Raw genomic sequence first — 55,079 nt, forward strand, 5'->3', positions numbered from 1 at the left:
AGGTTGGTGCGGAACACGGTGTCGTCAAAGTTGCGCGCGCCCACGAAGCCGCCGGTGTTCACGTCCACCGTGGTCAGCGCCTCGGTCTGGTCGATCACCAGATAGCCGCCCGATTTGAGGTCGACCCGCCGGCTGAGCGCGCGCACGATGTCTTCGTCCACGTTGAACAGATCGAAGATCGGCCGCTCGCCGCTGTAGTGCTGCAGCTTGGCCACGGTGTCGGGCATGAACTCGGCGGCAAATGCGGTGAGCAGGCCGTGCTGTTCACGCGAATCGATGCGGATGGACTGTGTGTCGGCCCCCACCAGGTCGCGCAGCACGCGCTGCATCAGGTTCAGGTCTTCGTGCAGCAGCGTGGCCGAAGGCTGGCGGGTGGCGGCTTCCTTGATGCGCAGCCAGGTCTTGCGCAAATAGGCCGTGTCTTCGGCCAGTTCTTCGTCGGTCGCGTCTTCGGCGTTGGTGCGCAGGATGAACCCGCCCGCTGCGGTGCCGTCGGTGGTGGCCGTCAACTGCAGCAATCGCTGTCGCAAGGCCTCGCGCTGGGCCGGTGGAATTTTCTGCGAGACACCGATGTGGTTGTCCTGCGGCAGAAAAACCAGCAGGCGGCCCGCGATGCTGATCTGCGCGGTGAGGCGGGCACCCTTGGTGCCGATCGGGTCCTTGAGTACCTGCACCATCAGCGCCTGGCCTTCAAAGATCTGGCGCTCGATCGGCAGCACCGGGTTGGGCGTGAGCAGTTTGCCGTTGGCGCCGGGTGCTGGCGCAGTAGGCTCGGATTCGGCCGCTACCGGTGCGTTGGCGCGTGGGGCCGCGTGTTTGGCTGCAATGTTGGGCATGAGGTCGGCCACATGCAGGAAGGCCGCGCGGTCCAGACCGATGTCGATGAAGGCCGACTGCATGCCGGGCAGCACACGCGACACCTTGCCCAGGTAGATGTTGCCGACCAGACCCCGCTCCAGCGTGCGCTCCAGGTGCACTTCCTGCACCGCCCCCTGCTCCACCACGGCAACCCGCGTTTCCTGCGGCGACCAATTGATCAGAATGTCCTGGCTCATGGGGCCCTTCTCCGTGGCGCGTTGCGGTTCAGATCAGCCGCACACCGGCGGCGTGCAGCACCTGCGCTGTCTCGTGCGCGGGCAAGCCCATGATGCCCGAATAGCTGCCGCTGATGTGGCTCACCCAGAGGCTGGCCCGGCCCTGAATCGCGTAGGCGCCAGCCTTGCCCATGGGTTCGCCGCTGGCGACGTAACGCGCGATCTGCGTGCTGGTCAGCGGCTCGAACGTGACCCACGAGGTGGACAGGGCAGCGTGGATGCGCGGACTGCGCTTGCCGGGCACGCCCACCGCCACAGCGGTGAGCACGCGATGGCGCTGGCCCGCCAGGCTGGCGAGCATTTTTGTGGCCTCTTGCGCGTCGGCCGGCTTGCCCAGGATGCGCCGACCCAGCGCCACGGTGGTGTCGGCGCACAGCACGGGTGCGGGAGGCAGGCCCCGGTGCTTCAAACGCGCCAGCGAGGCCTGCAGCTTCAGCCCGGTGACGCGCTGTACATAAACTGCCGGTGCTTCACCCGGCATAACGGCTTCCAGCGATTCCGCGTCTTCGCCGGCATCGGGCAGCAGCAATTCGCAGCGAACGCCCCACTGTTCCAGCAGCTGTTTGCGGCGTGGGCTCTGGGAAGCGAGGTAGATGAAGTCGGAGCGGCGGAGCGTGGGGGCGGTCATTCTCTGTGATAGGGGTGGTTGGCGTTCACGGACCAGGCGCGGTAGAGCTGCTCGATCAACAGCACCCGCACCATGGCGTGTGGCAGGGTCAGGTCGGACAAGCGGATGCGCTGGTGCGCCGCGGCGCGAAACGCCGGGTCCAGGCCATCGGGGCCGCCAATGACGAGCGCCACGTCGTCGCTCTCCAGTTGCCACTCGTTCAACTGTTGGGCCAGGGCCTTGGTGGTGAGGGTGGTGCCGCGCTCGTCCAGCGCCACGACGCGCGAGCCGCGCGGGATCGCGGCTTCGATGCGCTCGCGCTCGGCCGCGAGCAACGTCTCCAGGGTCTTGGAGCCGCGCGGCTCCGTCTTCACGGCTTTGAGTTCCACCCGAAGCTCGGGCGGAAAGCGCTTGGCGTAATCGTCGTAGGCGGTCTGAGCCCAGTCGGGCACACGTTGCCCGACCGCGACGATCAGCAGCTTCATGCCTTCCTGGGGGCTGCTGCCTTGGTGGTTTTGCGCGCGGGCGCCTTGGCTGCGGGCTTGGCCGCTGCTTTCGGTGCAGCTTTGGCGGCCGGCTTCACCGCGGTCTTTGCGCCAGGCTTGGTGGCCGAGCGGGGTTTGACCACCAGTTTCTGCAGTGCGGTTTTCGGTGCGCTGGCGACAGGTTTGCGGGTGGTCTTTGCAGGTGCCGACTTGGACGCCGTTTTCACCGCAGGCTTCTTGGCGGCCGTCTTGGCCGGGGCTGCAGCGGCACCACGCGCCGCCGACTGTGCAGCCTTGCGCGCCGTGCTCTTGGCGGGTTGTGCGGCGGCGGTGACCACCGGCTTCTTGCGGCTGGTCTTGGCAGGCTTGGCCTCGGCCACCACGGGCCTCTCGGCACCGTGTTTCAGGCGCACGGGCTTGGCGCCCCAGATCTCTTCGAGCCGGTAGTACTGGCGGATCACGGGTTGCATCACATGGGCCACGGCAGCGCCGCAGTCCACGATGATCCATTCACCATTGTCTTCACCCTCAATGCGGGGTTTGTCGAAGCCGGCTTCGCGCACGGCATCGCGCACGCTGGCGGCCAGGGCCTTGGTCTGACGGTTGGAAGTGCCGCTGGCAACGATCACACGCTCAAAGAGCGGTGAGAGGTGTTCGGTGTTGAAAACCACGATGTCCTGACCCTTGACGTCCTCCAGTCCGTCGACGATGGCGCGCTGGAGTCTCTGGATGTCTTTTTTGGCAATGGTTTCGCTGGTCATGTGGGATTCTGATAAAGGTGATGGGTTGAAATGTAGCTTGCGACGGCCTCGGGCACCAGAACCTCCAGGGCACGGGCGCTCTGCGCCGCCTGTCCCAGTCGGGCTCGCACGGCGGTCGCACTGATGTTCTTGAGCGGCATGTCCAGCCGTTCGAAAGGAAGCCCCACCTGCGACAGGTCGGTCTCGACCTCTTGGTCCAGCGGGGCGTCAGCACCAATGTTGGTGGCGCGGTTGGCCACCGCCAGCGTGGCCAGGTCCAGCACCTCCTGCCAGCGCACCCAGGTGCGAAAGGCCAGCAACTGGTCGGCACCGAGCACCAGAAACAGCTGAGCACCAGGGTACTCGCGCCGCAGTTCGTGCAGCGTGTCGGCGGTGTAGCTCGGGCCCTCGCGGTGGATTTCGCGCTCGTCGATCTTCACACGGGCCAGGTCGTCGAACGCGAGATGGCACATGGCCACCCGATCGACGGCGGGTGAAAGCACCCGGGTCTTGTGCCAGGCGTGCCCGGTGGGCAGGATGTGCAGCACGTCCAGACCGAGCAGCTTGAGCGCGGTTTCTGCCAGGGCGCGGTGCGCCCAGTGCGGTGGGTCGAACGCGCCACCGAACATGCCCACGCGGCGTGGACCTGCGCCATCGGCCTTCAAAGCCAATCCTTGCGCACCAGGAAATCCTTGTAGAGCCGTTCCTCGGGCGTGCCCTTCTTGGTCTTGCGGTTGTACGCCCAGCTCACCAGCGGCGGCATGGACAACAGGATGGACTCGCTGCGCCCGCCCGATTGCAGGCCGAAATGGGTGCCACGGTCCCACACGAGGTTGAACTCGACATAGCGCCCGCGGCGATAGAGCTGGAAGCTGCGCTCGCGCTCGCCGTAGGGGGTGTTCTTGCGGCGATCGACGATGGGCAGGTAAGCGTCGAGAAAGGCATCACCGACCGAACTCATCATGGCGAAGCTGCCGTCGAAGCCGAGTTCAGAGAAATCGTCGAAGAACGCACCACCGATACCGCGTTGCTCGTCGCGGTGCTTCAAATAGAAATACTCGTCACACCATGTCTTGAAGCGCGGGTATTTGTCGACGCCGAAAGGGTCGAGCGCGTTCTTCACCGACTGATGGAAATGCACCGCGTCTTCTTCGAAGCCGTAGTACGGCGTGAGGTCCATGCCCCCGCCAAACCAGCACACCGACTCGCCACCAGCCGGCGTGGCCGCGAGCATGCGCACGTTCATGTGCACCGTGGGCACATAGGGGTTGCGCGGGTGGAACACCAGCGAGACGCCCATGGCTTCAAACGGCGCACCTGAGAGTTCGGGGCGGTGCTGCGTGGCGGAGGGCGGCAAGCGAGGACCGGTGACGTGCGAGAAGCCGCAACCCGCCCGCTCGAACACGGCGCCGTCTTCGAGGATCTGGGTGACGCCGTTGCCCTGCAGGGTTTCGCCTGACGGTTTGGTCCAGCGATCCACCACGAAGCTGCCACCATCCACCATGGCCACGGTGGAGGTGATGCGGTCCTGCAGGTCGATGAGGAACTCACGCACGGAGGACAGAGAAGTCTGTTTCATGGTCTGGCCGATTCAGCGAAAAAAAGCACGGGCGGGGACTGCACTGGCGCATCACGCGGTGGTGTGAGCCGGACTCAAAGCGCACGGTACCCGATGTCGCGGCGGCACTGCATGCCATCAAAGTGAATGTCATTCACCACCTCGTAGGCGCGCTGCTGTGCCAGGGCAACCGTCTCGGCCAGAGCGGTCACGCACAACACACGGCCGCCCGAGACCTGCACCTCTTCGCCGGCCGTGGCGGTGCCGGCATGGAACACCATGCGGTCGGCGGCATCGGCTGGCAGACCAGTGATCGCATCGCCCTTGCGCGGGCTCAGCGGGTAGCCAGCGGCGGCCAGCACCACGCCCAGCGCCACGCGCGAATCCCAGTCGAGCGTGACTTGGTCCAGCTCGGCGCGTGTGGCCGAGAGCAGCACCTGCGTGAGGTTGCTCTTGAGACGCATCATGATCGGCTGGGTTTCCGGGTCGCCCATGCGGCAGTTGAACTCCAGTGTCTTGACACGGCCATCGGGCGTGATCATCAGGCCTGCGTACAGAAAACCGGTGTACGGAATGCCGTCGACGGCCATGCCGCGCAGCGTTGGCAGGATCACCTCGTTCATCGCGCGCTCGTGCACCGCGGGCGTAACCACCGGCGCGGGCGAATACGCGCCCATGCCGCCGGTGTTGGGGCCCTGGTCGGCGTCCATCAGGCGTTTGTGATCCTGGCTGGTGGCCAGCGCCAGCGCGTGCTCGCCGTCGCACAGAACGATGAAGCTGGCTTCCTCGCCCTCGAGGAATTCTTCAATGACAACGCGCGCGCCGCCTTCGTTGTGCGCCACACCCAACTTGTTGTCCAGCAGCATGAAGTCGATGGCTTCGTGCGCCTCCGCCGCCGTCATGGCCACCACCACGCCTTTGCCAGCCGCCAGCCCGTCGGCCTTGACGACGATGGGTGCGCCCTCGGCATCCACGTAGGCGTGCGCCAGGGACGGGTCGGTGAAGGCCTGGTATTTCGCGGTGGGAATGCCGTGGCGCTGCATGAAGGCCTTGGAAAACGCCTTGGAGCTCTCCAGCTGCGCGGCCGCTTTCGTGGGGCCGAAGATCGGGAGGCCGTGGCCGCGAAACTCGTCCACCACACCGGCAGCCAAGGGCGCTTCAGGCCCCACCACAGCAAGCGCCACGCCTTGGGCCTGCGCCCATTCACGCAGCGCCACCTTGTCGGTGATGTCGAGGTTGATGAGGTCCGGGTCGCGCGCCGTACCGGCGTTGCCGGGTGCCACAAACACCTGACTCACGCCGGCGTCGTGCTTGAGTTTCCAGGCCAAGGCGTGTTCGCGGCCACCGCCGCCAATGACGAGGACTTTCATTCGGGCCTCCGACGAGCCGCCTCTAGGAGGCCAGCCCCCTCGGGGGGCAGAGAGCGATAGCGATCGTGGGGGTTCATATGTTCATTTCGGCGTTGTGAAAAACACCTTGCACATCGTCGAGGTCTTCAAGGACGTCCAGCAGCTTCTGCATGCGCACGGCATCCTCACCGGTGAGCTCGACCGTGTTCTCGGCGCGCATGGTCACTTCGGCGATCTCGGGCATGAGGCCCGCAGCTTCCAGCGCATTCTTCACGGCTTCAAAGTCGGTCGGTGAGGTCAGCACCTCGATGGCGCCGTCTGCGTCTGTGATCACGTCGTCGGCCCCGGCCTCCAGCGCCACCTCCATCACCTTGTCCTCAGACGTGCCGGGTGCAAACACGAGTTGTCCGCAGTGTTTGAACTGGAACGACACCGAACCGTCGGTGCCCAGGTTGCCGCCGTGTTTGCTGAAGGCGTGGCGCACCTCCGCGACGGTGCGAACCTTGTTGTCGGTCATGGTGTCGATGATCACCGCCGCGCCACCGATGCCATAGCCCTCGTAGCGAATCTCTTCCAGGCTCACGCCTTCGAGCGTTCCTGAGGCCTTTTCCACGTTGTACTTGATCCGGTCGGCCGGCATGTTGGCGGCCTTGGCCTTGTCGATGGCCAGGCGCAGGCGCGGGTTCATGGCGGGGTCGCCGCCACCCTGGCGCGCGGCCACGGTGATCTCACGGATCACGCGGGTCCAGATCTTCCCGCGCTTTTCGTCCTGGCGGCCCTTGCGGTGCTGAATGTTTGCCCATTTGCTGTGTCCGGCCACGAAATTGTCCTTTTGCCTGCTTGGGCTTTGATCTAATAAGCCTGCGATTTTACGTTTTCACCCGCCCTGCTCCGAACCCGCACACAAGGAACCTCCGCCATGGCCGAACCGATGCTGATCGCCCAGAACGCCACCACCACCTGCCAACTGCTGCCGGGGCTGGCCAACCGCCACGGCCTCATCACTGGCGCCACCGGCACCGGCAAGACGGTGACGCTGCAAACCCTGGCCGAGCAGTTCTCCAACATCGGCGTGCCGGTGTTCATGGCCGACGTCAAGGGCGATCTCTCGGGCATCAGCCAGAAGGGCAGCTTCGGCGAGAAGATCAGCAAGGTCTTGCAGGAGCGCGGTATCACCCTTCCTGCCTCGCAGGCCTGCCCTGCCATGCTGTGGGACGTGTTCGGCGAACTCGGCCACCCGGTGCGCGCCACCGTCAGCGACATGGGCCCGCTGCTGCTGGCGCGCATGCTCAACCTCAACGACACGCAGTCGGGCGTGCTCAACCTGGTGTTCAAAATCGCCGACGACAACGGCCTGCTGCTGCTCGACATGAAGGACCTGCGGGCCATGCTGCAGCACATCGGCGACAACGCCAAGCAGTTCACCACCGAGTACGGCAACATCAGCGCGGCCAGCATCGGCGCGATCCAGCGCGGGCTGATGCAAGTCGAGCAACAGGGCGGCGACAAATTCTTCGGCGAGCCCATGCTCGACATCAGCGACTTCATGCAGACGGTGGACGGCAAGGGCGTGATGAACATCCTGGCGGCCGACAAGCTGATGAACGCGCCGCGCCTGTACGCCACCTTCCTGCTGTGGATGCTCTCCGAGCTGTTCGAGACCCTGCCCGAGATCGGTGACCCCGAGAAGCCGAAGCTGGTGTTCTTCTTCGACGAGGCCCACCTGCTGTTCAACGAGGCGCCCAAGGTGCTGATCGAGCGCATCGAGCTGGTCGTGCGCCTGGTTCGCTCCAAGGGCGTGGGCGTGTATTTTGTGACCCAGAACCCGCTGGACATCCCGGACAGCGTGCTCGGCCAGTTGGGCAACCGGGTGCAGCACGCGCTGCGTGCCTTCACGCCGCGCGACCAGAAAGCGGTGAAGTCCACCGCGCAGACCATGCGGCCCAAGGCCGGTCTTGACATTGAAGCCGCCATCACCGAACTCGCCGTGGGCGAGGCGCTGGTGAGCCTGCTCGACGCCAAGGGTCGCCCCAGCGAAACCGAACGTGTGTTCGTGGTGCCGCCAGGCAGCCAGCTCGGCCCCATCACCGACGCCCAGCGCCAACAACTGCGCCAGGACTCGCTGGTGGCCGGTGTCTATGAAAAACTGCTCGACCGAGAAAGCGCCTACGAGATGTTTGCCAACCATGCGGGCAAGCGCGGGGCGCAAGCCGAGCCCGAGGCCACCAAGGACGCCCCCCGGACGCCCCGCATTCCCGGCGCCGCGAAACAAGAGCCCGAAGCCGCCGACGGCGGCGGCATTGGTGGCATGGTCAACGAAGCCCTCTTCGGCCGCACCGGTCCACGCGGCGGCCAATACGACGGCCTGGTGCAGACGATGGCCAAGACGGCCGCGCGCACGGTGGCCAGCGGCCTTGGCCGGCAGATCCTGCGCGGCGTGCTGGGTGGCCTGCTGGGCGGCAAACGCTGACCGGAGACACACCCATGAAATTCGCCGTCTACATCGGCCTGGCCGCCATCGTGCTGGCGCTCGTGGCAGCGCAGTTCGGCCTGTTGAGTGGCCAGCAACCGGCAGACCTGGGTGTGAAGGACGGCCGCCTCAAGCAGCCCTCACGCACCCGCAACAGTGTGAGCAGCCAGGCCGTGCTGTTCCCCGACCACCCACAGCGCGCCTACGCCACCATCGATCCATTGCCGTTCAAGTTGGCCGGCGCTGCCGCTTCGCTCAAGGCGCTGGAAACCGTGCTGCGAGACATGCCCGGCGTGACCATCGTCGAGCAGCGCCCCGACTACCTCTACGCGCAGGCTCAAACGCGCTGGCTCAAGTTCGTTGATGACGTGGAGTTCTGGGCCAACCCCGCCAGCGGCGTGATCGAGCTGCGCAGCGCCAGCCGGCTGGGACGGGAAGACTTCAGCGTGAACCGCAAGCGCATCGAGGCCATTCGCGCTGCCTACCTCGTGGCACCCTGAGCCGCGTTGCGACCCAACAAAAAGGCCCGGGATCACCGGGCCTTTTTGCTGGGGGACGAACTGACTCAACCCGCCGTGGCCTCTTCAGGCTTGGCCTTGCCTTCCTTCTTCGACAGCGGGTGGATGTCCAGCAGGACTTCCTGCACTTCCTTGCCGGCCTCGTCGGTCTTGATCTCGATGTCCACCGTCAGACGGCCACCTTCGGTCAGGCGGCCGAACAGCAACTCGTCGGCCAAGGCGCGACGGATCGTGTCCTGGATCAAGCGCTGCATCGGACGCGCACCCATCAGCGGGTCGAAGCCCTTCTTGGCCAGGTGCTTGCGCAGGGCATCGGTGAACGTGACCTCGACCTTCTTCTCGCCGAGTTGCGTCTCCAGTTGCAGCAGGAACTTGTCCACCACACGCATGATGACGTTCTCGTCCAGCGCCTTGAAGCTCACGGTGGCGTCCAGGCGGTTGCGGAACTCGGGCGTGAACAGGCGCTTGATGTCGGCCATCTCGTCGCCAGCCTCACGCGGGTTGGTGAAGCCGATGGTTGCCTTGTTCATGGTCTCGGCACCCGCGTTCGTCGTCATGATCATGATGACGTTGCGGAAGTCGGCCTTGCGCCCGTTGTTGTCTGTCAGGGTGCCGTGGTCCATCACTTGCAGCAGCACGTTGAAGATGTCCGGGTGTGCCTTCTCGATCTCGTCGAGCAGCAGCACGCAATGCGGCTTCTTCGTCACGGCTTCTGTCAGCAGACCACCCTGGTCAAAGCCCACGTAGCCCGGGGGCGCACCGATCAGGCGGCTCACGGCATGGCGCTCCATGTACTCCGACATGTCGAAGCGGATCAGGTCGATGCCCATGATGTAGGCCAGCTGCTTGGCGGCTTCGGTCTTGCCCACACCCGTGGGGCCGCTGAACAGGAAGGCCCCGATCGGCTTGTCGCTCTTGCCCAGGCCCGAGCGCGCCATCTTCACGGACGAGGCGAGGATCTCCAGCGCCTTGTCCTGGCCGAACACCACGCTCTTGAGATCACGCTCCAGCGTCTGCAGCTTGCTGCGGTCGTCGTTGGAGACATTGGCCGGGGGAATGCGCGCGATCTTCGCCACGATTTCCTCAACCTCGGTCTTGCTGATGGTTTTCTTGCGCTTGGACACCGGCAGGATGCGCTGGGCGGCACCCGCCTCGTCGATCACGTCGATGGCCTTGTCGGGCAGGTGGCGGTCGTTGATGTACTTCGCGCTCAGCTCGGCTGCGGCCTGCAGTGCCGCGACTGCGTACTTCACGCCGTGGTGCTCTTCAAAGCGCGACTTGAGGCCCTTGAGGATGTCAACCGTTTCCTGCACGGTCGGCTCGACCACGTCCACCTTCTGGAAGCGACGGCTGAGGGCCGCGTCTTTTTCGAAGATGCCGCGGTATTCGGTGAAGGTGGTCGCGCCGATGCACTTGAGCTGGCCGCTTGAGAGCGCCGGCTTGAGCAGGTTGGACGCGTCCAGTGTGCCGCCCGACGCTGCGCCCGCACCGATCAAGGTGTGGATCTCGTCGATGAACAGGATCGCGTTGGGACGGTCCTTGAGCGACTTGAGCACGCCCTTCAAGCGCTGCTCGAAATCACCACGGTATTTGGTGCCCGCCAACAACGCGCCCATGTCGAGCGAGAACACGCTCGAATCGGCCAGGATCTCGGGCACTTCGCCCTGCGTGATGCGCCAGGCCAGGCCCTCGGCGATCGCGGTCTTGCCCACGCCGGCTTCACCCACCAGCAGCGGGTTGTTCTTGCGGCGGCGGCAAAGGATCTGGATCACGCGCTCGACTTCGTACTCGCGCCCGATGAGCGGATCGATCTTGCCGTCCTTGGCCATCTGGTTGAGGTTCTGGGTGAACTGCTCGAGCGGTGAGGCTTTCTCGTTGCTCTTGGCTTCACCAGCCTCTTCGTTCTCGGCCGCGCTCTCACCCGACTTGGTTGGCTCGGGCGGGTCGCTCTTGCGGATGCCGTGGGCGATGAAGTTCACCACGTCCAGGCGGGTCACGCCCTGCTGGTGGAGGTAGTACACGGCGTGCGAATCCTTCTCGCCGAAGATGGCCACCAGCACGTTGGCGCCGGTGACTTCCTTCTTGCCGTTGCCGGTGGACTGCACATGCATGATGGCGCGCTGGATCACACGCTGGAAACCCAGCGTGGGCTGCGTGTCCACCTCGTCGGTGCCGGCCACCTGTGGTGTGTTGTCCTTGATGAAATTCGTCAAGGATTTGCGGAGGTCGTCGATGTTGGCGGAGCAGGCGCGCAACACTTCGGCGGCGCTGGGGTTGTCCAGCAGCGCAAGCAGCAGGTGCTCGACCGTGATGAATTCGTGCCGCTGCTGCCGGGCCTCGACAAAGGCCATATGCAAGCTGACTTCAAGTTCCTGGGCAATCATTGGGCACGTCCTTTGGGCTTGGGTGAACGGAGAAGCAAACGTCTGGAAGACAAAATGAAATGAATCGAGGGGAAGATGGGGAGCGTTGTGCTTTATTCAACTGGCTCGCTCATGCATTGAAGCGGGTGTCCAGCAGACCGTGCGGCCTGGAGCACCTGATCCACCTTGGTGCTGGCCACGTCACGCGAATACACGCCGCAAATGCCTTTTCCCTCCAGATGGATCTTGAGCATGATCTGGGTGGCGGTTTCACGATCCTTGCTGAAAAACTCCTGAATGACGTGTACCACGAACTCCATGGGCGTGAAATCGTCGTTGAGCAAGACCACTTGAAACATCTGGGGTGGTTTGGTGCGCTGGGCGCGCCGTTCGAGCACCACCGACTCGTCGTTGCTGACGCTGGGTGGCGCCGTCGGGTTTTCGGGTTTTTTGGGGTTCTGGGTGGCCATGAAAACCATTCTAGCGGCGCCCATCTGCCCACATCGCCACACGGGAATAGGTGTGGCCTTTCACTCAAAACTGCACCCCGCCCCGATAGCGGGGTCGATCGCTGGAGGAAGGTCTTTTCCATGCCTCATTGTGAGGCGAAAGCCCGGATGAAAACCACCAAGCTGGGCGCCTTCTTGCCGGTTTTTCGTTGGTTTGCTCACGCACCAGCCCATCAGTAGCGCGCTGAGCCCAGTGCCTGGTTCAGGCCAGCTTGAAGACGGCCACCGCCTGAACCAGTTGCTGCGCCTGGTGCTTCAGGCTCGCTGCCGCTGCAGCCGATTCCTCAACCAACGCGGCGTTCTGCTGGGTGACCTGGTCGATCTGGCTCACCGCCTGTCCGACCTGGGCCACGCCGGAGCTTTGTTCGGTGCTGGCCGCGCTGATCTCGCCCACGATGTCGGTGACACGCCCGATGGAACTCACGGTCTTCTGCATCGTCGCGCCGGCCTGGTCGACCAGCGCGGTGCCTTGTTCCACCTGTTGCACGCTGGCGTTGATCAGGAGCTTGATTTCCTTTGCCGCCTGCGCGCTTCGTTGCGCCAGGTTGCGCACCTCTGCGGCCACCACCGCAAAGCCTCGGCCCTGCTCGCCTGCCCGCGCCGCCTCGACCGCTGCGTTGAGGGCCAGGATGTTGGTCTGAAATGCGATGCCGTCGATGGTGCCGATGATGTCGGCGATGCGGCGGCTGCTCTCGTTGATGCCCTTCATGGTCAGCACCACGTCGGACACCGCCCGACCGCCCTCGATGGCCACGCCACGTGCCTCTTGCGCGAGCAGGTTGGCCTGACGGGCGTTATCGGCGTTCTGCGTGACCGTCGTGCCGAGCTGCTCCATGGAGGCAGCGGTTTGCTGCAAGGAACTGGCCTGCTCCTCGGTGCGCTGGCTGAGTTCATGGTTGCCCTGAGAAATCTGCGAACTGGCGGTGGCCACGCTCTCGCTGCCCTGGCGCACCTGTGACACCACGCCAGCCAGGCTCTCGTTCATGGCCTTGAGCGCCTGCAGCAGCTCACCGGTCTCGTCCGTGCTGGTGACTTCAATCGTCCCACTGAGGTCACCTGCTGCCACGGTCCTGGCCACCTGCAGGGCCCGGTTGATGGGCCGCGTGATGCTGCGGCCGATGAGCACGGCAGCGCCGATGCCGGCGAGCGTGGCGATCAGCATCAGCCCCAGGCTCAGGGCACTGGCGCGCTGGCTGGCCGCGGCCGCGGCGACGGCCTCGGCCTCGGAGCGCTCTGCGATCTTGCCAACGGCCTTGTCGATCAAATCAGAGGGCGCCCTGTCCATACCCTTGACGGCTTCGTCGCCCACCGCGGCATCGAAGCCGGCCCCCGAGAAGGCGGAAAAACCTTTGCGGTAGCCCTCGCCCATGGCGGCATGGGCCTGGAGGAACTGGCTGACGAGCTGTTGCGCCTCGCCCGGCGGCAGCGATGCCTGCAGGCGGGCGGCGGTGGCGGCAATCTCACCTTCCTTCTTCTGGAACGCGCTCCAGTAGCGGTCTCGCTGCTTGTCGTCCTTGCCGCGCAGCAGCGTGTTCTTCCATTCCTGCACCTGTGTCTTGAAGTCGGAAAGCATGCCGGCGGCCATGCGTTCCTGCGCATAGTCCACTTCGATCAGTTGGTGGTAAGTGGCCAGCGACTGGCGCAGTTGCTGGATGCCAAACAGGCCGGCGGATGCCACCAGCAGGAGGGCCACGCCGATGGCGAGCGGAAGTTTGTGACGGATCTTCATGACTTGTCTCGATGGGAATGTGCGGCCACAGAGCGTGGTGCCGGTCTCCCATGTTTTCGACACCGGCGCCGTGCGCTTGAACCCGCTCAAGCCCGCAACTGACCTCGTTCGACACGTCAAATTGCGCTGCGCACCAAGTTGGCGCAGCGCGAGCGGTTGGTCACATGTTGTCGATCATCACCTGACCAAAACCCGAGCAACTCACCTGCGTGGCGCCTTCCATCAAGCGGGCGAAGTCGTAGGTGACCTTCTTGCTGGCGATCGACTTCTCGATGGAGCTGATGATCAGATCGGCAGCCTCGGTCCAGCCCATGTGGCGCAGCATCATCTCGGCCGAGAGGATTTCTGAGCCCGGGTTTACGTAGTCCTTGCCGGCGTACTTGGGCGCGGTGCCGTGCGTGGCTTCGAAGCAGGCCACGGTGTCGGACAGGTTGGCACCGGGCGCGATGCCAATGCCGCCGACCTGGGCCGCCAAGGCGTCCGAGATGTAGTCACCGTTCAGGTTGAGCGTGGCCACCACCGAGTACTCGGCCGGGCGCAGCAGTATCTGCTGCAGGAAGGCATCGGCGATGCTGTCCTTGACGATGATGTCCCGTCCCGTCTTGGGGTTCTTGAACTTGCACCACGGGCCGCCGTCGATCAGTTCAGCGCCGAACTCTTTTTGGGCCAGCGCGTAGGCCCAGTCCCGGAAGCCACCTTCGGTGTACTTCATGATGTTGCCCTTGTGCACGATGGTCAGGTTGGGCTTGTCGTTGTCGATCGTGTACTGGAGAGCCTTGCGCACCAGGCGCTCCGTGCCTTCGCGCGACACCGGCTTGATGCCGATGCCCGAGGTGTTCGGAAAGCGGATCTTGGTCACGCCCATCTCTTCCATCAGGAACTTGATGAGCTTCTTCGCCTTGTCGGACTCGGCTTCGTACTCAATGCCGGCGTAGATGTCTTCCGAGTTCTCCCGGAAGATCACCATGTTGGTCTTCTCGGGCTCTTTCAGCGGCGATGGCACGCCCTTGAAGTACTGCACCGGGCGCAGGCAGACGTAGAGGTCGAGTTCCTGGCGCAGCGCCACGTTGAGCGAGCGGATGCCGCCACCCACGGGCGTCGTCAGCGGGCCTTTGATGGAGACAACGTACTCGCGCAACGCGGCCAGGGTTTCTTCCGGCAGCCACACGTCAGGGCCGTAAACCTTGGTCGACTTCTCACCCGCGTAGACCTCCATCCAGTGGATCTTCTTTAGGCCGCCGTAGGCCTTGGCCACCGCAGCATCGACCACCTTGAGCATCACCGGCGTGATGTCCAGCCCGGTGCCGTCACCTTCGATGTACGGCACGATGGGCTGGTCAGGCACATTGAGCGACATGTCGGCGTTGACGGTGATTTTCTCGCCCTGGGCGGGCACTTTGATGTGTTGGTACATGTTGGAGAGCTCCGTGGTGTCTGGTGCCGGCGGCCGGCTCGCGCAGAGCCCAGGCTCGCCTGAAGGTCGCGCTGACGCGCTGCGGAAATTCTAGTCCCCCACCATCCAACCCGACGCAGCATGGAAGCCTTTCGGCCCGATACACACCAGACACACGCCGGGCATTGGGTTGGCGGAGAATGCGGGCCTGAAGCGAACCACCCCATTCATTGCATGAAAAAACTGTCCATCCACCTGCTGTCTCTGCTGTTCCTCGTGGTGGGGCCGGCCTGGTCCCAGGATGCGCCCCAGCTTCAATTGCCACGGGTCACACTGTCGGCCGGCATGCACCTGATCCACGCCCAAGTGGCGGCCACCCCGCAGGAGCGCGCCGTGGGCCTCATGTTTCGCAAGGAGATGCCGGTCAACGAAGGCATGCTGTTCGCGTTCGAACAAGCCTCGGAGCAATGTTTCTGGATGAAGAACACCCTGCTCCCGCTGACGGCGGCGTTCGTGACCGACGACGGCACCATCGTCAACCTCGCGGACATGCAACCGCAGAGCCTGGTTTCGCACTGCTCCACCAAGCCAGTGCGCTTTGTGCTGGAAATGAACAAAGGCTGGTTCGACAAGCGCGGCCTGAAGGCCGGCTCAAAGTTGAGCGGCCCACCGTTCACACGGTAGGCCGCCTTACTTACTCACACGCCCTCTTCAAACCTGCACTGAAGCCAGTGCCGCGTTGAAGGTCTTGCTGGGCCGCATGATGGCTTCGAGCTTGTCGAAGTCGGGCTTGTAGTAGCCACCAATGTCCACCGGCTTGCCCTGCACGGCCGCCAGTTCGGCCACGATCGCCTTCTCGTTGTCGGCCAGTTGCTTGGCCAGTGGAGCGAACTTGGCTGCCAGCGTCGCGTCGTCGGTTTGAGCAGCCAGTTCCTGAGCCCAGTACAGCGCCAGGTAAAACTGGCTGCCCCGATTGTCGAGCTGGCCGGTCTTGGGTGAGGGGTTCTTGTTGTTGTCCAGCAGCTTGCCGGTGGCCGCGTCCAGCGTCTTCGCCAGCACCTTGGCCTGCGGGTTGCCGGTCTTCAAGCCCAGGTCTTCCATCGACACCGCCAGGGCCAGGAATTCACCCAGGGAATCCCAGCGCAGGTGGTTTTCTTCCACCAGCTGCTGCACATGTTTGGGCGCCGAGCCGCCGGCGCCCGTTTCGTACATGCCACCGCCGGCCATCAGCGGAACGATGGACAGCATCTTCGCGCTGGTGCCGAGTTCCATGATGGGGAACAGGTCGGTTAGGTAGTCGCGCAGGATGTTGCCGGTGGCGCTGATGGTGTCCAGGCCGCGGATCACGCGCTCCAGCGTGTAGCGCATGGCACGCACCTGGCTCATGATCTGGATGTCCAGGCCACTGGTGTTGTGCTCGTGCAGGTACATCTTGACCTTGGTGATGAGCTGCGCTTCGTGCGGGCGGTACTGGTCGAGCCAGAACACCACGGGCATGCCCGAATTGCGCGCCCGGTTCACGGCCAGCTTGACCCAGTCGCGGATCGCCGCGTCCTTGACCTGGCACATGCGCCAGATGTCGCCCTGCTCCACGTCCTGGCTGAGCAGCACTTCGCCGGTGGCCAGGTCGGTGATGTTGGCGACACCGTCTTCGGTGATCTCGAAAGTCTTGTCGTGCGAGCCGTATTCCTCGGCCTGCTGAGCCATCAGGCCCACGTTGGGCACCGTGCCCATGGTTTTGGGGTCGAAGGCGCCGTGCCACTTGCAGAAGTTGATGATCTCCTGGTAGATGCGGGCAAAGGTGGACTCGGGCATCACGGCCTTCACGTCCTTCAGGCGGCCGTCGGCACCCCACATCTTGCCGCTGTTGCGAATCATGGCCGGCATGGAGGCGTCGACGATCACGTCGTTGGGCGAGTGGAAGTTGGTGATGCCCTTGGCCGAGTCGACCATGGCCAGCTCGGGGCGGCCTTCATGGCAGGCGTGCAGGTCGCGCTTGATCTCGTCCTGCTTGGACTGCGGCAGCGTGGTGATCTTGTTGTAGAGATCCACCATGCCGTTGTTGACGTTGACACCCAACTCGTCGAACAGCTTTCCGTGTTTCTCGAAGGCGTCCTTGTAGAAGATCTTCACGCAGTGGCCGAACACGATGGGGTGCGAGACCTTCATCATGGTGGCCTTGACGTGCAACGAGAACATCACGCCGGTCTTGTGCGCATCCTCGATCTCCTTTTCGTAGAAAGCCAGCAGCGCTTTCTTGCTCATGAACATGGAGTCGATGATCTCGCGGTCGAGCAAGGAGACCTTGGACTTGAGCACGATGGTCTTGCCGCTCTTGGTGATCAACTCCATCTTGACGTCGCGCGCCTTGTCCAGCGTGATGGACTTTTCACCGTGGTAGAAGTCACCCGCGTGCATGTGTGAGACGTGCGAACGTGAAGCTTGGCTCCACTCGCCCATGCTGTGCGGGTTCTTGCGCGCGTATTCCTTCACGGCCCTGGGCGCACGGCGGTCCGAGTTGCCCTCGCGAAGGACCGGATTGACGGCGCTGCCGGTGCACTTGGAGTAGCGCGCGCGCAGCGCTTTTTCTTCGTCGGTCTTCGGATTTTCCGGGTAGTCCGGGATCGGGTAGCCCTTGGCTTGCAACTCCTTGATGCAGGCCACCAGCTGCGACACCGACGCGCTGATGTTGGGCAACTTGATGATGTTGGCTTCGGGCTTGAACGTCAGCTTGCCGAGTTCGGCCAGGTGATCCGGCACGCGCTGCGCTTCGCTCAGGCACTCGGGGAAGGCGGCCAGCACACGCGCGGCCACTGAAATGTCACTGGTAGCGACGTTGATGCCCGCTGGTGCCGCGAAGGTGCGGATGATGGGCAGGAACGCACTGGTCGCCAGCAAGGGGGCTTCGTCCGTCAGGGTGTAAATGATGGTGGGTTGCTGGCTGCTCATCGCGTATCTCCAAAATTGTTGGGCTGAGGTCTTCGAATCGTCCGGCACGGGATGTCCGTCGGGCTGGATACGAACCGTATGTGATTTTGCTTTCCGGAGCCTGATTCAAACCCGGATTTTTGAACCGCTATCTCACCATGCAAAAAGAGCAGCGAAATATCTGATTTCTTTTTTTAGATTTCCATCAACAAAAAGGGCCCGAAGGTTGCCCTTCGAGCCCAGTCATCGGGAAGCGGTCCTTCAAGCGAAGTTGGCTTCGGCGAACGACCAGTTCACCAACTTGTCGAGGAAGGTTTCCACGAACTTGGGACGGGCATTGCGGTAGTCGATGTAGTAGGCGTGCTCCCACACATCCACGGTCAGCAGGGCCTTGTCGCCGGTGGTCAGCGGGGTGCCGGCGGCGCCCATGTTGACGATGTCGACGGAGCCGTCGGCCTTCTTCACCAGCCAGGTCCAGCCCGAGCCGAAGTTGCCCACGGCGGACTTCACGAAGGCTTCCTTGAAGGCGGCGTAGCTGCCCCACTTGGCCGTGATGGCCGCGGCCAGAGCGCCGGACGGCTCACCGCCGCCGTTGGGCTTCATGCAGTTCCAGAAGAAGGTGTGGTTCCAGATCTGCGCGGAGTTGTTGTAGATGCCACCGCTGGATTTCTTCACGATGGATTCCAGGTCCATGGCCTCGAACTCGGTGCCCTTTTGCAGGTTGTTGAGGTTGACCACATACGCGTTGTGGTGCTTGCCATGGTGGAACTCCAGTGTTTCACGGCTGTAGTGGGGAGCCAGTGCGTCCAGGGCGTAGGGCAATGCGGGCAGGGTGTGTTCCATGGGGTTCCTCGTGAGTGGTGTTGTTGAAAGACTCGCCGACAGGTTTGGGCAGGCCTGCGATCAGGCGGCCATTGTAGGCACGTGACTGTGCATCGATGGTGTCAGGGTTTCTGGTCAGGCGCTTGCACGCGCACATCAAGCCTGCCATCGGCCAGCGTGGCCCTCAGCTGCTGGCCAGGGTGCGCCTGAGCGGCTCGCGTCACCGCCAGGCCTTGTTCGTCGGTGAGAAATGTATAGCCGCGCTCCAGCACCAGTTGGGGATCGAGCAGGCCCAGCGAGAGCTCGCACCGTTGCAAGCGCTGCTGCTGCTGGTTGAACGAGCGTTGCAAGGCGCTCGGCAGCTGTGCTTCCAGGGCCTGCAACCGGCTGCGCCGCTGTTGTGTGCCCAGCATCCAGCCGCTCTGCAGCCGATGCTGCAAGCGGCTGAGCTGCTGCAGGCTGTCGTGCAGGCGTGCAGACGGACGCCCCATGCGCTGCGCCAGCCGGTCCAGCCGCTGACCGCGTTGGTCAAGGATGCCGAAGGCCGCCGTGCCCAGCCGCTCCTGCAGGTAGTCGAGTTCGCCCAGGCGTTGTTCGCGCGCCGGGGCACAGAGTTCTGCCGCAGCGGTGGGTGTGGGCGCCCGCAGGTCCGCCACGAAATCTGCCAGTGTGAAATCGGTCTCGTGCCCAACGCCGCACACCACCGGCATGGGCGCACGTGCCACCGTGCGCACCAGTTCGGGATCGTTGAAAGACCACAGGTCTTCCAACGATCCGCCACCACGCACCAGCAGCAAGACCTCGCTCTCGCCCATCTCTGTGTGGCGTCGGTAGGCAGTTTGAAGAGCCGCACACAGTTCGGCTGGCGCCTGGGCGCCCTGCACCGACGCCGGATAGATCACCACGGGCAGATGCGGCACCCGCCGCTGGAGAGCGGTCACCACGTCGCGCAAGGCAGCCGCCCCCAACGACGTGACCACACCGATGCTGTGCGGCTGGGGCGGCAAGGGCCTCTTGCGCGCCGCCTCGAACAAGCCCTCGGCCTCCAGTTGGGCCTTGAGCCGAAGGAACTGCTCGAACAGCGCGCCCTGCCCGGCCGGCTGCAAGGTGTCCACGATCAGTTGCAGTTCCCCGCGCGCGCCGTACACGTCGAGCTTGCCGCGGGCCTGCACGAGTTGTCCATCGCGCGGCGCAAACGTGAGCTGCTCGGCCGAGCGCCGAAAAAGCGCGCAACGCACCTGCCCGGTTTCGTCCTTCAAGGAAAAATAACAATGGCCGCTGGCTGCGCGCGAGAAGCCAGAAATCTCTCCGCGCACCGCCACCGGATTGAAACGCGCGGCCAGCGTGTCCGCCACTGCTCGCATGAGCGGGCCAACCGCCCACACGCGCCCCGCCGATGGGGCGTCCGTTCCGGAAAACGGTTCAACCACGGGCGTCTCCCAGGAAAAGGTGTCCACAGGCCGCATGAACACTGGCCTTCAGGTGCAAGAAGCCTGCTTGGGCAGGGTGGGGCGAATAGCGCATTGATTCAGAAGCGTTTTGCACTGCCTGTTTGCTGATCGATCTGTCAAAACTGAAGCCCCGCGCGGGCTCGCGCCACTTGCGCGCCGGGTTCTTCACAAAGTTATCCACAGAATCTGTGCACGAAGCCACCACGTGGCGTGGTGCATAGGGTACGGGGTTGGGGGCCGTTTCGCGGGGTGGGTGCCACCCCTGAGACATAATCGCCGCACTGTCTTGCGCCGCGCGACCCAGCGGCACCCGCCTGGAGCCCAGACTTGCTTTCCATCATACAAGCCGCCGGATGGCCCATCTGGCCATTGATCCTCTGTTCCGTCATCGGATTGGCTCTCGTCATCGAACGATTCGTCAGTCTCAAAACAGCCAAGATCTTCCCCCCCAAACTGCTGGACGAGGCCATCATGGTGTCGCGCAACGGCGTGCCAGGCCCGGACGTGGTGACCCAGCTCGAACAGAACTCCGTGCTCGGCACCGTCCTCGCCAGCGGTTTTCGCACCTTCAACAGCAACCCGCGCGCCAGCGAGGACGACTTGCGCGCCAGCCTGGAGGGCGCCGGTCGCCAGGCCGCAGCGCAACTTCAACGCTACCTCGGCGCGCTGGCCACCATCGCATCGGCGGCACCTCTGCTGGGCCTGCTGGGCACCGTCATCGGCATGATCGAGATCTTTGGCTCCCAAGGGGCGCAAGGGGCCGGTGTGGTGCCAGGCGTGGGTGACCCTGCCCAATTGGCCCAGGGCATCTCCATTGCTCTCTACAACACGGCCTTCGGCCTGATCGTGGCGATCCCCGCGCTCATCTTCTGGCGCTATTTCCGCGCCCGGGTCGACGACTACTTGCTCAGTCTGGAGCTGGCGGCTGAGCGTTTTGCGCGCCACCTGCTGAGCCTGCGCAAACATTGAAGCCATGAACTTCCGTCCCGGCTCGCGCGATGAACCCGAGATCAACCTGATCCCGTTCATCGACATCCTGCTGGTGGTGCTCATATTCCTGATGCTCACCACCACTTACAGCAAATTCACGGAGCTCAAGGTGAACCTGCCGGTGGCCGATGCGCAGGCACCCAAGACCAACATCCAGGAAGTCGTCGTGGCGGTCGGCAGCGACGGGCGCTACTCGATCAACAAGCAGGTGCTTGAAGGTGCCAGCGTCGAATTGCTCACAAGCGCTTTGAGCCAGGCATCACAAGGCAACGCCGAGACGGTGATCATCATCAGCGCCGATGCCACGGCCACCCACCAGTCGGTCATCAACGTGATGGACGCAGCGCGTCGCGCAGGCCTGGTCCAGATCACGTTTGCCACCCAGCAGACGGGCGCCGCTGCAGCCCGTGGCAAACCCTGACGGGCTGAACCCCCATCGCGCGCCGATGAGTCGGTCCCGCTGGCAGGCGCTGTGGTTGGTGCACTCCCGCAAGCGAGGTTGGCTGGCCTGTCTCCTGTGGCCGGTCTCACTGGTTTACGCCGGCCTGATGGCGCTGCGGCGTGCCCTGTATGCACTCGGCATCTTCAAGACGCACCGCATCCAGGTGCCGGTGATCGTGATCGGCAATGTGGTGGTGGGCGGCGCGGGCAAGACTCCCACGGTGATCGCGGTGGTGAACCACCTGCGCGAGCAGGGCTGGCGGCCTGGCGTGGTCTCGCGCGGCCACGGCCGGCACAGTCAGGAGGTTGTAGAGGTCACGCCCGACACCCCACCCGAGGACGGCGGCGACGAGCCCGCCCTGATTCGTCTGCGCACGGGTGTCCCCGTGTTTGTGGCTGCCAGCCGTGTCGCTGCAGCGAACACTTTGGTGGACGCGCACCCGGAGGTGAACATCCTGGTTTGCGACGACGGCCTGCAGCACTGGGCTTTGCACCGCGATCTGCAGATCGTCGTGTTCGACGACCGTGGCACAGGCAACGGCTGGTTGCTGCCAGCTGGCCTGCTGCGCGAAGCGTGGCCCCGCAGTTCCAGCGGCAGCCTGCCGACGGATCTGGTTTTGCACCAGCACCGTGAAGATGCGACTGCGCCCGCACGGGTCAGCGCGCCCGGCGCATCGTTGTTCAGCGCAACACGGCGGCTTGCCACTCATGCCGTGGGTCCAAGCGGAGAACGCATGCCACTGCACGAGTTGTGCAACCACCGCCTGACCGCCGTGGCCGGCATCGCCAGACCCTCGGTGTTTTTTGACATGCTGCATGCAGCGGGCCTGCGACCCGAGCTGGAAGTGGCTTTGCCCGACCATGCCGATGCGGCCGACTATGCCGCGTTGACCCACGACCCCGCGCGCACCCTGCTTTGCACCGAAAAAGATGCCGTCAAGCTGTTTCCCTTGCTGACCCATATGCCACCCGCCACGCGCGTCCAGGCCTGGGCCGTGCCTCTGGAAATGACGCCAGACCCGGCCTTCTTCAACACGCTCGAACACCACCTCCTGGCGCTCGGACGCAAGCCCTGAACGGGCTCGCGCGACTATCATCGCGAGATGGACACCAAACTGCTCGAACTGCTGGTCTGCCCCGTCACCAAAGGGCCCCTGATCTTCAACCGCGAGAGTCAGGAACTGCTCTCTCGCAGCGCGCGTCTGGCCTACCCGGTGCGCGACGGCATCCCGATCTTGCTGGAACATGAGGCCCGTCCGTTGACCGACGACGAAGCCGCGCGACCCAACGCACCCACGCCTCAGCCATGAGCGCTGCGCCGGAGCCTAACGGCTTTGTGGTTTTGATCCCCGCACGACTGGCCTCCTCCCGCCTGCCCAACAAACCCCTGGCCGACATCGCGGGTCTGCCCATGGTCGTTCGGGTGGCCCGGCAAGCGCAACTCAGCGCTGCTCGCGTGTGTGTGGTGGCGGCTGACGACGTGCGCATCGTTGAAGCTTGCAAGGCACACGGCGTCAACGCCATCCTCACCCGCAACGACCATCCCAGTGGGAGCGACCGGCTGGCCGAGGCATGCACCATGCTGGGCTTGTCAGATGACGAGGTGGTGGTGAATGTGCAAGGGGACGAACCCCTGATCGACCCCGATCTCATCAATGCCGTGGCTGCCCAGTTGCAAGCCCGAACCGATTGCGTCATGAGCACGGCAGCGCACGCTATTGATCAACTGGCCGATTTCCTGAATCCCAACGTCGTCAAGGTCGTGCTGGACCGCCGGCAGACGGCGCTTTACTTCAGCCGTGCGCCCATGCCATGGTGGCGCGACGGCATGGCTGCCGATGGCTCTCCGGCGCTGCCCTCACCCGCGCCCTTGCGACATGTGGGCATCTACGCGTATCGCGTGGGATTTTTGAAGCGATTCCCCGGGCTGGAACCCGCGCCGCTGGAAACCATGGAATCGCTGGAGCAACTGCGGGTGCTGTGGCACGGCGAGCGCATTGCGGTGCACCTGAGCGCAGTCGCTCCCGGTGCGGGCGTCGATACGCCGCAGGACCTCGACAGGGTGCGGCGCATGCTGTCTCTGGACTGACTCCCCGCACCAGGAACCAGCCCGTTGGGGGCTCTGCGGTGTAAGCCGGACGCGAGGATGTGCATGCTATCCTCGATTGGTCGCCCCGGCCCCCACGCCCTGGGCCGCCGCTCGAGACAAGCGGCCAAGCCATTGAAACACCAAAGAAGGAAAGTGATGAGACTGATTTTGTTGGGAGCTCCGGGAGCCGGCAAAGGAACGCAGGCGACGTTCATTTGCCAGAAGTACGGCATCCCTCAGATTTCCACCGGCGACATGCTCCGTGCCGCTGTCAAGGCCGGGACGCCACTGGGATTGCAAGCGAAGGCAGTCATGGAATCCGGCGGTCTGGTCAGTGACGACCTGATCATCAACCTGGTGAAGGAGCGCATTGCACAACCCGACTGCGCGGGTGGCTTCCTGTTCGACGGCTTCCCCCGCACGATCCCCCAGGCCGACGCCATGAAAACCGCGGGTGTCAAGCTCGACTACGTGCTGGAGATCGACGTGCCTTTCGACGCGATCATCGAGCGCATGAGCGGGCGCCGCTCGCACCCTGCCTCGGGTCGCACCTACCACGTGAAGTTCAACCCGCCCAAGGTCGAAGGCAAGGATGACGTGACCGGCGAGCCACTCATTCAGCGCGAAGACGACAAGGAAGAAACCGTGAAGAAGCGGCTGGAGGTCTACAGTGCCCAGACCCGTCCGCTGGTCGATTACTACAGCAGCTGGGCGCGCAACGACGCTGCCGCGGCGCCTCAGTACCGCGCCATCAGCGGCATGGGCTCGGTCGATGACATCACGGCGCGCGCTTTCGAGGCCCTATCGAAGTAACCGACCTCTCTCACAAAAAACCCGGCCTCGAGCCGGGTTTTTTGTGAGCGCAGCGCTTCAAGCCGGGCTGGAACGCAAGCCGTACACCTTGCCGCCTAGAAACACGTATTCGGCCCGCACGATGGCAGCACCCACCTCGTCCTTGAACGTGAAGCCCACCAACGAGAGCGCATCTCCGTTCTTGATCTCGGGCATCTGCCACTGCCCCAGGCGAAACAGTGGCGCCAACTCCACCTCCCAACGCCGATCGCGCCGCGTCGGAACCACCGACTTGGCCAGCAACGCGGGCCCGTCGACACCGGCGGTTTGCGCTGGCAGCGCACGCTGGGCCAGATCGGCGGGCAGGCGCAACGTTTCAGGCAGCTCGAGCACCAGTTCAGCGTGCGGGTTGCGCCATTTCACATCGTCGGCCTTGCCCTCAAGGTAGATCGGGCGGCTCTGATCGAAACTGCTCCAGCCATGGTGCGCAAGGGCACCCGTGGCGCCACCGCCCCAGCCCAGCAGCGCCGCCAGTTGTACAAAATCACGTCGTTGCATGGTGTTCTCCTTCAGACATAGGCGATCCAGCGCCCACAGGTGATGACCAGAATCCAGATCACCGAGGACAAGAGCATGCTCACACGGGCAGTGGTGTCCTGGAGCTGCAGCGAACGGCGCGCATGAAACCAGGCCGCATTGCAACCAGCCAGCATGATCAGCACCATTTTGATTGTGAACACGCGATTGGCCAGCAGTTCCCCGGGTTGAGTTCCAAACATCAACAATCCAGTCACCGCGGCCAGGCCGAAGCCCAAGCCGACCAGCCCCAGACTCAACCGCGCCAGAGGCTCGATCGGTAAAGCAGACGCCCATCCAAAAACACGCAATTCGAGCATCACCAGATTGCCGAGGATCAGGGCCACGCCCATCAGGTGGACCACCTCCAGCATGGGGTAGGCCCAGGGGTGTGCACCCAGAGCCACCAGCATGTCAGGCGTCCAGGAGTTGCAACGCCAGCCCCAAGCGTGCCTTCACGGGCGAGAGGCCGGCCGAGTCAGGTAGCGGTTGCCCGGCATGCGGCACCACACGGCCCTGCGCGCATCGGCTGGCCACGACCACATGGATCCCACTGGCCTGTGCTTGTTTCAGCGCCACCAGCAAGTCGTCGTGCACCGTTCCGTTGCCCGTGCCCGCCACCACGATGCCGCGCAACCGGCTTGCGTTTACGGGGGTGTGGCGGAGCAAGGCCCGCACCATCTCGCCATCGGCGCCGGCGTGGCTGAACATCAGTTCCACGCGCGGAAGTGCGGCAGCGCCCAGCAAACGGTGCAGGCCTGCGGCGTCGTGCGTGCCCTGACTCGCGGCTGGCGGCCAAGGTCTGAAAAGACGCAACTGAGCCTCTTCCACACAGCCCAGAGCACCTGCATCACCGGAATCGAACGGGTCCGTCCTGTAAGGATGCACCTTGGCCACGTCCAGGGCGCCGTGAATGCGCCCCGCGCACACGACGACCACGCCGCAGGCCTGCGGATGCAAGGCCACCGCCACCGCGTCGCTCAGATTCTGGGGCCCGTCAGGCACCAATGCTGTGGCTGGCCGCATCGCGCACGTGAGCACCACCGGCTTGGACGGACGCAGCAAAGTCTGCAGCAAGAAGGCCGTCTCCTCGATCGTGTCGGTGCCGTGTGTGATCACGATGCCGGCCACCTCGGGCCGATCCAGATGCTCGGCCACCCGCGTGGCCAAGGCTTGCCACACGCCCAGCACCATGTCCTTGCTGTTGATCTGTGCCACCTGCTCCACGTCCAGCGGACAGGCAGCCAAGGCTGGAACCATCGCCACCAGATCGCTCACCGCCACCTGCCCCGCCACATAGCCCACGTTGTCGCTCGACTGGGTTGCACGTCCGGCAATCGTTCCGCCGGTACCCAGAACCACAAGGCGACGCGCCTGGTTTTCATTAAGCACTTGCCAAGTCCTTTGAACTGGTTAAAAATACAGCCACTGGATAAGAAAACAGTAACCCACCTGTCGGATACCCCGCCCGGTGAGGCATCCACCCCGATGAGGTTCACATGCTCGACATGCCCGCCACCACGCCCAAGCTCACCGCCCGGCAACAGCAGATTCTGGAACTCATCCAGACCGCCATTGCACGCACCGGTTCCCCGCCCACGCGGGCCGAGATCGCCAGCGAGCTCGGTTTCAAATCGGCCAACGCGGCCGAAGAGCACTTGCAGGCACTGGCGCGCAAAGGGGTGATCGAATTGGTCAGTGGCACATCGCGCGGCATCCGCCTGCGCAGCGAAGACCTGCGCTCCATCAACGATTCGCGCGGGCGCCAGCTTACACTCCCGCTCCCCAGCCTGTCCCAGTTGATGCTGCCCCTGATCGGGCGCGTGGCTGCGGGCTCTCCCATCCTGGCGCAAGAGCATGTGGATCAGACCTACCACGTGGAGCGCAGCCTGTTCCAGCGCGAGCCCGACTACCTGCTCAAAGTCCGTGGCATGTCCATGCGCGACGTGGGCATCATCGATGGCGATCTGTTAGCGGTGAAATCCGCCAAGGAGGCCAAGAACGGCCAAATCGTGGTCGCCCGCCTGGGTGACGACGTCACCGTGAAGCGCTTCATGCGGCGGCAAAACGTCATCGAACTTCATGCCGAGAATCCGGACTACAAGACCATCGTGGTCGAGCCCGGTGACCCGTTCGAAATCGAAGGCCTCGCGGTGGGCCTCATCCGCAACAGTTTCCAACTCTGACCCCTCGGGTCACGTTGCCTCAGCAGGTGGCGGGCGTTTGGTCCGACGAGCACACGGCTCGTCTTGGACACATCCCTGCGTTGGCGACTTCCTTGCAATCCTGCCTGTGTTCAACCCCTCATCTGGAGTTTCGCATGGGAAAAATCTTCAATACCAACACGTGGCGAGCCCCCCTGCAGTTGATCGACTGCTGGTTGCCCCTGCCGTCCCAACGCCATGCCCGTCCGGCCACTTCAGCTGTTGCGGCCAGGGCCATGCAACGCTTTGCCCGTGCCGGCTGGCTGAACCGGGAAGCGGCCAACAACGCCCCACCTCATACACATCCGGCTCCTGTGGCTGAGCCGCTCGCTTCATCAACCTGCCGGGTCCGCGTGCTGCGTCAAGCCGAGACCCGTCCCGTGAAGCGACCGGACATGCGTCTCGTCATATCCGGCCCGATCAACGATGTTTGCGCCGAACTGGATCGCCTTGCTGCGCTGGAGCAGGCGTCCATGGCACGCGCAGCCTGAGGCGACAAAGCCGCCTCCCTGGAAGGCGCGGGCACAATAGGCCCATGAACATTGTGATTCTTGACGACTACCAGGACGCGGTTCGAAAGCTGAAATGCGCTGAAAAGCTGGAGTCTTACCCTGCCAAGGTATTCACCAACACCGTCAAGGGCGTCGGCCAGTTGTCGGTCCGCCTGCGTGACGCCGACGTGCTGGTGCTGATCCGTGAACGAACCCAGATCTCTCGCCAGCTCATCGAGAAGCTGCCACGCCTCAAGCTCATCGCCCAGACCGGGCGGGTGGGTGGACACCTTGATGTGGCCGCCTGCACCGAGCGCGGCATCGCAGTGGCCGAAGGTGTGGGCTCCCCCGTGTCGACGGCCGAGCTCGCCTGGGCCTTGATCATGACGTCGATGCGGCGGATTCCTCAGTACGTGTCCAACCTGAAGCATGGCGCCTGGCAGCAAGCGGGGCTCAAGTCTTCCGCCATGCCGACCAACTTCGGCGTGGGCATGGTGCTGCGTGGCAAGACGCTCGGGGTCTGGAGCTATGGGCGCATCGGCCAGTTGGTTGCGGGCTACGGCCACGCTTTCGGTATGCGCGTGATCATCTGGGGCAGCGAAGCTTCACGCGCCCGAGCGGTGGCCGACGGCTTTGAAGCGGCGGAGAGCCGGGAGGCCTTTTTCGCCTCGAGCGATGTGTTGACGTTGCACCTGCGGCTGAGCGAGACCAGCGCTGGCTGCGTCACGCTGGAAGACCTGGGTCGCATGAAGCCCACGGCTTTGCTGGTCAACACCTCACGCGCCGAATTGATCGAGCCCGAGGCATTGCTCGCCTCGCTCAACCGCGGTCGCCCGGGATTGGCGGCGGTCGACGTGTTCGAGTCCGAGCCGATCCTGCAGGGACACGCTCTGCTGCGACTGGAGAACTGCATCTGCACGCCCCACATCGGCTATGTGGAGCAAGACAGCTACGAGCAGTATTTTTCCTCGGCGTTTGACAACGTCGTGAACTTCATCAAGGGCACGCCCACCAACATCGTGAATCCCGGCGCTTTGCAGGTTCGCCGCTGACCGGTCCAGCCCACTCAGGAAAAACGCCGCATCTGCGGCGTTCTTTTGAAGGGTTGCTGGTGAAACTCAGGTCTTCTTGCCGGACGTTCGGGCGCCTTCGGACTCATTCGGCAAGTCAAAATCAAGAACCTCGAAGTCGATGAGATTGCCCTCCGCCTCCCGGATCTCAAAGTCTGCAGGCTGGGTGGGTCTGGTCGATGCGTCCACCGCTGAGTTCACCTCGGGCAACAAGGCTTCAAAGCCGTCCATCTCTGCAAAGTCGTCCAGATTGATGTCCAGACCCAGACGGGACGAGGCCGGGGGCATGCTCTCCAGACCCATGGGCTGGGTGTGTCGCTCCGAGGCATCGTGCAGCGACGCACTCACCATGGACACCGACTTGTCAGCCGCCTTTAGCGGCTGCATGGCGGTGTGCGGGAAATCTCCACTGGCGCGGGAGGCTCGGTTGTCACGCTCGATGAGGTCTTTGGCGATCGCATGCAGCATCAGCAGTTCGCGATAGGCCTCCAGATCAAACACCTCGGACGCACTGTCGGTGGAGTCACGGAAGAGCGATTGTTCAATCAAGTCCAGCACCCGGGGTTCCGGCCACAGCGCCTGGATCCGGCTGAACGCGGTTTCGTACGCCTCAAGCCCTCGGCCCCGTTGCGAATAACTGTCAAACGGTGGCGCACCCGCGTTGAACACGTGGTTGAACTCTTCGCGCAGACTTTCGTAGTCGCTGCGGCGCCCCAGCCGGTGGTAGATATGGAACAGGTCCATATAGGTGAGTGCGCTGGGCTCGTGGCTTTCCGTCAGGTGATCCTTGAGGACCTGGATGGCTTGCTCGTCTTCGCCCAGCGACACGAAGAAATCGGCCTGCTGCTGCACGTCGAACAACTCCTCGGTGGCCACCGACCGGGACACGCCCAAGGCGCTGGTGGAAAACTCCCGCCGATCTCGTGCGGACAACGGCGCCGCGATCTGCTCGTTCACCCGCGCACCCTTGGCGCTCAAAGCCGTTTCATTGGGGCTCGTCAGCCCATCAAACGAAGAATCCTGGTCAAGATCGATGTCCAGATCCGCGCCGCTGCCCAGCGGAGTGAATCCGGAAGTCACCTTGGACATGCCGGCATCCGGTTGCAGTGGCACCAACACCGTCTTCTCTTCGTCCTCAGGTGCCCACCAGGCGCGGGAGGCTTCCGAACCCTGAACCATGGCCTCTTGGCGGCGGCGCAGCACCAACAACACGGCCAGCATGGTCAGCAGCAGCAATCCGCCCAGAAGATAGACCAACCAGTTCTGGTAGCGCTGCGCTTGCGATCGTTCCAGTCGTGAATTCAAATCGCCCAGTGCGACCTGGGCTTGCGTCTGCTCCGCACGAAGCCGCGCCACCTCGGATTCCAGCGCGGCCAGCTTCTGTCCCTCGCGCAGGATGTCTTCGGGCGAGGCGTTGATGTTTTTCCAGAGCTGGGCTGCCGCAGCCCGTGTTTCTTCAGACGTACTGGGTTCGCTCAGCAGCAGGGGTGAGAGCTTGAGGGTGGGGTCGCGTTCAATACCGGTGCTGAGGTCGATGGGATCCAGCTGCAACCGGGGCGCTGCGGCCACGGGTGGCTTGACAGGCGAGCGGCGCACCACCGAAGGCGCTCGCGCGGGCGGCGCGTCTGCGCGCGAAGATGCTGCGGGCCTGGGTTGGGATGGGCTTGCAACGCGCGCGGCGGTGGATGCCGGAGCCGACGACGGGGGCACGCCAGCGGCATTGGGCGTAGCCGTCGCTCGCGGCAAGGTCGAGGGCGCCGCGGCTGTGCCTGTGGAGGGCTGCACCGCAGCCGTGACCGGCTCGTTGACCAGATCGGCCAGCAACACGAAACGGCGTGTGAACTGGGTGCCGCACCCGGCTCGCACATAAAGGGTGACGAAAGGCTCATTGACCGGCAGATTGGACTGAACCCGCACCGATGCTTCTGCATCGGGCGTGGTTCTTTGCGGCGATGTCCGCACCAAGCTGGGCGACACCTGGGTGTCGCCGTAGAAGACGTCGGTCTCGATGCAAAGGTTGGCCAGGTCCTCGCCAGGTGCCAGCAGCACCTGCACGCGCACATCGAGCGCGCGCCCGATCATGGCGGCGCCACTGTGACGACCGAGGGTCACGGCGGAACTGCTCAAGGCAGTTGATAGCAAAATACAACCTGTCCAGTACTTGCGCACGCCAGAGTTCCTTCTTTCGTTCGTTGGGCGATTCTGTCATAGCTCCAGAAGCACTCATTCCAAATACAACACGCTTATGCAACCCATTTTTCAGAACACCGGCCTCGTCGGAACCGGCGCCATGGGCCGCGGCATCGCACAGATGGCAGCCCAGGCGGGCAGCCAGGTCTGGCTGTTCGATGTCCAGCCTGGCGCGGCCCAGGCGGCGCGTGACGCATTGCACGCCACCTGGCAGACGCTGGTGACCAAGAACAAGATGTCCGCCGAGCAGATGCAGGCCTGTGTGGACCGCCTGCATCTGGCCAATGCCTTGAGCGACCTCGCTCCCTGCGATCTGCTCGTCGAGGCGATCGTTGAGCGGCTCGACGTCAAGCAACGCCTTTTCGCCGAGCTCGAAGGCATCATCGGGCCCGAGGCGGTCTTGGCCACCAACACATCGTCCTTGTCCATCACCGCCATTGCCGCGCCACTCAAGCGCCCCGCGCAGCTGGCGGGCTTCCACTTCTTCAACCCGGTGCCACTGATGCGCGTGGTGGAGGTGATCGCCGGTTTGAAGACCAGTGCAAAGGTTTGCCAGCAGCTCACCGACTTCACCCGCCAGTTCGGCCACACGCCCGTGACCGCGCAGGACACGCCCGGCTTCATCGTGAACCACGCCGGACGTGGCTACGGCACCGAGGCACTGCGGGTGGCGGGTGAGCGCGTGGCCGACTTCGCCACGATCGACCGCATCCTGAAGGATCAGATGGGTTTTCGCCTCGGCCCGTTCGAGCTGATGGACCTGACCGCGCTGGACGTGTCGCACCCGGTGATGGAGTCGATCTACCACCAGTACTTCGAGGAACCGCGTTATCGCCCCAGTGTGATCACCGCACAGCGCCTGGCCGGCGGCGTGGTGGGCAAGAAGGTGGGTGAAGGCTTCTACACGTACGACAAGGGCGTGGCACAAATACCGGCCGAGCCCGTTGTGCCTGTGGTGGCAGAGATGCCGCCGGTGTGGGTGTCGCCCAAGGCGGCGCGACGCGCGGAGCTCTACCTGTTGCTGAAAAATCTGGGCGCTCAGATCGAGACGGCGGCTGCGCCCTCCTCTCTCGCCCTGATCCTGGTGGCCCCCCTGGGCCTGGACGTGACCACCCTGGCCGCCGTGGAGCGGCTCGACGCCACACGCACCGTCGGCATCGACATGATGCTCGACGACGCTGCGGTGAAACGCCGCGTGCTCGCCACCAACCCCGCCACCCGCTCTGACATGGCCCAGGCCGCTCACGCGCTCTTCGCGCGTGACGGCAAGGCGGTCAGCGTGATCCGCGACAGTGGCGGCTTTGTCACGCAGCGCGTGGTAGCCACCATCGTCAACATCGCCGCCGACATGTGCCAGCAGGGCATCTGCTCGCCGGCCGATCTGGACGTGGCCGTCACGCTGGGCCTGGGTTACCCCACGGGTCCACTGGCCATGGGCGACCGCATCGGTCCGACGAACATGCTGGAGATTCTGTTCAACCTTCAAACGGTCTACGGCGACCCGCGTTATCGCCCCTCGCCCTGGCTGCGCCGCCGCGGCGCCCTGGGCTTGAGCCTGACGCACGAAGAAGCCTGACCGACACCCCACCGGACGCACGCACATGACCGCAAGCATCAAGAGCCACAGCCATGGTCAGACCATGGTGTTGACCATCAGCAACCCGGAGCACCGCAACGCGCTGGGCCCCGACATGTACGCCGCCGGTGTGGAGGCGCTCAACGTGGCCGAAAGCAGCCCTGAGGTGCGCAGCGTGGTGATCACCGGCGAAGGCAACCACTTCTGTGCGGGTGGCAACCTGCAGCGCTTGCTGGCCAACCGCCAGCAGCCGCCCGAGGTGCAAGCGCAGAGCATCGAAGGCCTGCACAACTGGATCGAAACCATCCGTGCGTTTTCCAAGCCCGTCGTTGCGGCCGTGGAAGGCTCGTGTGCCGGCGCGGGTTTCTCACTCGCCCTGGCCTGCGACATGGTGGTGGCTGCGCACAGCAGCGTGTTCGTGATGGCCTACAGCAACGTGGGGCTGTCACCCGACGGCGGCGCCACCTGGAGCCTCATGCGAGCCCTGCCCCGCGCGACCGCACTGCAACTGCTGATGTGCGGGGACCGCATCGGCGCCGAGCGGCTACAGCAGTTGGGCGTGATCAATACCGTGAGCGCCACTGGCGAAGCGCTGGTCGATGCGCTCGCGCTGTGCGAGCGTCTCAACGCCCGCGCCCCCAATGCCCTGGCCAGCATCAAGGAGCTGGCCAACGATGCCCCCACCGTGTTGCTCCACGCACAGCTGAGCGCCGAACGCGACCACTTCGTGCGCAACCTGCACCACGCGAACGCGGGAGAAGGCATCGACGCCTTCGTCAACAAGCGCCCGGCCAACTACCGTTGAACCGACGCGCAAGCAAGGCGGCGCGGGCCGTCTGCGCGCATACCCTGAGCCCGTTGCCACGTCCCAGTGGCGACAATCATTGACTTTCCAGTCACTCAAAAGACAGCCCATGGACGAACCGATTCTGACAATGGAAGAACGCGAGGCGATCAACAGTGGTCGCTGGTTCTCCAACCTTTCTCCCTCCCTGCGGCACGACATACTCCGATGCGCCTACGTCAAGCGATTCAAGGACAGCGATCTGATCGTCGCCCGAGGCGATCCGCCTTCCGAATGGACGGCGGTGGCCAAGGGTGCGGTGCGCGTGAGTTCCACGTCGCTCTCGGGCAAGCAGATCACGCTGACCTATGTGGAGCCGGGCGTGTGGTTTGGCGACGTGGCGATGTTCGACGGCGACCAGCGCACGCACGATGCCTATGCCCACGGACCCACCACGCTGCTGTGCGTGGCCCGCACCGATTTTCAGAAGATTCTCAGCTCGCACATCGAACTGTACGAGGCTTTGATGCGCCTGCAGGCGCGGCGCATCCGCACCTTGTTCGGTCTGGTGGAAGACCTCAACACCCTGCCCTTGCGCGCACGCCTGGCCAAACAACTGCTGCACCTGGTGCGCAGCTACGGCGTGCCCTGCCTGGCCGACGGCAACGAGATGCGCATCGGCCTGCAGCTGGCGCAGGAAGAGCTGGCTCAGTTGCTCGGCGCTTCGCGTCAGCGGGTGAACCAGGAACTCAAGTCGATGGAGCGCGACAACGCGATCCGCATCGAGCAGGGGGGACTGGTGGTGCGCAACCGGGACATGCTGATGCGAATCGCAGAAGCCGAAACCTGAGGCACCGCGCGATGGCCTTCTTCCCCACCTCCTCCCAAGGCCATCAGACATGAGCGACACCCAGAACTTCACCGGCACACGCCCCGTGGCCGGCCAACACGCTTTCGACGAAGCCGCCCTGGCCACCTGGCTTCAAAGCCGGCTGCCCGGTTTTGAAGGTCCACTGACGGTGGAGATGTTCAAAGGCGGCCAGTCCAACCCCACCTACAAACTCATCACGCCCCAACGCGCCTACGTGATGCGCGCCAAGCCGGGCCCGGTGGCCAAGCTGCTGCCCTCGGCACATGCCATCGAGCGCGAGTTTCGTGTGATGAGTGCGCTGCATGACACCGGCGTTCCGGTGGCGCAGATGCACGTGCTGTGCGAAGACGAGTCGGTGATCGGCCGCGCGTTCTACATCATGGAATGCGTCAACGGGCGCGTGCTGTGGGACCAGTCCCTGCCCGGCATGACGAACGAACAACGCGGCGCAATCTACAACGAGATGAACCGTGTCATCGCCGCGTTGCACACCGTCAAGCCACTGGCCATCGGCCTGGACGGCTACGGCAAGCCCGGCAACTACTTCGAACGTCAGATCGGCCGCTGGAGCAAACAGTACGTTGCATCCGTCACGCAGCCCATCCCCGAGATGGACCGGCTCATGGAATGGCTGCCGAACAACATCCCGGCCATGGCGCGTGACGAGTCGATGCTGTCGGTGGTGCACGGCGACTTCCGGCTCGACAACCTGATGTTCCACAGCGAAGAGCCGCGTGTGCTCGCCGTGCTCGACTGGGAGCTCTCAACCCTGGGCCATCCGCTGGCCGACTTCAGCTACCACTGCATGTCCTGGCACATACCGCCCGGCATGTTCCGAGGCATCGGCGGGCTCGACGTGAAGGCCCTGGGCATTCCCACGGAAGACGAGTACATCGCGCTCTACTGCGAGCGCACCGGCATCGCAGCGCCGGCGCAACTCAAGGCCGACTGGAACTTCTACCTCGCCTACAACATGTTCCGCCTGGCGGCCATCCTGCAAGGCATCGCCAAGCGGGTCGAGGCCGGCACGGCATCGAGCGACCAGGCGGTGAAGTCCGCCACTGGCGCTCGCCCCATGGCCGAGATGGCCTGGCGATTCGCCAGCGGCACCTGAACAGTTTCAAACACCCGATCACTCACAAGGAGACACGATGAATTTCGACTACACCGACAAGGTCAAGGACATGCGCGAGCGCCTGCTGGCGTTCATGGACGAGCACATCTACCCGAACGAGGCGCGCTTTTTCGCCGAGATCGCGGCCAACCGCGCCAAGGGCAACGCCTGGATCCCGACCACCATCATCGAAGAGCTCAAGCCCAAGGCGCAGGCCGCCGGCCTGTGGAACCTCTTCCTGCCGCGCAGCCCCCGCGCGCCACAGGGCCTGTCCAACCTCGAGTACGCACCCATGTGTGAAATCATGGGGCGCGTGCCGTTTGCCGCCGAGGTCTTCAACTGCTCGGCGCCCGACACCGGCAACATGGAAACCTTCGAGCGCTACGCCAGCGAAGAACTCAAGGACGAGTGGCTCGAGCCGCTGCTGCGTGGCGAGATCCGCTCGGCCTTCCTGATGACCGAGCCCGACGTGGCTTCGTCGGACGCGACCAACATCGAGTGCAGCATCGAGCGCGATGGCGACGAGTATGTGATCAACGGCCGCAAGTGGTGGTCGTCGGGCGCGGGGGATCCACGTTGCGCGGTCTACATCGTGATGGGCAAAACCAACCCCGACGCGCCGCGCCATTCGCAACAGTCCATGATCATCGTGCCCGCCAACAGCAAAGGCGTCACCATCGTGCGACCACTCTCGGTGTTCGGCTACGACGACGCGCCCCACGGCCACATGGAGGTGGTGCTCAAAAACGTGCGCGTGCCGATCGGGAATCTCTTGCTGGGCGAAGGCCGTGGTTTCGAAATCGCGCAAGGCCGCCTGGGCCCCGGCCGCATCCACCACTGCATGCGCTCCATCGGCTCGGCCGAACGCGCGATCGAACTCATGTGCAAGCGCTTGAACAGCCGCGTTGCGTTTGGCAAGCCGGTGTCGAGCCAGTCGGTGTGGCACGAGCGCATTGCCGATGCGCGCTGCCGCATCGAGATGGCGCGCCTGCTCACGCTGAAGGCCGCCTACATGATGGACACCGTGGGCAACAAGGTCGCCAAGGCCGAGATCGCGATGATCAAGGTGGTGGCGCCCAACATGGCTTGCGACATCATCGACATGGCGATCCAGGCACACGGCGGTGGCGGCGTGAGCGACGATTTTCCGCTGGCCTATGCCTACGCCAGCCAGCGCACCCTGCGCCTGGCCGACGGTCCGGACGAAGTGCACCGCATGTCGATCGCCAAGCTGGAGCTGGCCAAGCACATGCTCATCAAAACCGAAGTGGAGATGCCGATCACGCGCGGCTCTTGAGGCCGCCTGCCCGCGAATGATTCAGCGGGCAGCCATCTCCATGGCGCGTTGACTCGCGCGGTCAAACAGAGCCAAGGCGTGCAACGCGGTGGCCGTGTCGCCACTGCGGTCGATCTGCATGCGCAAATAGGTCTTGCCACGTTGCAGCATGAGCATCACCGGCGTCTCTTCGGAGACCCACTCGGGCCAGTCCATCAACTGCTGTTCGGTCTCGCTGTCGATCCAGCGCCTGGCGATGTCAGGCGTGTCGGTGAGCACCGCGTAACGGCCCCAGAAGCGCCGGTCCGGTCCTGCCCAACCCGCATCGCGGTAGGTGGCCAGCCACCTCACCTCTTCGGGCACCACGCCCGCCATGGTCTGCAGGTCGTCTGTGTACTGCGAATAGAGCGCCCGCGACTGCTCCTCCAGCAGTTCCTTCAACCGACGGTTCATCACCACGACATTGCCTTCCTGCTTCAGACCAAGGTCGGCGCGCGCCATCAACTCCATGCCCTGAATGAACGGGCGAGAGGCTTGCAGGCACTGGATGCGCACCGGGCGGTCCTGCCAACGACCGGCAAGCGCATACGCCCCACCCGTCATCGGGTTGAAACTCAGCGCGTGGTCCTGCGCCCATTTGGCCAGTGGCGCCGAGCGGGCTCGCAGCCAGGTCGTGGGCGTCAAGGCATTCTTCAAGCGTGCATACATGGTTTTCGGTTTTACCTTAGAGTGCGGCAGCTTGCGCACGGCAAGCACGCACACAAAGGCCGATTTGATGATCAATGTCCACTCCTGGCCCACGCCCAACGGCCACAAGGTCCACGTCATGCTCGAAGAGTGTGGTTTGCGCTTGGGTCGTGACTGGCAAGTCCACGCCGTCAACATCGGCCAGGGCGACCAGTTCCAACCTGAATTCCTGAAGATCAGCCCGAACAACAAGATCCCGGCGCTGGTCGATTCCGATGGCCCGGATGGCAAGCCCATCAGCCTGTTCGAATCGGGCGCGATCCTGCTGTACCTGGCAGCCAAGACGGACAAGTTCCTGCCGAAGTCGGACCGGGCGAAGTTCAAGGTGCTGGAGTGGCTGATGTTCCAGATGGGGGGCGTGGGTCCGATGCTCGGCCAGGCGCACCACTTCCGCATCTATGCGCCCGAGAAGATCGAGTACGCCGTCAACCGCTATACCAACGAGGCCAAGCGCCTCTATGGCGTGATGAACAAGGAACTCGAGAACCAGACGTTCATTGCGGGCAACCAGTACACCATCGCCGACATCGCGATCTTCCCTTGGTTGCGCAGCTGGCAGAACCAGGGCATCGACTGGGCGGACTACCCGCATCTCAAGGAATGGTTCGACAAGATTGCTGCACGCCCCGCAGTGCAACGCGGGGTGGCGGTGCTCGCCGATGCCCGCAAACCACTCACCGATGACAAGGCGCGTGACATCCTGTTTGGCAAGACTCAGTATGAAAAGAGATGAAAGAAGAGCCTGCGCTCCAGAACCGACCATTTCAGCAGGTACAATTCGCAGCTTAGTCGGAGCGTAGCGCAGCCTGGTAGCGCATCTGCTTTGGGAGCAGAGGGTCGCGAGTTCGAATCCCGCCGCTCCGACCATTCATCGAAAAAGAAAAAGGCCCACTCTGTGGGCCTTTCTTCTATGTGCTGCCGGTTATCTGTCTGCCCGTAGCTCAACCGGATAGAGCAGCTGCCTTCTAAGCAGCAGGTCGGGGGTTCGAGTCCCTCCGGGCAGGCCACATCAACTTCTCACACCGTCTCGAATCGACTTGTAACCCGCGTGTTTCCTGGCACTGCGGGTTTTTTGTTGTCTCACACCCTCTCTGTCGATACCATGACATACCGTAACAAAAGCGGTATCTGTCGCGGTATCTGGTCTTTGCCAGTCGCTGGATACCGTCACAAGGGGTAGCCATGGCTCTGACCGACACTTTCGTGAGACAGGTGAAGCACTCCGGCCGACCTGCCGGGGACAAGCACACTGACGGTGCCGGCATGTACCTCCTCGTGAAGGCTGCCGGCCGGTACTGGCGTCAGGACTACGCCTTCTCTGGCAAGCGGAAAACGCTTGCGCTGGGCGTGTACCCAGACGTCTCGCTCGCCAAGGCCCGCCAGCGGCGCGACAAGGCGCGGGAGCTGCTGGCTGACGGCGTCGACCCCGGTGTTGCGAAGCGGGCGGGAAAGTTGGCCACGTCGGTGGCTGCCGCCAACACCTTTCAGGCGGCAGCTCGAGAGTTTCATGCCAACCAGGCCGGAGGCTGGAGCCCGAGGTACGCCGCGCGCTGGATCGAGCGCATGGAAAAAGACCTGTTCCCCTACGTCGGCCGCTTGACGTTGACCGAGATCTCGGCGCCGATCCTGCTTGACGCCCTGCGGAAGGTGGAAAAGCGAGGGGCCAATGAAACCGCCCACACGTTACGCCAGACTGCTGGCCAAGTGTTTCGCTACGGTATCCAGACTGGCCGGTGCGAGCGAAACCCGGTTGCCGATTTGCATGGAGCCCTCAAACCGATCGTGGTGAAGCACATGTCTGCGGTGTTGGAGCCCCAGCAGGCAGGCGAGTTGCTGCGCGCCATCGACGGGTATACCGGCCAGCCCGCCACTCGGGCCGCGCTGACCCTGTCCGCCCTGCTCTTCCAGCGGCCCGGCAACATCAGGCAGATGGAATGGGCATGGATCGATTTCGACAAAGCCATGTTGACGATCCCCTCCGCGGAGATGAAGCGCCGGCTCGCTCAGAAGCTCAACGGCCGGCCGCACTTGGTGCCTCTTTCACCGCAGGCCCTGGCAACCCTGAAAGAGCTCCAGCCGCTGACAGGCCATGGGCGCTTCGTCTTTCCGAGCCTGCGCACCGGCGAGCGGCCCATGAGCGAGAACACCGTGAACGCCGCACTGCGCCGCCTGGGCTTCACGGGCGACGAAATGACCGCCCACGGTTTTCGCGCCATGGCTCGAACACTGTTGATCGAGCGCATTGCAGGAATCTCGCCCGAAGTGATCGAAGCGCAACTGGCGCACGGCAAATCGGGACCGCTGGGCATGGCCTATGACCGCGCGGAGTTCATGGAACAGCGTCGACAGATGATGGACGTGTGGGCCGACTACCTGGACAGGCTGCGTGTGGGCGCGAAGATCATCCCGTTAAGGGCAGCGTGATGGGCGAGCGTCGTGTACGGGAGGCTGACGCGCGCTCCGTTGCCCTTGAGCTGACCGACCGTTGCATCTACTGTGGTGGAGCCAAGCGAGGGACCACTGTCTGCGAGAAGATGCGCCTCACGACACAAGGGGCAGTCTTTCAGGTTGTAGCCTTTGGGGATGGCGCCGCCCGCGCTTCGGGAAAAACGAGCACGGGTGGCGCAGGTATGTAGGCAAGGAGATCGCCAGATTTCCTTTTAGCGACGCGAATCGCAAATCTCTGTTTCCGCTCCTCTCCGTTCCAGTCTGTGTAGCAGATCACGCATGAAAGATCTTGCCCAATGTGCTGAACAGAAAGCGCAAACGACATCTCCACTGCAGTGCCGCCATTGAAAATTAACGGGAGTTCTTCGCCTTCAAACAAGAGAGACTCGTCCTCATCTGCGTAAATCGCTAAGCGCGAACACAGGCGCCCCATATTGGTCATCGTCAAGTAGAAAAGGTCTTTCCCGTGGTGCACAAGTCCGCCCGCAAGTTGCACGTCAAACACCGGCTGGTTCGACAAAAATGTTGCCCGACGCCTTTCTTCTTCTCGAGCGAGTTCAAACTCATGCTGGCGCTGCGTTGTCTCCACTAGTGCCCGTTGTTGGTCTACTGACGCCTGCAGCTCCTTCACCTGCAAGTTGAGCGCCGTGGTGTTCTGTCGCAGCTCCTCGCCCTGCTGGAGGTAGCCGAGCACTAGCCACAAAAACGCCAGTGGGCTGGCTGCGCCTGCAAGGGCATCACCCAGCTCATTCGGGGTCATTTTCATCACTGGATCGCGTTGGACATAGGCGTAGATTGCCAAGGCGACAACGTACGCGATGGTGACCAACATCCCAATGCTGTATCGCTTGTCGGTCATTCACACCTCAGCGAGTGGCGGTCAGATCATCGTCGGACTTGTACCCATCCCGCACCCTGACACGACGGGCCTCGGCGATCAGGATCTCGTTCGTCTTCTTCTCCTCACGGATGAGCTCGCGCAGAAGATCCTTGGTGCCGAAGATCGCGAAGGGCATCAAGATCCACAAAATCGCGATGAGCAGGACAAGCAGGCCCAACAGCAACATGACTACCCCACCAACTGCCTGCATCCCTTCCATACCGTCCATATCCGCCTCCTTGAAAAAGGCCGATCGTACGCTGCCCTGCCGTTTCAGAACTCCAAAAACCATCCTCTCGGCGCTAGACGCACCTTGATCCAGCGGCGGACCAAATCGATTCGCTTTCTATGGCCGGTCGCCCACAAGCGGCCATGCCGATAATGCACTGCATGACCTACTTCTTCACTCTCGAGTTCAGTCACGAGTTGCTTGTGGACGACGACGAGCCTTCAAGGTACGTGAAGGAAATCGAAGGTGTCGTTTGGGTCTATCGAGGCAGTCGCAAGCATCGCGCGGGCCGGTTTTCAATCTTCATCATCAACGTGGAGCGAGCTCTAGCGAATGACGAATCGGTGTTCGACATCTTTGACTACGCGTCGACAACAATGGGTTATCTACTGCTCTATGGCGACGATGGGGAGTACGCCCCCGAAGTGACCGCAATACTGCCAGGCGGTGAGCGATGGAGTCCGAACCTCCTAATACTGGATCGTTTGGAGGTGCTCCCCAAGTACCGGGGCTATGGCATCGGCCTGCGGGTGCTGCGCTGCCTCCAAGAGCAGTTCAGCATGGGTTGCGGCTTGGTCGCAATGAAGCCCTTTCCCCTTCAATTTGAGGGAGGGGATCCGGCGGAGAAAGAAGGTGATCCGAAGTTCGTGACGATGGGCCTTGGAGACTTCGACCGAAATCAGGGCCGTGCAACGGCAAGACTCTGCAGGTACTACGCCCAACTCGGCTTTATCGGTGTGCCGGGAACCGATTTCATGATCTCAGACCCTCTGATGGACCTCCCGCCACTCGTCGGAAGTTGACTTTTCGGAATACATAAAGCCGTGCGTCGATTCGACTTTATGCATTACATTAAGTCGCATGGCGAATAAAGAACTCGAAGCACGACCTCGTATGGGTCGGCCACCGATCCCTGAGGAACAAAGGACTGTGAATGGATCGATTCGTTTGACTCCAGATCGCTGGGCAAAGTTGAGAGAACTGGGAACAGGCTGGCTCAACAAAGCGATCGACCGCGCGAAGGCTCCGGGACCTGAGCGCAAATAACGAAGGCCGGCAGCGCTTGGACCCGCTACCGACCTTCTAACCACAACGTGCAACATCTGAAAGGACGCACACCATGGCTACATTGGATTCTAGATCCCCGAGCAATGTGATCGACTTTGAGAATTTCGCGGACCGACGAACCCTGACCGCTCATCAAACACGACACGTGGAAACGGATGGGAGAAGCGTCGACGGGAAAGAACTAAAACTGGAGGAAGGATTGTTCAACTTCGCCCAGCTTGCGCTGAAGAAGAGTGCATACGCGATGCGTGTCTGCGGCGATATCGGACATCCGACGATCCGCGAAGGCGAGTTCATTGTGATCGAGCCTCACCTGAAAGCTGCGCCCACTGACAGGGTGGTAGTAGCGCTCAAGGATGGCAGGACGATGCTGCAGGAGCTGCTCGTAGACCGGCCTAAGAGCATCACACTGAGGTCGCTGGACGGAGCCACTCGGCGCACCATCCAGCGCAACGAACTCCGCTCAGTGTTCGGCGTTCAGGTGGTGACATCGATCGTCTCGGCTCGATTGCTTGCGAAACCTCCTCTGGACACCTCCATCCACATACCTGCCGTGGGGTCGAAGTTCTCCTGAGCTATCAACCTGTCGCGTTCGGCAATGATGTTTTTCAAAGCCTCTTGACCTTGGACGGTATCAAGGTATGTGCGCCACCGAAGTGACTCCGCCTGCTCCGGCTATCGCAAGTCCAACAAAGGTTCCAAGCTTCCTTCATGATGTTCCCGGCGCTGGTGGGGGCAGGTTCAAATCTGAGCACGCTCGCGCTTTGTGGAAAAGCGAGGTTCACATCGTTGGTGGAGGCATCCGTCAATGTCGGAGGTGCTAGTTATAGAACAGCTCGATCATTTGCTGCCCAGTGGCGCCCTGGAAGGTAAGAGTGACCTTTCGCGGCGGCGCGGCCCAGTCGTCGGTGATGAGCTCGTCGATGAGTTGCTTCCCGGTCTTTCCCTGATGGATCAAGCGATCATGTTTTGCTAAGACACCGATCTCGAAGTACTCCTCCGAATAGCTATCGTCGGCGTACACGATCGATACCTTCACTGTCTTATGGGCATCCTTGGTCATGTTCATTCCTTTGGCCAGGTAGATATCGCGTAGCTGAGCTCTTCACGAGCATCGTCAACAGATCTGAGCCAGCCGCTGTTCTTAGGGCTGGTGTTGGTGGGTGAGCGCATAGCAATGTGCGCGCTTCGGAGGGCAGAGGCGAACGTAGCTGCGAGCCAGTCATCGACATGAGCAGATTCTCGACGCTCGAACTCTTTAAGTCGCAGTTCAAGGTGCTGCTTGAGGCCTTTGTACTCGGCCTTCGCATCATCTTCGCTGGCACACTTCGTTGTCACGGACGAGCCCATCTGCGAAAGCGATTCAGCCCGTACCTCCAGTTGCCGAAGCTCATCTAGATAGGCGTGCATGCAATTTCCTCTTTTACAGATCATCGGTCCATCGTCAGACTAGTAGCCGTCCTCCATTACAGTGCAGTCCCACCAGTGGGCCATAAGGGCGCGGCGCTGAATGACGGTCTATAGCCGAGGGCGGTCAGAACATGTTCGCGAAAAGCAACCTCCAGCCAGGCACTTTTGGCGGAGGTTTGGGATTTGCGACAGCGATGGCCTGCTCGTATTCGCAGGCCATGGCCAGTGCCTTGAGCATTGGTGGCTCCTTCGTTGACACCTCGGCGGCGTACCGCTTCTTCCACATGGCGACCTGCTCCATGGTCAGGTCATCTATAGGGACCCCCTCGATGTCGGCGATCAGGAGCATCAGTTTTACGGCCAACTCGTTATGGAGCACGCGCCGAGACGAGTAATTGAAAACCAACGAGAGAAAGCCTAGACCGGCTATCACCGATGCAGCGAACGGCAACCAGCATTCCAGCGCCTTGGCGAGGATTGTTGCCCCGAGAAGGACGGAGATCGCTGTTGTCGCTTTATCGAGTTTGTCGAACCACGCCTCGCGTCGTCTGTGATAGCGGTATGCGATCCAGAGGCGATGCCAGAGTTCGCAGCGAAGATCCCACTCGTCAGGCGGCCGATTGGTATGGAGCATCCCCTCCGTGGCATCTCCGTCCTGGGCCGCCATGCTTCACTTCTTTGATGAAGGGGGTGAGGATGGCGCTGGGCGCGGCCCCGGAGGCGGAGCAGGAGAGAAATACTCCAGCACCTTTCCGCCCCTGCCACCGTGATCGTGGGCCGGGCCTCTCGTGGGTTGCGGGCTCGGGGCGGGCGGTGGGCCGCTTGGCTTTTTGTTCACTCCGTCTCCTATGTTTTGTTACAAGTGTAGTGGAGCATACCAATTGTGGTGACGTGCCAAAGTACGTCACGGCTTCGCGCACATCAGGCCAATGATTGGCTGTTCTCGAAGTGATGCTCTTCGAGCTGCGCGAACAACCGTTCCATTTCATCCAAGCTTGACACAGAGCCCAACGGCCTGTGCGGCCCCACCAATTCGGCCTCCGTCTCGCGGAGCAACTGCGTCCAGCAAATCATTGTTTCCAGCGGCTGCTCGGCACCGGGCGTACCCGGCCCCTCCCCGCATGGCTGCGGCTTTGGTTCGATGGAATGGCTTGGCGGTTTGGTCATGGGCTCAGTGTCACCAGGCAGCTCGGGCTCGTCAACGCAACGTGTCTGCGAGCGCTTCATCGGCAGCGATCTGAGCATGTGTGCACTGGGCAAAACCTGCCAGTTGCAGTCCGAGGATGTGGGCCTCGCGATGGGACATGCTCAACGACTGGTCCCCCACTTTGGCCGTAACAGGGCCGCCGATTTCCTCGATCGTCAGGCCTACCGGCCGAATCGGTGGCTGCGCCCGAAGTAGTCGAAACACCCCTGCCTTCAAGCGGCGCAGGCTTTCGTCGTCCTCGATGAACCGCTTGCGCAGCACCTCGCGGGTGATGACTTGGTCGTGGGCGTGCAGGTCCATGATGGCCCCCCAGAGGATGTCTTTGGTGCGCCGACCCGCTGCGGGCTTCACACTTTCGGAGGAGATGACATTCATTCTGGAGCTGGGGGGGGGGGTGGCGGGGGCCCCCCCCGAGATCCCATTTATAGCTGTTTGGGGGCCTTGAAGTAGTGCGTACCTCCTTGCGTACCTCACTGCGTACCTCACTGCGTACCGGCACTGCCCCATTCCCGGCTTCCCACCATGTGTCCCGAAAGCTTGAGAGATGGAAGAATCTTGTCGTTTAAAACGGCGCCAGCGAGATGAACACTTCGACCGGGCCAGGACCGTGATATACAGCTTCACCTGTTGATGTGATGCGAACGATCCGCCAGTTGTCGCGTTGCTCGACATGGTAGGCGGTAGCTGGAAGCTCGAGCACCGTTTCCACAGGGTAAGGCAGGCGTAAAAAAGCCCGCGAGAGGCGGGCTGTTGGGGGAAGGGAATGGTCAGGACTAGTTGCGTCCGATGCCTTTCGGGTCCTTGTAAGCCGACAATGCGATCTGGGCAAACGAAGCCGGGAGGGCGCGGTCTCGCACCTTTGAGTTCAGGTAGTTCTCGAATTTGCCTTCACCAACGTATGTCTCTCGAAACCAGCGCCTGAACTCTCCCAGCGCGGCGTCCGGATAGCACCATGGCTTCTGCGGATTGGACATGGCCTGGGGAAAGTAATCTGGGTAGTTGTGCTCGTAGTTGATCCTGGCGCCGTATTTCGCATCAGACTTGCCTCCAGTCCAATGCTTGCCCCAGCCGATGCCGACTGAAATGTCAGGAACAAAGTTGCTGTCGATCATCAGTCCTTGCTGACCAAGGTGAACGATCATGTCCGAGATCTCTTTAAAGATGCTGAAATATCCGTTCGGAACGGAGTTGTAGACAAGCGAAACACGATCGTGGAACTGCCGCCAGACCTCCGGCACATGGTTCTGCGGGTCATATCCCACCTGCGTGTAGATGAAATCATGGAGCGCCTTGCCCGCAAGCAATCGGAAGTTCTTTTTGGCGTCATCTGTTGGCTTGTCGAAGGCGTGATACTCGAGAACAGCTAGGCAAACCACGTCCGAGTAAGCATGGAAGAACTCGCCAGCTTGACGGATCTCAACATAAGGCGTGGCGACAAAAATGCCCTTGTCTGCCAAAATTTTCTTGACAGCACGCGCCAGTGGGTTGGGCGCTTGGCTGTTCCAACTCTGCGCCAGTTCAGAGACGCGGCTGCTGTCTATTCCGCATAGACCGGCAAGTCCGCGCCCCGTGAGGAATGCCGTGCCGTCCGACAGCACCCCCATGCCTATGCCGTTGATCTCCAGTTGCTTGTCGATGAACAACTCACCCTGTCCGGCAGGGGTGCGCGGGTTAGGGGTTAACGTCGCAGGTAACTTATTGATTCCTAGAGACTTTTGGGTGCGCGGATTTGTTGGCTTCGACGGCATGAATCTTCCTTGATCATTTGAATACGGCCCGCTCGATTCTCCCTTGCCCATTGTCAAAGCGCCAGTCGGCCCGGCGTGACGTTCTCCACGCTCACCGCTTCCGCCACTCCCAAGGCGGCCCGGCCTGCATAGACCAGACCCCGCGACCAGCGCCACGCCGATCGTGCAGGCTATCCTGGTCGAGGTTTTGCCGTTCCTCACTGGCTCGACTTGAGAGACCCGCTACACGCCCGCCTTGATGTAGGGCCAAGCAGCGAGAGCCAACGCTGCCAAAGAAACTGGGATGGCCCAGCCCGCCCACTTTGCCGAACGCTCCGCAAGGGCAGTTCACAGACTTCACGCGGTAGGCAACTGTTGTTCGGGATGCGCCTGCACGTGCTCGCGCTTGAGCAGGAAAAGTGCGTTCTTCAGGGCGGTTTCCGCTTGCCTTGCGCGGTCGCGAAACTCGCCCTGCTCCGGTGGTGATCGGCAGAGATCAGCGTAGGCCAAGCGCGCGGCCCGTAGCCTGAGCTCAACCACCTCCATTGATTGCTTGGTGGCCAGTGCCCGCGGAAACTCAAGGTCACCTTTCAAGGCATCGTCAAGCGCGGCCAGGCGGAACTCTTCCGCACCAGCATCGAGCTGGCGCTGCATGCCCGTCATGGCTTCGGCAATCGTCGCCGGGTGAGTCTTCCGCATCGCCACGTCGTCCGCGCGCGCCTGCAGCAGCGTGAGCGCCGCCGTCAGGCGTTCGATCTCAGGGTGCCCCGCGAACAGCGCGTCCGGGAGGCCCCTCGCGATCTGATCCGAGTCGCGCGGGCTGGCACCCTCCTCCAGGCGCGGCCCTCGGTGATATGCCGAGTAGCCCGAGAGGATGGTTTTGCTGGCTTCGTGGCCCTGCCACAGCCGTTCGACGGTCGAGAGGTTCTGCATGATTCTTCCTGTTGAGTTGAGATGGTTCCGCGCGTGATGTGAGCCGGGCGTAGCCCTAGCGCACCTCCTCGAACTGGGGCTGACCCTGTGCATCGAGGCTCACGACACGGACGCTGCGATCACCTACGGTGTAGGTCTTGCCCACCTCGTAGTTCTCGGGGCGAGAGCCTTTCGTGCGGCCAGCCTCGCCGCGGCGCACCTGGGCGGCCATGTCGACCACCTGGCCAGTGCGGTTGTCCACCACCAGCGCCGGGCCGCGCAGCTTCACGACCCCTCCGCTACCGTCGGGCGCCGCGTATTCCTCACCAGGCACCACGGTGTAGCCGGGGTTGGCTTCGCTTTTGCCCTGCAGCGCCATCAGGGTCTGCGCCGCAGCCTTGCGCTTCGCATCGGTATCGGCTGTTACGTAGGCGCTGCGCGCGGCTTGCAACTGCTCCGACTCGGCCATGGTGTTCGCCCGAAAGCCGCGCGCGCTCGCGCTATTGAGTTCCGATTCGGCCTGACGGCGTACGCCCAGATCCGCGACGCCGCGCGCAATCTCGGTTTGGTCGGCTGTGGCCTGCCGCTTGCTGGCGCTGTTGGCCAGGCGCGAGCGCAGCAAGTCGTCCATCGTGGTCTTGCGCGGGTTCATGCCGGCGTTGAAGGCGTTGATGCCCTGGGCGTCCTTCACCTGCTTGTCGTAGGTGTAGCGCTGATCGGCCGTCATGCCGTTGCGCGGGTCGAACGGGCGATCGAGGATTGCTTTTGCTTCGCCTGGGGCCATGCCGGGCACCACGCTGACGCCGGCGCCGCGCGGCTTGAAGCCCGCGGCCTGGGCCCCTTGGTAGTTCAGCGGGCCGCTGATGTTCTCGCCACTGAACTCCTTGATGCCATTGGGCTGGCGGCGCACGCCAACCATGCCCAGACCAAGCGCTTGATCGCCAGAGGGAGCCACACCACCGGTGGCAGGGCCTGGCACGCCCCCAGGGGCTCGTGGGGCGGCGGCGGGGTTGGAGGTACCAGCGACACCCGATCCGTTGACTTGTGCGGCCGCACCACGGCCGTCCGCATCGGCGGCATTCAGCAGCGACACGCCTGCTGCCAGCGGAACACTGGGCGCGAGCACGCCCTGGACAAGAGGTGAAGAAAATCCGGTGGCCACCTTGGCGGCGCCTTTCAGCAGGCCGGCGACGACGGGCCCACCGATCGGCGCGAGGGCTGCAGCGGCATTGCTCACGCCACGGGAAAACTCGGTGCCGTTGTCGCGGGTGCCGCTACCTCCTTTCCACCCCATAGGTGCGGAGCTGGGGATTTGGTCGACTGGGCTCTTCTTGCCGGCAAGCAGTGGGGCTGTTCCCAGACCTTGCTGGGGCTGGCGCGGCTGGGCATCTTGGGTTCGTGTGTACATGATGGTTGTCCGGTGGGTATTTGTTGAAATGTGGGGAGAAAGCGGGCGGGAGTTCGTGGTCGGTCACCTCTTCCCCTTCATCGCAGAGAACTCTCGCGCAGGCACCGCTGCGGGAGATCGTTCTGGCGGTGAGACCTTGCTTTCAAGGCGGCGCAGCGTCGCGACCTCATCACCACCGGCGAGGCGAACCGCCTCGGCGATCAGCGCTCGCACGGTGTCCAGGCCTTCGCCTGGCTTGACCATGCCCATGCACACGCTGATCCTGGCGTTGTAGGTGGCCATGGCTTCGGTTCGGGCGCGCGCGGTGTATGACGACCTCAGGCCCTCCGACATGGGGATCTTGAATTGCGACTCGGGTGCAGGCCTCCGTGGCTGGATTGCTTTGCAGAGGGCCACGAACTCGGGCAGCGTCGGCGGGTACTTCGAGTGATCCACCTTGCAGCGCTCGGCCGCCGCGCGCACCACATCGCCGTCAAAGCCGTCGAGCTCGTGTTGCCAGACCACCATGGCCGACTTGATGCCGCGGTCCTTGCCCTCGGCGTCCACGTCGCCGGTGGTGTACCGCGAAAGCAGCAAGGTGCCGTACCAGGCATGAAACAGCATGAACAGGCCTTTGACGCCGGCCTGCAGGTCTTCAGGCTGCGCCGACACCGCGCCGATTTGCGCGCCCTTGATAGCTTGGGTGATGGTTTTAGACATGGGTGGCTCCGTCGAAGATCGCTGCTGCTGCTGCGGTGAAGCGGCTCGTGGAAAGCGCTCGGCTCTGCGTCTGCCGCTCATGCGGCTTGAGCCAGTCGGCCTGGAGGCCTTGAGAGCCGCGCATACACCAGACCTGCAAGAAGGCATCGAGAGGCAGGCCGGCCGTCACAGCTTCGCGCCGGGCTCCGTCCACAACTGTCTCAGTCACGGGCGCCTTCTTGGCCTTGCGCAACGCCAGCCAGTCGACCCAGGTCTGCTCGGCAACGTCGTCCGGTCTGCCAACTCCGGCGGCGGTGCTGCGCTTGCGAGGTGCTACACCACCGTCAGGTGGTGGAGATGTAGGAATTGGAGACGGAGACGGAGACGGAGACGGAGACGGAAACGGAAACGGAAACGGAAACGGAGACGGAGATGGAGACGGAGCAATGCTGTCTTCGGCTGGTTGCATGCACCCAGCACCATCCTCGCCTGCTGCGCTCGTGCTACCAGCATTGCAGGCAGCATCTCGGAGTGCGGCGTACTCAGGCACCTGGCGGTTCGCCTCAGCGACACCGTGATGGCGCTTGGCCGCGTTCCACTGGGCTTTTTGTGACCGCATCTTGGCCCCGGCCGCCCATGGGTTGTGCTCGGCCCAGTCATGGATCGCGCGTGTGCCGACCTCACCGTCGAGGAATCGCACCTTCGCCAGCTCGCCAATGAAGGCACCATCAGCACCTCCCCAGTCGGCCGCCAGTTCGATGTCCTCATCGGTCATGCCGCTCAAGTCCCCATCGCTGCGGTTCGATGCAGCCCAGAGGAAGAGGCACACAAGACCCCAGCCACCGGCCGGGCCCAGCCGACGGATCAGCTTCTTCGTCTTCGGGTGCGACGGAAGGCCCGTCGAGATTCGTGCATCGGCGGCCATCATGGAACCACCTTGCTGCCGGTTCGGATGACATGCCGCGGCTGCTTGCGCAGTTTCGGCTCGGTGTCAAGGACATAGAGTGCCGAACGCGTGTGCTCAAAGCCATCTTGATCCCAAAGGGTCACGCGCTCTGTACGAATCACGTATCCAAAACGATCGCGCAACTCCTTCACGCGAGCGGCACATGAGTACGCGCCGAGTCTCCGGAGCTCGTACGAGGTCTTGGGGCCGGTGCGCAGTGCATCAAGAATGCGCTGGCGCTGGGCTTCCGCAGTCGTGCTCTTCGCACTACACTTAGCGTTGTCCGTTTTCTTATTTCCCTGAAAGCCCCCGGCCTGGCCGCCTGGGGCTTTTGCTTTTTCTGGGTGGTCGTTCCGGTTCATCGCGAACCTCCGATCTGCGCCAAGAACTCCAGAACGGTTGGCCAGGAGTCGAAAGACCGGGCGTGACCCCAGCGACTGACCACCCATGAGTCTTTGCCGTCTGCGCCGCGGCCGCCGGCAATCAGCGCATGGCCACGAAGTGCGTACTCGGCGCGGGCATTTGCAAACGATTTTTGACTTGGATGGTGACCCGTGACGAGGTCCTCTGATGTCGCAACCAGGGCGGTCATGCTGACCCCTGCCCAGCCAAAAGGCGGCGGATGTCACCGACCTTGAAGCGCGTGCACTTGGCGCCGAGGCGTACGGGCTTCGGGAAGTCAGGCTCGAGACTCGTGCGCCGCCAGACGGTCGAGGGTGCGATGCCGGCGAGAGTGCGAAAGGCCGTCACCGGCAAAAGAGCCGAATCGGGCAGAGAGTCGAAATTTTTGAGATCCATGTTGCGTCCTGGTGCGCAACGCCTGGTGGTGATCAAACACCGGACGCTGCGCGGGTTGAAAACTGCGCGCAACAGGAAATGTCTACCTCAGTTCAGAAAAAATGAAACCCTAGTGGGGGTCATCGAGGCGGACTGGCATCGTACGGATGCATTGCTCGCCGACAAAGGACTGCCGGCTCAGCCCGGGGAACCGAGCCTTCAGGGCCCGCGCAAGTCGGTGATACTGCGTCTTTCCTCGAAAGGAGTGGTATGCAGTTGGAAATGGGTGACGTGAAGTTGCACACCGTGGAAATTGAAGGGGTGGCCTACACAATCCGGATCGGGTACGTCCCCAACGGGTTTTGGTGGAAGTGCGCTGGAGGCTTCGATTGCGACGGAGTCAAATCGAATCGCGAAGTCGCGTTGGCGGATGCAATCGCTGAGATCAAGGCCCGTAGCCTGTAGGGCCGTCGAGCGCGGCCGCTCCGCGTGAAGCGTGGGAATGGCCTCGGCGCCGCCACAAGCTGGTAGAACCGGCTCGCGCACTAATCAGCCCTGGCGCGTGTGGTGGATGGCAGGTTGGCGGTCAAAGGCGCTTCTCCCGTCGTGCTGTCGACCTGATCCAAACGGCCTGCAGACCAGCCGTGTCTCAGCGACCCAACAGTCAGGGCACTTTTGGTTTTCGCGGTATTTTTCACGGTACCCATGGACTTCATCCGGCTGAAAGCTAGCCTACATGCGGTCTGCAGGCCGATGTTCGAGTCCCTCCGGGCGCCAACCCTTTTCAGGGCGCGGTCCGCTTGGTGGTCGCCAGAAGCCCCGCAGCCAAAAGAAAAACAACGCCGGTGACACGGTTGAAAGCCTGGGCGCGGCGCGGCTGTTGAAGCCACTGCCTGGCACGCGCCGCGGTCAGTGCGTAGACAGAAAGCCAGAAGAGTTCGAAGAAGACAAACGTGACTCCGAGGATCACGAACTGCGTTGCTTGCGGCGCCGAAGGCTCGATGAACTGAGGAAAGAGCGCGCCAAAGAACAGCAACGCTTTCGGGTTGCTGGCTCCCACCAGAAGGCCGCGCGCAAACAGCGACTGGGCGTTGCCGGCGCGCAAATCGTCACTGGGAACGTTCAGGCTTGATGCCTTGGACAACAAAGACGTCACACCCAGGTAAGCGAGGTAGGCAGCACCCAACCACTTGAGCGTTGAGAAAAGCACCTCCGACGCAGCGAGGGCGGCCCCCAGCCCAAGCATGGAAAGGCACATGAGGCCAGCAATGGCTGTCGTGCTTCCGAACGCCGCCGCCAGCGCACGGCGTGGGCCGTGCTGAACCGACGTTGAAATGCACATGAGCACGCTGGGCCCGGGGGTGACAGTCAGTACGAGTACGGCTGCCACGTACAGCAACCAAGTGGAAAGTGTCATGAGATGGGCGTTGGATGAAAGTGGGACCCCACACTGGGGCGCTGCGTCGTGCGCGATTTTCGCTGATGGCGATACGCTCCCGGCGGAAAGCAGCGCGCCGATCTGGCGGGAGGTCCAAAGATCGGGGTTTCCCCGGGTGGTTTGCAATAAAACATGAAGTATATTGCGTGCACTTCATATGAGCACCCCTTCCAAACTTCTCATCCTGGTTGGCACCATGACCAACACCGCCGAGCATGTGGCTCAGGCCATCGAGATGGGTTGCGCCGATTTGATGCCGTCCATTGAAGTCCGGCTGATGGAAGGTCTGGACATCCGGGTTTTTGAGGAAGATGCACTTTACGTCATCTGCTCATCCACCCACGGCTCGGGCGATGTGCCCGACAACGCCCACCATCTGTACGAATCCCTGGCCAGCGAGCCCAGGTACCTGGGCTCGGTGCGCTACGGCGTCATCGCCCTGGGCGACAGCGCCTACGCCCAGACGTTCTGCAACGGCGGCTTGCAGTTCGACGAACGTCTGGCGGATCTGGGCGCGGTGCGCATTGGTGAGGTGTTTCGCCACGACGCGTCGGCTGGTACCGAACCCGAGGTGGTTTGCACGGCCTGGGCGCGCGAGTGGCTGGCCCTCGCCTTGCATGCCACGGTCTGAAGCCGAGCACCTCCGATTCACATATAAATAGTTCAAGCCTCAAGTACGGGTTATTCTGTATCGTCAATCGCGACCTCGCCGTCTACAGTGCCCTGACACCCCACAGCTTTCCGCCAACCCAACTGGAGATCCTCAATGACCACTCGCCGACTTGTCCTGACCCGCAGCGCTGCCGTGATCGGCGCCGCGTCCACCGGCCTGCTGCTGCCCGAAATCGTGCGCGCACAGTCGGACAAGGTCCGTGTGGGTTTCATGCTGCCCTACACCGGCACCTTCGCCCAGTTGGGGGTGGCGATTGAAAACGGTTTCCGCATGGCACTCAACGAACAGGGCGGCAAGCTCGGTGGCCGCGAGGTCGAGTTCTTCAAGGTCGATGACGAATCCAACCCGGCCAAGGGCATCGAGAATGCCACCCGCCTGGTGCAGCGCGACAAGGTCGACGTGCTCGTGGGCACCGTGCACTCCGGCGTGCAGATGGGCATTCACAAAGTGGCGCGCGACAGCGGCGTGCTCAGCCTGATCCCCAACGCCGGCGTGCACGTGGCCACCCGCGCCCAGTGCTCCCCCAACGTCTTCCGCACCTCGTTCACCAATTCCCAGCCCACGCTGGCGCTGGGCAAGGCCATGATGGAACGCGGCCACAAGAAGGCCGTGTGGATCACCTGGAACTACGCGGCTGGCGACGAGGCGTTTGAAGGTTTCGAGAAGAGCTACACCGAGGCCGGCGGCACCATCATCAAGAAGCTGGGTCTGCCCTTCCCCAACGTGGAATTCCAGGCGCTGCTGACCGAGATCGCCTCGCTCAATCCCGATGCCGTGGCGTGCTTCTTTGCGGGTGGCGGCGCGGCCAAGTTCCTGCGCGACTTCGCGGCAGCCGGCCTCAACAAGAACATCCAGCTCTACGGCTCGGGCTTCCTGACCGAGGGTGTGCTGGATGCCGCCGGTGATGCCGCCAACGGCGTGCTGACCACCATGCACTACAGCGATTCGCTGGACACGCCGCGCAACAAGAAATTCCGCCTCGACTACGCCAAGACCTTCAAGCTGCAGCCCGACGTCTACGCCGTGCAGGGCTACGACACAGGCTTGTTGCTCGTCAAAGGGGCCAACGCTGTGAAGGGCGACCTGAGCAACAAGCCAGCGCTGTACGCCGCCATGAACGGCGCGGAGATCGACAGCCCGCGTGGCAAGTGGAAGATGAGCGCGGCCCACAACCCGATCCAGGACATGTACCTGCGCAAGGTCGAGAACAAGGAAAACAAGGTGATCGGCATTGCACAGAAGGCCGTGGCCGACCCGGCCACCGGCTGCCGCATGGGCTGAAGCCGGGCGGACCTGCGCCCGATCCGGGCGGGTCGCACCCAGGGCCGGCGCCTCACGGGCGCTGGCCTGTTTTTTGCACGCTTTCAAGATCCCACGACCCACCTGCTCGCCCATGGATTTCGCCAACTTCCTCATCCAGCTGCTCAACAGCCTGCAATACGGCCTGTTGCTGTTCATGCTGGCCGCGGGCCTCACGCTGATCTTCGGGATCATGGGTGTGGTCAACCTCGCACACGGCAGCTTCTACATGCTGGGCGCCTACCTCGCGTGGTTCCTGGTGGGCCAGTTGGACAGTCTGGTGCTGGCCATCGTGCTGGGCACAGTGATCGCCGTGGCGCTGGGCTGGCTGCTGGAATGGACCCTGTTCCGGCACTTCTACCACCGCGACCACCTCGACCAGGTGCTGCTCACCTTCGGCCTGATCTACATCTTTGAAGAGGTGCGCTCCATCCTCTGGGGCGATGACGTGCACGCGGTGCAAGTGCCCGAGGTGCTGAACTGGTCGATCCCGCTGACCGAGAACCTCTCGTACCCGGTGTACCGGCTGGTGATGTCGGGCGTGTGCATTGCGCTGGCACTCGGCCTGTATCTGCTGATCTCCAAGACGCGTCTGGGCATGAAGATCCGAGCCGGGGCGTTCAACCGCGAGATGACCGAGTCGCTGGGCATCAACATCCGCCTCATCCACGGCGTGGTGTTCGCCCTGGGCGTGGCATTGGCCGCCATCGCCGGCATGATCGCCTCGCCCATTGCAAGCGTCTACCCGGGCA

59 protein-coding genes and 2 tRNA genes (1 of these 61 running past the window's edge) are annotated in these 55,079 nt (G+C 63.1%); 26 read left to right on the forward strand and 35 right to left on the reverse strand.

Going from position 1 to position 55,079, the window contains the following annotated elements; all coding sequences use genetic code 11:
* The 8 genes from IV113_RS00515 to IV113_RS00550 all read right to left on the reverse strand — a co-directional run.
* A partial coding sequence (locus IV113_RS00515) for an Rne/Rng family ribonuclease (RefSeq protein WP_291079754.1) occupies positions 1 to 1,055 on the reverse strand: 1,055 nt, incomplete at its 3' end.
* Positions 1,056 to 1,083: 28 nt separating this feature from the next.
* Entirely contained in the window at positions 1,084 to 1,722 is a 639-nt protein-coding gene (locus IV113_RS00520; RefSeq protein WP_291079756.1) for a Maf family protein, read from the reverse strand.
* Complete coding sequence (rlmH, locus tag IV113_RS00525) at positions 1,719 to 2,186, reverse strand: 23S rRNA (pseudouridine(1915)-N(3))-methyltransferase RlmH (protein ID WP_291079758.1); 468 nt, start codon at positions 2,184 to 2,186, stop codon at positions 1,719 to 1,721. The genes IV113_RS00520 and rlmH overlap by 4 nt, the downstream gene beginning before the upstream one ends.
* The gene (gene rsfS, locus IV113_RS00530; RefSeq protein WP_291079760.1) at positions 2,183 to 2,947 is read right to left on the reverse strand and encodes a ribosome silencing factor; all 765 of its coding nucleotides are present in this window, start codon (positions 2,945 to 2,947) and stop codon (positions 2,183 to 2,185) included. Before rsfS ends, rlmH begins: the two co-directional genes overlap by 4 nt.
* Positions 2,944 to 3,591: a nicotinate (nicotinamide) nucleotide adenylyltransferase gene (nadD, locus tag IV113_RS00535; RefSeq protein ID WP_291079762.1), complete on the reverse strand. Its 648-nt coding sequence runs from the start codon at positions 3,589 to 3,591 to the stop codon at positions 2,944 to 2,946. The genes rsfS and nadD overlap by 4 nt, the downstream gene beginning before the upstream one ends.
* On the reverse strand, positions 3,588 to 4,505 hold the full coding sequence (gene hemF, locus IV113_RS00540) for an oxygen-dependent coproporphyrinogen oxidase (RefSeq protein ID WP_291079764.1): 918 nt from the start codon (positions 4,503 to 4,505) through the stop codon (positions 3,588 to 3,590). Before hemF ends, nadD begins: the two co-directional genes overlap by 4 nt.
* Before the next feature lie 74 nt (positions 4,506 to 4,579).
* Positions 4,580 to 5,854: a phosphoribosylamine--glycine ligase gene (gene purD / locus IV113_RS00545; protein ID WP_291079765.1), complete on the reverse strand. Its 1,275-nt coding sequence runs from the start codon at positions 5,852 to 5,854 to the stop codon at positions 4,580 to 4,582.
* A gap of 73 nt (positions 5,855 to 5,927) precedes the next feature.
* The gene (locus tag IV113_RS00550) at positions 5,928 to 6,653 is read right to left on the reverse strand and encodes a YebC/PmpR family DNA-binding transcriptional regulator (RefSeq protein WP_291079767.1); all 726 of its coding nucleotides are present in this window, start codon (positions 6,651 to 6,653) and stop codon (positions 5,928 to 5,930) included.
* 99 nt (positions 6,654 to 6,752) lie between these two features.
* Here IV113_RS00550 and IV113_RS00555 point away from each other — a divergent pair, with 99 nt between their 5' ends.
* Positions 6,753 to 8,303, forward strand: a complete 1,551-nt coding sequence (locus IV113_RS00555) for a helicase HerA-like domain-containing protein (RefSeq protein ID WP_291079769.1) — start codon at positions 6,753 to 6,755, stop codon at positions 8,301 to 8,303.
* A 14-nt stretch (positions 8,304 to 8,317) separates the two neighbouring features.
* A complete protein-coding gene (locus IV113_RS00560) occupies positions 8,318 to 8,803 on the forward strand; it encodes a DUF1499 domain-containing protein (protein WP_291079771.1) in 486 nt (161 codons plus the stop codon).
* 65 nt (positions 8,804 to 8,868) lie between these two features.
* Here the strand turns inward: IV113_RS00560 and clpA are convergent, their stop codons facing one another.
* The 4 genes from clpA to icd form a co-directional block, all read right to left on the reverse strand.
* A complete protein-coding gene (clpA, locus tag IV113_RS00565) occupies positions 8,869 to 11,205 on the reverse strand; it encodes an ATP-dependent Clp protease ATP-binding subunit ClpA (RefSeq protein ID WP_291079773.1) in 2,337 nt (778 codons plus the stop codon).
* Between the two features lie 92 nt (positions 11,206 to 11,297).
* Positions 11,298 to 11,663, reverse strand: coding sequence for an ATP-dependent Clp protease adapter ClpS (gene clpS, locus IV113_RS00570; protein ID WP_291079774.1), 366 nt, complete (start codon positions 11,661 to 11,663; stop codon positions 11,298 to 11,300).
* A gap of 232 nt (positions 11,664 to 11,895) precedes the next feature.
* Positions 11,896 to 13,422 carry a methyl-accepting chemotaxis protein gene (locus IV113_RS00575; protein WP_291079775.1) on the reverse strand — a complete coding sequence of 509 codons (1,527 nt, stop codon included), beginning with the start codon at positions 13,420 to 13,422 and terminating at the stop codon, positions 11,896 to 11,898.
* A 160-nt stretch (positions 13,423 to 13,582) separates the two neighbouring features.
* On the reverse strand, positions 13,583 to 14,836 hold the full coding sequence (gene icd / locus IV113_RS00580) for an NADP-dependent isocitrate dehydrogenase (protein WP_291079777.1): 1,254 nt from the start codon (positions 14,834 to 14,836) through the stop codon (positions 13,583 to 13,585).
* A gap of 213 nt (positions 14,837 to 15,049) precedes the next feature.
* Here icd and IV113_RS00585 point away from each other — a divergent pair, with 213 nt between their 5' ends.
* Positions 15,050 to 15,499 carry a DUF192 domain-containing protein gene (locus IV113_RS00585; RefSeq protein ID WP_291079779.1) on the forward strand — a complete coding sequence of 150 codons (450 nt, stop codon included), beginning with the start codon at positions 15,050 to 15,052 and terminating at the stop codon, positions 15,497 to 15,499.
* Between the two features lie 27 nt (positions 15,500 to 15,526).
* Here the strand turns inward: IV113_RS00585 and IV113_RS00590 are convergent, their stop codons facing one another.
* The 3 genes from IV113_RS00590 to xseA all read right to left on the reverse strand — a co-directional run bounded on the left by IV113_RS00590 (position 15,527) and on the right by xseA (position 19,929).
* Positions 15,527 to 17,764 carry an NADP-dependent isocitrate dehydrogenase gene (locus tag IV113_RS00590; RefSeq protein WP_291079781.1) on the reverse strand — a complete coding sequence of 746 codons (2,238 nt, stop codon included), beginning with the start codon at positions 17,762 to 17,764 and terminating at the stop codon, positions 15,527 to 15,529.
* A 240-nt stretch (positions 17,765 to 18,004) separates the two neighbouring features.
* On the reverse strand, positions 18,005 to 18,586 hold the full coding sequence (locus IV113_RS00595; RefSeq protein ID WP_159605859.1) for a Fe-Mn family superoxide dismutase: 582 nt from the start codon (positions 18,584 to 18,586) through the stop codon (positions 18,005 to 18,007).
* Positions 18,587 to 18,687: 101 nt separating this feature from the next.
* The gene (xseA, locus tag IV113_RS00600) at positions 18,688 to 19,929 is read right to left on the reverse strand and encodes an exodeoxyribonuclease VII large subunit (protein WP_291081130.1); all 1,242 of its coding nucleotides are present in this window, start codon (positions 19,927 to 19,929) and stop codon (positions 18,688 to 18,690) included.
* A gap of 414 nt (positions 19,930 to 20,343) precedes the next feature.
* Between xseA and IV113_RS00605 the strand changes: the two genes are divergently transcribed.
* From IV113_RS00605 to adk, 6 genes are all read left to right on the forward strand, one after another.
* The gene (locus tag IV113_RS00605) at positions 20,344 to 20,985 is read left to right on the forward strand and encodes a MotA/TolQ/ExbB proton channel family protein (RefSeq protein WP_291079785.1); all 642 of its coding nucleotides are present in this window, start codon (positions 20,344 to 20,346) and stop codon (positions 20,983 to 20,985) included.
* Positions 20,986 to 20,989: 4 nt separating this feature from the next.
* Entirely contained in the window at positions 20,990 to 21,427 is a 438-nt protein-coding gene (locus IV113_RS00610) for a biopolymer transporter ExbD (protein WP_291079787.1), read from the forward strand.
* A gap of 25 nt (positions 21,428 to 21,452) precedes the next feature.
* Positions 21,453 to 22,523: a tetraacyldisaccharide 4'-kinase gene (gene lpxK / locus IV113_RS00615; RefSeq protein WP_291079789.1), complete on the forward strand. Its 1,071-nt coding sequence runs from the start codon at positions 21,453 to 21,455 to the stop codon at positions 22,521 to 22,523.
* Positions 22,524 to 22,550: 27 nt separating this feature from the next.
* Complete coding sequence (locus IV113_RS00620; RefSeq protein WP_291079791.1) at positions 22,551 to 22,757, forward strand: Trm112 family protein; 207 nt, start codon at positions 22,551 to 22,553, stop codon at positions 22,755 to 22,757.
* Positions 22,754 to 23,536, forward strand: a complete 783-nt coding sequence (kdsB, locus tag IV113_RS00625; protein ID WP_291079793.1) for a 3-deoxy-manno-octulosonate cytidylyltransferase — start codon at positions 22,754 to 22,756, stop codon at positions 23,534 to 23,536. Before IV113_RS00620 ends, kdsB begins: the two co-directional genes overlap by 4 nt.
* Positions 23,537 to 23,692: 156 nt before the next feature.
* Positions 23,693 to 24,349 carry an adenylate kinase gene (adk, locus tag IV113_RS00630; protein ID WP_291079795.1) on the forward strand — a complete coding sequence of 219 codons (657 nt, stop codon included), beginning with the start codon at positions 23,693 to 23,695 and terminating at the stop codon, positions 24,347 to 24,349.
* A 57-nt stretch (positions 24,350 to 24,406) separates the two neighbouring features.
* On the opposite strand, the gene IV113_RS00635 is transcribed toward adk, so the two are convergent.
* From IV113_RS00635 to IV113_RS00645, 3 genes are read right to left on the reverse strand one after another with little or no spacing between them, the layout of a single operon-like run.
* Positions 24,407 to 24,886 carry a DUF6152 family protein gene (locus tag IV113_RS00635; protein ID WP_291079798.1) on the reverse strand — a complete coding sequence of 160 codons (480 nt, stop codon included), beginning with the start codon at positions 24,884 to 24,886 and terminating at the stop codon, positions 24,407 to 24,409.
* Between the two features lie 11 nt (positions 24,887 to 24,897).
* A complete protein-coding gene (locus IV113_RS00640; RefSeq protein ID WP_291079800.1) occupies positions 24,898 to 25,317 on the reverse strand; it encodes a hypothetical protein in 420 nt (139 codons plus the stop codon).
* A 1-nt stretch (position 25,318) separates the two neighbouring features.
* Positions 25,319 to 26,296: an asparaginase gene (locus IV113_RS00645; protein WP_291079802.1), complete on the reverse strand. Its 978-nt coding sequence runs from the start codon at positions 26,294 to 26,296 to the stop codon at positions 25,319 to 25,321.
* A gap of 107 nt (positions 26,297 to 26,403) precedes the next feature.
* Here IV113_RS00645 and lexA point away from each other — a divergent pair, with 107 nt between their 5' ends.
* The 3 genes from lexA (at position 26,404) to IV113_RS00660 (ending at position 28,651) form a co-directional block, all read left to right on the forward strand.
* Entirely contained in the window at positions 26,404 to 27,090 is a 687-nt protein-coding gene (gene lexA, locus IV113_RS00650) for a transcriptional repressor LexA (RefSeq protein ID WP_291079804.1), read from the forward strand.
* Between the two features lie 134 nt (positions 27,091 to 27,224).
* Positions 27,225 to 27,599, forward strand: a complete 375-nt coding sequence (locus tag IV113_RS00655) for a hypothetical protein (RefSeq protein ID WP_291079806.1) — start codon at positions 27,225 to 27,227, stop codon at positions 27,597 to 27,599.
* A 44-nt stretch (positions 27,600 to 27,643) separates the two neighbouring features.
* Positions 27,644 to 28,651, forward strand: coding sequence for a D-2-hydroxyacid dehydrogenase family protein (locus IV113_RS00660; protein WP_291079808.1), 1,008 nt, complete (start codon positions 27,644 to 27,646; stop codon positions 28,649 to 28,651).
* Positions 28,652 to 28,717: 66 nt separating this feature from the next.
* Here the strand turns inward: IV113_RS00660 and IV113_RS00665 are convergent, their stop codons facing one another.
* A complete protein-coding gene (locus IV113_RS00665) occupies positions 28,718 to 30,781 on the reverse strand; it encodes a hypothetical protein (RefSeq protein ID WP_291079809.1) in 2,064 nt (687 codons plus the stop codon).
* A 133-nt stretch (positions 30,782 to 30,914) separates the two neighbouring features.
* Here IV113_RS00665 and IV113_RS00670 point away from each other — a divergent pair, with 133 nt between their 5' ends.
* From IV113_RS00670 to IV113_RS00690, 5 genes are all read left to right on the forward strand, one after another.
* The gene (locus tag IV113_RS00670) at positions 30,915 to 32,435 is read left to right on the forward strand and encodes a 3-hydroxyacyl-CoA dehydrogenase (RefSeq protein ID WP_291079811.1); all 1,521 of its coding nucleotides are present in this window, start codon (positions 30,915 to 30,917) and stop codon (positions 32,433 to 32,435) included.
* A gap of 25 nt (positions 32,436 to 32,460) precedes the next feature.
* A complete protein-coding gene (locus tag IV113_RS00675) occupies positions 32,461 to 33,240 on the forward strand; it encodes an oxepin-CoA hydrolase, alternative type (RefSeq protein WP_291079813.1) in 780 nt (259 codons plus the stop codon).
* A 109-nt stretch (positions 33,241 to 33,349) separates the two neighbouring features.
* Entirely contained in the window at positions 33,350 to 34,069 is a 720-nt protein-coding gene (locus IV113_RS00680) for a Crp/Fnr family transcriptional regulator (protein WP_056277544.1), read from the forward strand.
* 49 nt (positions 34,070 to 34,118) lie between these two features.
* The gene (locus tag IV113_RS00685) at positions 34,119 to 35,204 is read left to right on the forward strand and encodes a phosphotransferase (RefSeq protein ID WP_291079817.1); all 1,086 of its coding nucleotides are present in this window, start codon (positions 34,119 to 34,121) and stop codon (positions 35,202 to 35,204) included.
* A 37-nt stretch (positions 35,205 to 35,241) separates the two neighbouring features.
* Positions 35,242 to 36,501: an acyl-CoA dehydrogenase family protein gene (locus IV113_RS00690; RefSeq protein ID WP_291079819.1), complete on the forward strand. Its 1,260-nt coding sequence runs from the start codon at positions 35,242 to 35,244 to the stop codon at positions 36,499 to 36,501.
* A 21-nt stretch (positions 36,502 to 36,522) separates the two neighbouring features.
* On the opposite strand, the gene IV113_RS00695 is transcribed toward IV113_RS00690, so the two are convergent.
* Positions 36,523 to 37,164: a hypothetical protein gene (locus IV113_RS00695; protein WP_291079821.1), complete on the reverse strand. Its 642-nt coding sequence runs from the start codon at positions 37,162 to 37,164 to the stop codon at positions 36,523 to 36,525.
* 91 nt (positions 37,165 to 37,255) lie between these two features.
* Here IV113_RS00695 and IV113_RS00700 point away from each other — a divergent pair, with 91 nt between their 5' ends.
* The 4 genes from IV113_RS00700 (at position 37,256) to IV113_RS00715 (ending at position 39,651) form a co-directional block, all read left to right on the forward strand.
* Positions 37,256 to 37,960 (forward strand): glutathione binding-like protein, encoded by a 705-nt coding sequence (locus IV113_RS00700; protein WP_291081132.1) that lies wholly within the window; start codon positions 37,256 to 37,258, stop codon positions 37,958 to 37,960.
* Positions 37,961 to 38,017: 57 nt separating this feature from the next.
* Positions 38,018 to 38,094 (forward strand) — tRNA-Pro (locus IV113_RS00705).
* Positions 38,095 to 38,157: 63 nt separating this feature from the next.
* Positions 38,158 to 38,234, forward strand: a tRNA-Arg gene (locus IV113_RS00710).
* A 175-nt stretch (positions 38,235 to 38,409) separates the two neighbouring features.
* Entirely contained in the window at positions 38,410 to 39,651 is a 1,242-nt protein-coding gene (locus tag IV113_RS00715; RefSeq protein ID WP_291079823.1) for an integrase arm-type DNA-binding domain-containing protein, read from the forward strand.
* Positions 39,652 to 39,790: 139 nt separating this feature from the next.
* Here IV113_RS00715 and IV113_RS00720 read toward each other — a convergent pair whose 3' ends face one another.
* Positions 39,791 to 40,534, reverse strand: coding sequence for a hypothetical protein (locus IV113_RS00720; RefSeq protein WP_291079825.1), 744 nt, complete (start codon positions 40,532 to 40,534; stop codon positions 39,791 to 39,793).
* A 7-nt stretch (positions 40,535 to 40,541) separates the two neighbouring features.
* Positions 40,542 to 40,784, reverse strand: a complete 243-nt coding sequence (locus tag IV113_RS00725; RefSeq protein ID WP_291079827.1) for a hypothetical protein — start codon at positions 40,782 to 40,784, stop codon at positions 40,542 to 40,544.
* Positions 40,785 to 40,945: 161 nt separating this feature from the next.
* Between IV113_RS00725 and IV113_RS00730 the strand changes: the two genes are divergently transcribed.
* Complete coding sequence (locus tag IV113_RS00730; protein WP_291079829.1) at positions 40,946 to 41,587, forward strand: hypothetical protein; 642 nt, start codon at positions 40,946 to 40,948, stop codon at positions 41,585 to 41,587.
* Positions 41,588 to 41,904: 317 nt separating this feature from the next.
* The gene (locus tag IV113_RS00735; RefSeq protein ID WP_291079831.1) at positions 41,905 to 42,426 is read left to right on the forward strand and encodes a S24 family peptidase; all 522 of its coding nucleotides are present in this window, start codon (positions 41,905 to 41,907) and stop codon (positions 42,424 to 42,426) included.
* A gap of 246 nt (positions 42,427 to 42,672) precedes the next feature.
* Here IV113_RS00735 and IV113_RS00740 read toward each other — a convergent pair whose 3' ends face one another.
* The 13 genes from IV113_RS00740 to IV113_RS00800 all read right to left on the reverse strand — a co-directional run bounded on the left by IV113_RS00740 (position 42,673) and on the right by IV113_RS00800 (position 52,307).
* Complete coding sequence (locus tag IV113_RS00740) at positions 42,673 to 42,915, reverse strand: hypothetical protein (protein WP_291079833.1); 243 nt, start codon at positions 42,913 to 42,915, stop codon at positions 42,673 to 42,675.
* A gap of 2 nt (positions 42,916 to 42,917) precedes the next feature.
* The gene (locus tag IV113_RS00745; RefSeq protein ID WP_291079835.1) at positions 42,918 to 43,262 is read right to left on the reverse strand and encodes a hypothetical protein; all 345 of its coding nucleotides are present in this window, start codon (positions 43,260 to 43,262) and stop codon (positions 42,918 to 42,920) included.
* Between the two features lie 124 nt (positions 43,263 to 43,386).
* On the reverse strand, positions 43,387 to 43,929 hold the full coding sequence (locus tag IV113_RS00750; protein ID WP_291079837.1) for a hypothetical protein: 543 nt from the start codon (positions 43,927 to 43,929) through the stop codon (positions 43,387 to 43,389).
* Between the two features lie 254 nt (positions 43,930 to 44,183).
* Complete coding sequence (locus tag IV113_RS00755) at positions 44,184 to 44,429, reverse strand: hypothetical protein (protein WP_291079839.1); 246 nt, start codon at positions 44,427 to 44,429, stop codon at positions 44,184 to 44,186.
* A 31-nt stretch (positions 44,430 to 44,460) separates the two neighbouring features.
* Positions 44,461 to 44,844, reverse strand: a complete 384-nt coding sequence (locus IV113_RS00760) for a hypothetical protein (protein ID WP_291079841.1) — start codon at positions 44,842 to 44,844, stop codon at positions 44,461 to 44,463.
* A gap of 398 nt (positions 44,845 to 45,242) precedes the next feature.
* On the reverse strand, positions 45,243 to 46,217 hold the full coding sequence (locus IV113_RS00765) for a hypothetical protein (protein ID WP_291079843.1): 975 nt from the start codon (positions 46,215 to 46,217) through the stop codon (positions 45,243 to 45,245).
* Positions 46,218 to 46,553: 336 nt separating this feature from the next.
* Positions 46,554 to 47,129, reverse strand: coding sequence for a hypothetical protein (locus IV113_RS00770; RefSeq protein WP_291079845.1), 576 nt, complete (start codon positions 47,127 to 47,129; stop codon positions 46,554 to 46,556).
* Between the two features lie 55 nt (positions 47,130 to 47,184).
* Positions 47,185 to 48,402: a hypothetical protein gene (locus tag IV113_RS00775; RefSeq protein WP_291079847.1), complete on the reverse strand. Its 1,218-nt coding sequence runs from the start codon at positions 48,400 to 48,402 to the stop codon at positions 47,185 to 47,187.
* 177 nt (positions 48,403 to 48,579) lie between these two features.
* Positions 48,580 to 49,215: a hypothetical protein gene (locus tag IV113_RS00780; protein ID WP_291079849.1), complete on the reverse strand. Its 636-nt coding sequence runs from the start codon at positions 49,213 to 49,215 to the stop codon at positions 48,580 to 48,582.
* A complete protein-coding gene (locus tag IV113_RS00785; protein WP_291079851.1) occupies positions 49,208 to 50,122 on the reverse strand; it encodes a hypothetical protein in 915 nt (304 codons plus the stop codon). The genes IV113_RS00780 and IV113_RS00785 overlap by 8 nt, the downstream gene beginning before the upstream one ends.
* Positions 50,119 to 50,502, reverse strand: coding sequence for a helix-turn-helix domain-containing protein (locus IV113_RS00790; RefSeq protein WP_291079853.1), 384 nt, complete (start codon positions 50,500 to 50,502; stop codon positions 50,119 to 50,121). The genes IV113_RS00785 and IV113_RS00790 overlap by 4 nt, the downstream gene beginning before the upstream one ends.
* A 226-nt stretch (positions 50,503 to 50,728) precedes the next feature.
* A complete protein-coding gene (locus IV113_RS00795; RefSeq protein ID WP_291079855.1) occupies positions 50,729 to 50,938 on the reverse strand; it encodes a transcriptional regulator in 210 nt (69 codons plus the stop codon).
* A 763-nt stretch (positions 50,939 to 51,701) separates the two neighbouring features.
* Positions 51,702 to 52,307: a LysE family translocator gene (locus tag IV113_RS00800; RefSeq protein ID WP_291079857.1), complete on the reverse strand. Its 606-nt coding sequence runs from the start codon at positions 52,305 to 52,307 to the stop codon at positions 51,702 to 51,704.
* Between the two features lie 205 nt (positions 52,308 to 52,512).
* Between IV113_RS00800 and IV113_RS00805 the strand changes: the two genes are divergently transcribed.
* The 3 genes from IV113_RS00805 to IV113_RS00815 form a co-directional block, all read left to right on the forward strand.
* On the forward strand, positions 52,513 to 52,986 hold the full coding sequence (locus IV113_RS00805) for a flavodoxin domain-containing protein (RefSeq protein ID WP_291079859.1): 474 nt from the start codon (positions 52,513 to 52,515) through the stop codon (positions 52,984 to 52,986).
* A gap of 135 nt (positions 52,987 to 53,121) precedes the next feature.
* Complete coding sequence (locus IV113_RS00810) at positions 53,122 to 54,309, forward strand: ABC transporter substrate-binding protein (RefSeq protein ID WP_291079861.1); 1,188 nt, start codon at positions 53,122 to 53,124, stop codon at positions 54,307 to 54,309.
* A gap of 112 nt (positions 54,310 to 54,421) precedes the next feature.
* Positions 54,422 to 55,079 carry the 5' portion of a branched-chain amino acid ABC transporter permease gene (locus IV113_RS00815; protein ID WP_291079863.1) on the forward strand. It continues 206 nt past the right edge of the window, so 658 of the gene's 864 nt are visible here — the first part of the coding sequence; its start codon is at positions 54,422 to 54,424; the stop codon falls past the right edge of the window.

The sequence above is a fragment of the Hydrogenophaga sp. genome, assembly GCF_018780385.1.
Classification (GTDB): Bacteria; Pseudomonadota; Gammaproteobacteria; order Burkholderiales; family Burkholderiaceae_C; genus Hydrogenophaga.

Bases quoted from the DNA above. Each gene is read 5' to 3' on its own strand.
- IV113_RS00690 (WP_291079819.1), top strand. From the start codon at position 35,242: ATGAATTTCGACTACACCGACAAGGTCAAGGACATGCGCGAGCGCCTG.
- IV113_RS00785 (WP_291079851.1), bottom strand. From the start codon at position 50,122: ATGATGGCCGCCGATGCACGAATCTCGACGGGCCTTCCGTCGCACCCG.
- IV113_RS00555 (WP_291079769.1), top strand. From the start codon at position 6,753: ATGGCCGAACCGATGCTGATCGCCCAGAACGCCACCACCACCTGCCAA.
- IV113_RS00755 (WP_291079839.1), bottom strand. From the start codon at position 44,429: ATGACCAAACCGCCAAGCCATTCCATCGAACCAAAGCCGCAGCCATGC.
- IV113_RS00740 (WP_291079833.1), bottom strand. From the start codon at position 42,915: ATGACCAAGGATGCCCATAAGACAGTGAAGGTATCGATCGTGTACGCC.
- IV113_RS00640 (WP_291079800.1), bottom strand. From the start codon at position 25,317: ATGCTGGTGGCTCTGGGTGCACACCCCTGGGCCTACCCCATGCTGGAG.
- IV113_RS00595 (WP_159605859.1), bottom strand. From the start codon at position 18,586: ATGGAACACACCCTGCCCGCATTGCCCTACGCCCTGGACGCACTGGCT.
- IV113_RS00675 (WP_291079813.1), top strand. From the start codon at position 32,461: ATGACCGCAAGCATCAAGAGCCACAGCCATGGTCAGACCATGGTGTTG.
- IV113_RS00715 (WP_291079823.1), top strand. From the start codon at position 38,410: ATGGCTCTGACCGACACTTTCGTGAGACAGGTGAAGCACTCCGGCCGA.
- IV113_RS00730 (WP_291079829.1), top strand. From the start codon at position 40,946: ATGACCTACTTCTTCACTCTCGAGTTCAGTCACGAGTTGCTTGTGGAC.
- rsfS (WP_291079760.1), bottom strand. From the start codon at position 2,947: ATGACCAGCGAAACCATTGCCAAAAAAGACATCCAGAGACTCCAGCGC.
- IV113_RS00585 (WP_291079779.1), top strand. From the start codon at position 15,050: ATGAAAAAACTGTCCATCCACCTGCTGTCTCTGCTGTTCCTCGTGGTG.
- IV113_RS00750 (WP_291079837.1), bottom strand. From the start codon at position 43,929: ATGGCGGCCCAGGACGGAGATGCCACGGAGGGGATGCTCCATACCAAT.
- IV113_RS00685 (WP_291079817.1), top strand. From the start codon at position 34,119: ATGAGCGACACCCAGAACTTCACCGGCACACGCCCCGTGGCCGGCCAA.
- IV113_RS00700 (WP_291081132.1), top strand. From the start codon at position 37,256: ATGATCAATGTCCACTCCTGGCCCACGCCCAACGGCCACAAGGTCCAC.
- IV113_RS00735 (WP_291079831.1), top strand. From the start codon at position 41,905: ATGGCTACATTGGATTCTAGATCCCCGAGCAATGTGATCGACTTTGAG.
- IV113_RS00760 (WP_291079841.1), bottom strand. From the start codon at position 44,844: ATGAATGTCATCTCCTCCGAAAGTGTGAAGCCCGCAGCGGGTCGGCGC.
- clpA (WP_291079773.1), bottom strand. From the start codon at position 11,205: ATGATTGCCCAGGAACTTGAAGTCAGCTTGCATATGGCCTTTGTCGAG.
- IV113_RS00610 (WP_291079787.1), top strand. From the start codon at position 20,990: ATGAACTTCCGTCCCGGCTCGCGCGATGAACCCGAGATCAACCTGATC.
- IV113_RS00775 (WP_291079847.1), bottom strand. From the start codon at position 48,402: ATGGGGTGGAAAGGAGGTAGCGGCACCCGCGACAACGGCACCGAGTTT.
- IV113_RS00670 (WP_291079811.1), top strand. From the start codon at position 30,915: ATGCAACCCATTTTTCAGAACACCGGCCTCGTCGGAACCGGCGCCATG.
- IV113_RS00520 (WP_291079756.1), bottom strand. From the start codon at position 1,722: ATGACCGCCCCCACGCTCCGCCGCTCCGACTTCATCTACCTCGCTTCC.
- IV113_RS00620 (WP_291079791.1), top strand. From the start codon at position 22,551: ATGGACACCAAACTGCTCGAACTGCTGGTCTGCCCCGTCACCAAAGGG.
- adk (WP_291079795.1), top strand. From the start codon at position 23,693: ATGAGACTGATTTTGTTGGGAGCTCCGGGAGCCGGCAAAGGAACGCAG.
- IV113_RS00660 (WP_291079808.1), top strand. From the start codon at position 27,644: ATGAACATTGTGATTCTTGACGACTACCAGGACGCGGTTCGAAAGCTG.
- IV113_RS00680 (WP_056277544.1), top strand. From the start codon at position 33,350: ATGGACGAACCGATTCTGACAATGGAAGAACGCGAGGCGATCAACAGT.
- IV113_RS00575 (WP_291079775.1), bottom strand. From the start codon at position 13,422: ATGAAGATCCGTCACAAACTTCCGCTCGCCATCGGCGTGGCCCTCCTG.
- IV113_RS00745 (WP_291079835.1), bottom strand. From the start codon at position 43,262: ATGCACGCCTATCTAGATGAGCTTCGGCAACTGGAGGTACGGGCTGAA.
- IV113_RS00655 (WP_291079806.1), top strand. From the start codon at position 27,225: ATGGGAAAAATCTTCAATACCAACACGTGGCGAGCCCCCCTGCAGTTG.
- IV113_RS00765 (WP_291079843.1), bottom strand. From the start codon at position 46,217: ATGCCGTCGAAGCCAACAAATCCGCGCACCCAAAAGTCTCTAGGAATC.
- IV113_RS00720 (WP_291079825.1), bottom strand. From the start codon at position 40,534: ATGACCGACAAGCGATACAGCATTGGGATGTTGGTCACCATCGCGTAC.
- purD (WP_291079765.1), bottom strand. From the start codon at position 5,854: ATGAAAGTCCTCGTCATTGGCGGCGGTGGCCGCGAACACGCCTTGGCC.
- IV113_RS00795 (WP_291079855.1), bottom strand. From the start codon at position 50,938: ATGGATCTCAAAAATTTCGACTCTCTGCCCGATTCGGCTCTTTTGCCG.
- IV113_RS00560 (WP_291079771.1), top strand. From the start codon at position 8,318: ATGAAATTCGCCGTCTACATCGGCCTGGCCGCCATCGTGCTGGCGCTC.
- IV113_RS00790 (WP_291079853.1), bottom strand. From the start codon at position 50,502: ATGAACCGGAACGACCACCCAGAAAAAGCAAAAGCCCCAGGCGGCCAG.
- kdsB (WP_291079793.1), top strand. From the start codon at position 22,754: ATGAGCGCTGCGCCGGAGCCTAACGGCTTTGTGGTTTTGATCCCCGCA.
- IV113_RS00590 (WP_291079781.1), bottom strand. From the start codon at position 17,764: ATGAGCAGCCAGCAACCCACCATCATTTACACCCTGACGGACGAAGCC.
- hemF (WP_291079764.1), bottom strand. From the start codon at position 4,505: ATGAAACAGACTTCTCTGTCCTCCGTGCGTGAGTTCCTCATCGACCTG.
- icd (WP_291079777.1), bottom strand. From the start codon at position 14,836: ATGTACCAACACATCAAAGTGCCCGCCCAGGGCGAGAAAATCACCGTC.
- IV113_RS00725 (WP_291079827.1), bottom strand. From the start codon at position 40,784: ATGGACGGTATGGAAGGGATGCAGGCAGTTGGTGGGGTAGTCATGTTG.
- IV113_RS00810 (WP_291079861.1), top strand. From the start codon at position 53,122: ATGACCACTCGCCGACTTGTCCTGACCCGCAGCGCTGCCGTGATCGGC.
- IV113_RS00780 (WP_291079849.1), bottom strand. From the start codon at position 49,215: ATGTCTAAAACCATCACCCAAGCTATCAAGGGCGCGCAAATCGGCGCG.
- IV113_RS00805 (WP_291079859.1), top strand. From the start codon at position 52,513: ATGAGCACCCCTTCCAAACTTCTCATCCTGGTTGGCACCATGACCAAC.
- IV113_RS00635 (WP_291079798.1), bottom strand. From the start codon at position 24,886: ATGCAACGACGTGATTTTGTACAACTGGCGGCGCTGCTGGGCTGGGGC.
- xseA (WP_291081130.1), bottom strand. From the start codon at position 19,929: ATGCGAGCAGTGGCGGACACGCTGGCCGCGCGTTTCAATCCGGTGGCG.
- lexA (WP_291079804.1), top strand. From the start codon at position 26,404: ATGCTCGACATGCCCGCCACCACGCCCAAGCTCACCGCCCGGCAACAG.
- IV113_RS00770 (WP_291079845.1), bottom strand. From the start codon at position 47,129: ATGCAGAACCTCTCGACCGTCGAACGGCTGTGGCAGGGCCACGAAGCC.
- clpS (WP_291079774.1), bottom strand. From the start codon at position 11,663: ATGGTTTTCATGGCCACCCAGAACCCCAAAAAACCCGAAAACCCGACG.
- lpxK (WP_291079789.1), top strand. From the start codon at position 21,453: ATGAGTCGGTCCCGCTGGCAGGCGCTGTGGTTGGTGCACTCCCGCAAG.
- rlmH (WP_291079758.1), bottom strand. From the start codon at position 2,186: ATGAAGCTGCTGATCGTCGCGGTCGGGCAACGTGTGCCCGACTGGGCT.